Genomic DNA, 57,671 nt, shown 5'->3' on the forward strand with positions numbered 1-57,671 from the left:
CGAGTCGCGCCCGAACTCCTGTGGCGGCAACTACCTGACCCCGTACGGCTCGGATTACTTCTACGCCTACTTCTCCGAGATGTACGGGGAGAGCATGTTGGGGCGGCGGACCTTCGATGTGCTACGCGTGCTCGACTTGCTGGAAAGCCGGGGCTACCGCAAGATCCACCTGGCCGGCCGCGGGCTCGGCTCGCTGCCGGCGCTCTTCGCGGCGGTGTTGCACCCGCGCGTGGGCACTGTGACGCTCAAGCACGCGCTACTGTCCTACCACGAAATGACCCAGGACGAGGACTACAAGTGGCCGCTGTCGGCGATGGTGTGGGGGATCCTCAAGAAGCTGGACCTGCCGGACTGCTACCGGGCGCTGGGCAAGCGCCTGACGCTGATCGAGCCATGGAGCACACGCATGGAGCCGCTGCCGGCGAAGGAGGCCAAGCGGCGGCTGAAGGAGCTGGGGGCGGGGTAGAGATAGCGGAGTCGCGGGGTGTCCGGAGGACGGGGCCCCGCGATGGGCAGCAAACGAGTCACGGGGTGTCAGACTGCGTCTGACACCCCGTGACTCTTCACGCTTCGCGAACTCGACGCGCTACTTGGCGCTGAGGTACTCGTTGATCGCCGCGGCGGCCTTGCGGCCGGCGCCCATGGCTTCGATGACCGTCGCCGCGCCGGTGACGATGTCGCCGCCGGCGTATACGCCGGGGATGTTCGTGGCCCCCGTCTCCTCATTGGTCACGATGTAGCCGCGCCGGTTGAGGCCCAGGTCGGGCGTGGTGCTGGAGATCAGCGGGTTGGCGCCGGTGCCCACGGCGATGATGGCGACATCCACCGCCATCTCGTACTCGGAGCCCTCGATGGGCACGGGACTGCGGCGGCCGCTGTCGTCCGGCTCGCCCAGCTCCATCTTCTGAATGACCGCCCCCCGCAGCCGCATGTTGTCATCCCCCAGGAAGGCCACCGGGGCGGACAGGAGCTGGAACTCGATGTCCTCCTGCTCGGCGTGGTGGACCTCCTCGATGCGGGCCGGCATCTCCTCCATGGTGCGCCGGTAGACGATGATGGAGCGCTCGGCGCCCAGGCGCTTGGCCGTGCGCGCCGAGTCCATGGCCACGTTCCCGCCGCCCACGGTGATGACCGTCTTGCCGCGCATGACCGGCGTGTCGCCCTCGGGGTCATAGGCCCGCATCAGGTTGGCGCGGGTGAGATACTCGTTGGCCGACAGCACGCCGATGAGGTCCTCGCCCGGCACGCCCAGGAACTTGGGCAGCCCGGCGCCGGTGCCGATGAAGACCGCGTCATACTCGTCCAGCAGCTCGGGGATCGTCTGGATCTTGCCGACCACGAAGCTGGTCTGGAAGTCCACACCGAGCTTCCGCAGGTACTCCACTTCCTCGCGGACGATGGCCTTAGGCAGGCGGAACTCCGGGATGCCATACACGAGCACACCGCCGACCTCGTGCAGCGCCTCCATGACGACGACCTGGTGGCCGGCCTTGGCCAGGTCAGCGGCGCAGGTGAGGCCCGAGGGCCCCGAGCCGATGATGGCGACCTTCTTGCCGGTCGCGGGCGCGGCGGGGGGCACCTCCACCTGACCGTGCTCACGCTCGTAGTCAGCCACGAACCGCTCCAGCCGACCAATGGCCACGGGGTCTTGCTTGACGCTCAGGACGCACTTCTCCTCGCACTGGGTCTCCTGCGGGCAGACGCGCCCGCAGATGGCCGGGAGCACGTTCGTCTCCTTGATCTTCTTGGCCGCGCCGCCGTAGTCGCCCGCCTTGATCAGACCGATGAAGCCGGGAATGTCCACCGCGACGGGGCAGCCCTCGACGCACTTGGGCTTCTTGCAGCCCAGGCAGCGCGAGGCTTCCAGGTCGGCGGTCTCCGGCGCATACCCGAGGGCGACCTCATCGAAGTTGTAGATGCGCTTGTTCGGGTCCTGCTCGGTCATCGGCTGGCGCGGGACGCGCTCTTTGGGACTCATGGTTCGGGCTCCTGGTAGGGGAAACGTAGTGGCGCGATTCATCGCGCCGAACCCACGGCTGGCGCAATGAATTGCGCCACTACTCCTTCTGCGGCAAGTTCAACTTGCACGAGTGCTCGTACTGCAGCCGCGCCTCGCCCTCGAACTCGCGGTAGACCTTCTGGCGGGCCATGAGCTTGTCGAAGTCCACGAGGTGGCCGTCGAACTCCGGGCCGTCTACGCAGGCGAACTTGCGCTCGCCGCCCACGTCCACGCGGCAGCCGCCACACATGCCCGTGCCGTCCACCATGATGGGATTGAGGCTGACCATCGTCGGGATGGCCAGGGGCTTGGTCATGTTCGCCACGGCGCGCATCATCGGCGCCGGGCCGATGGCCAGGACAAAGTCCACCTGGCCGTACTCGCCCAGCAACGTCTCCAGCACCGCGGTGACCATGCCGTGATGGCCCAGCGTGCCGTCATCGGTGCAGATCTCTACGCGCTCGCAGAACTTCTCCAGCTCGTCCACGAGAATGACGGCTTCCTTCGTGCGCGCGCCATTGATCGCCACCACGCGGTTGCCGGCCTCGGCCAGGGCCCGCGCAATCGGCACTACCGGGGCCACGCCATAGCCGCCGCCCAGGACGATGCACAGGCCGAAGTTCTCGATGTGGGTAGGCTTGCCCAGCGGCCCGGCGATGTCGCTGACCGCCTCGCCGACCTGGAGCTGGGCCAGGCGCATGGTGGACTTGCCGACGGCCTGGAAGACGAGGGTGATGGTGCCCTCCTGCGGGTCGGAGTCCACGATCGTCAGCGGCACGCGCTCGCTCTGCTTGTCCACCATGACGATCACGAACTGGCCCGCCTTGCGCTTGCGGGCGATGAGCGGCGCGCGCACGCGAACCAGGTGGGTGTTGGGGGCCAGCTCTTGCTTGGCGACGATCTCGTGCATGACGAACTTCCTTTCAGCGGTGGTGCGCCCGGCCTCCGGCCGACGCCCCCCCCGGAGGCCTGCGGCTAATTCGTCGCGCCCCCGGCAATACCTGCGACTATGGTGCGAGATTCTGGAGCTTCACATTGTCCAGGTACAATACGGTCTTGCTCGTGGCGTTGCTGACGAAGCCCACCCAGGTGAGCTTGTTCCACTTGGCGTCCACACAGGGGAGGCTGAACTGCTGCGGCTGTCCGCCGGGGAGCGTCACCGTGAGCTGGTAGTGCCCGTCCGCGCCGGCCCCCAGCTTGGCCGTGACCTCGATATGGCACCACTGCCCGGTCGGCAGCGCCATCAACTCCTTGTCCCGCGCGTAGAGCTTGCCGTCCGCGAACTTGAGGCTCGGGCCGATGACGTAGGGGCTGACCGACCAGTCACGGTACTCCTGCCATAGCTCGGCGCCAGGCTCCAGCCGCACATCATAGCTGCAGGTGTACGCCCCGGCCTCGTAGCGCGGGCCGTAGACCAGATGCGGGTCGAAGCTGTGAGCGAGGCCCTCGGCATCGGTGAACTTCAGGCTCTTCGTGCCGGCGGCAGCCGTCTCGTCGGTCACGAGGATCGAGTCGCCCTTGCCTTCCAGATTGAGCGTTCCCTCGGCCGGCTGGGCGCCGACGGGGGCGGCCTCAAAGTCCTCGTTGAGCACCAGCGGCGGCGGCGGGGGCGGGTCGGGGGCCATCTGCACCGGCGCGTAGTGTCGCGGCACGCGCTTCGTCCAGTCCGGGTCGCCGTAGAGGCCCGCCTGCTTGTAATCGAAGGGCTTGAAGCCGAGCTTGAGCGCGGGCGAGTCGGCCGCGAGCGTGAAGTCGAGGTTCGCCACATCGCGGAACATCGGGTCAGCAATGACCGAGTGCTGGTCCTGGCCGAGCGCCTGCCAGTCGGCGAAGCTCAGGCCGCAGAAGTCGAACGGGCCGCCGCCCTCTCTCCAGTACACATTGCGGTCGAAGCGCCACTGGCGCTTGCCCGGCGAGGTCTGCCAGAAGAGTGTGCCGGTCGTGAAGTAGACGATGTTGCTTTCGAAGGTGTAGGGGACGTGCTCTTCCTCACGGGCGTAGGAGATCTGGCGGTCCTGGCCGTTGACGAGGATGTTGTTGCGCACGATGTTCTCGCGCCCGTAGTGCTGGTGGTAGGTGGAGTCGCGAGTGTTGTAGACGAGGTTGTTCTCCATCGTGATGTGCGTGGAGCCCTCGTCGTTGTACAGGCCCAGGCCGGCGGCGCCGAACTTGTTCCACGACATGATGTCATGGATCACGTTGCTGCTGACCGAGGCGCCGTCCTGGATCCCGAGGGTGTATACGCCCCCCATGTCGCTCATGACGCCCCAGCCCAGGTGGTGGATGTGGTTGAACTCCGTCCTGTTACGTTTGCAGATGGTGTCGCGGTAGCCCCAGCTCCACCCGACCGAGACGCCTGTGTAGTACAGGTCACTGATGTCATTGTGGGTGACCTGGTTGTCGCTGCTCTGGCCGATCCACACGCCGACGGCGCCGGGAAAGGTCCGCCCGCCGGCGTGGATGAGGTTGTTATCCGCGACGCAGCCGTGCGTCTGCAGCGCCTCCTTCGACTGGATCAGCGTCTCGCCAATCTTGATACCCCCGGCGCCGAGGTCGAAGAACTCACTCTGCGTCACGCGGCAGTTGCGGCAGCCCCGCCGGAACCACAGCCCGTACGTGCCGCCGGTATGGGCGACGTAGAGACGATCAAAGGTGACATTGCGCGCGCCATCCACCATGATCGCCGCGGGCACGCTCACCGCTGCCTGTCCGTCCCCATGGCCCTGCGGCTCCAGCGTGTGTGCGGTGTAGAAGAAGTCCAGGCCGCGCAGCGTGACATGCTCGACATACAGGCCCGCCTCCGGGTCGCCCTGCACGCGGATGAACTCGGGGATGACCGGCGCCACGACCGTGGCGGTCGTCATGTCCGTGCCGGGCAGGGGCATGACGCTGAGTGTGCCGTCGCGGTCCAGGTACCACTCGCCCGGGGCATCCAGGGCCGCGCGGAAGTTCTCCAGATGGTAGCGGTGGTTCACGCCGAGCCACTGGAAGGCCCAGGGAGCGTTGCCGGTGGTGATGACCGCGCCGGTCTGGAGGTCTACAGACTGCAAGCGATGGCGCGCCGTCTCCCACGCGTGGTACGATACCAGTGTTACGTCGTTGAGGCCGTTCTGGGGAACGTCGGCCAGGCAGGCCACGTCCCCGGGGCGGGCGTAGAAGGCGCGGCGGCTCATGTCCACCTGCTGCCCGGTGACCGGGTCCACGCCGAAGGGCATCTTCTTCCACACGTACAGGTAGCGCGGCTGTGGGGTCTCGCCCGGGTCCTCGGCGTTCGGCGTGCGGGCGCGGATCATGCGCCGGCCGTTGATCCAGAGCTGCTCGAAGTAGTAGTCGCCGGCGGCCACTCCGGGGACCGTCGCCTGCCACACGCCCCCCGGCCCGGGCTTGAAGCCCGTGATCTTGCGCCCACCGGGGAAGATGGACCGGTAGGGCACGCCCTGATAGGTGATGGGGGCCTGCTCCGTGCCGGAGTCCTGCGGTTCGAGCACCAGCGGCTCGGCCATGACGTACGCCCCCGGGCTGATCCTGACCGTCACTGGTTCAGTCAGGGGGCCCTGAACCTTGAGGCGGCGGACAGCGTCCCGCGCACCTGTCAGTGAGGCCACCGGGCCATCGGTCTTCTGACGATTGGCGGTCTGCAGCTTCCCCGACCAGGCATCGTTGCCGTCGGGAGAGACGTAGAGGGTGAGGCTGAAGGCGGGAAGGCACAGGGGTATTGCCACCAAGCCGAGCAGGAGACGGACGTAGTTGGTCTGCATGGGAGATCACCGTTGGCTGGGCAGAGGTGACGAACTGGACGAGACAGCAAACCCCTCCCTTCAGGGAGGGGTCGCCGCGCAGCGGCGGGGGTAGGCAGTCTTGTGTACGGCGTCCTACCCCCCAGCCCCCTCCCTATAGGGAGGGGGGGAGCTTCAGCCCTCCTCTGCGGGGAGGGGGAGACGGCCTTACCCCTCCCCCGTGGGGAGGGGTCGCGCCGTAGGCGCGGGGGTGGGTGGCCTTACGGCACCAGCACCACGTCACAGGCCATGATCGTGCCCAGCCGCGCGTTGGCCGGGACGCCGTGGCTGCCGATGCTCAGCGTGTTCAGCTTCGCCAGGTCCAGTTGCCCATTGTCGTCCTTGGGGCCCCAGGTGGCGTTCTTGAACTCCGACAGGGGGATCGTCATCTCGGCCCAGTTCGCCGGCACGTCGCTCGGCTGCTTCTCCACGAAGTAGATCGGGCCGCCCTGTTCGGAGAACTGGATGAGCAGCCGCATTCCCTGCGGAATGTCGCCCTTGATCTGGAAGCGGAGCGCCTTGTAGCCCTCCAGGTCGTCGGCGATGATCGCGGTGCTGGGGCAGGCGAACATGTGCTTGCCGGCCGGCACGTCGAACTCGTACTTGAAGCAGGTCTTGCCGCCGGGGCCCTCGGCCGGGGCGCTGATCGTCGTCTTCGCCGCCGGGTCATGGCTGTCGCCGAACTTGGCGGCGACGTTGATGATCGCCACCGGCTCTGTGGGCACGACCGGGATATCCGTCAAGCGTACGCCCGTCACTGCGGCGCTACCCGCGGCGGGACCGTCAAAGATGAAGCCGACCCAAAGGCGCTTGACGTTGCCCCACTCGAGTTGGCCGCTGGCATCCGTGCTGAAGGCCGTCTGGATGAGGCCCGCCGTGGACACGCGGCCCACACCCGCCCCGTCGGTCTTCACCGACCGGGCGCCCACCTTGTACCAGCTCCCGCCGTCGCTGTCCCAGGCGATGACCGCCAGGCGCGGGGCCTCGCCGGTCGTGACAGACACCTGGTACTTCACCTCGGCGGCCAGGGCCCCGGAGAGATTCCCCGCCGGAGCGCCCTCCACGGCCAGCAACCGCCGCTCATCGCCGGTCTTCTTGAAGGCGAAGGTCACGCCGCCCGCGGCGGTGGAGGCCTTGGCCGCGAAGCCGGACGTAACCGCGGGCTTCAGGTTCTGCAGCGGCACATCCACCGCGGCATAGGCGGTGGTGACGGCCAGCAGCACCAGCACAGCGAGGATCGTCCTGAGCATGGCTATCAACTCCCTGAGCGCATGGTTGGCGACCTACTTCTCGTTGCGCAACTGGATGTTGTCCAGGTAGAACGCCGTCTTGTCCGTGGCCGAGCTGCTCCAGCCCACCCACGTGAGGTTCTTGAAGCCGGGGCCGTTGTCGAACTCGAGGGACTGCGGCTGACCGCCGGGCAGTGTCACCTGCAGACGCCACTTGCCGTCCACGTCCGACCCGACCTTCGCCGACACCTCGACATGGAACCACTCACCCACCGGCAGGGCCAGCACGTCCTGGTCCGCGACCCGCAGCTTCCCGTCCCTGATCCAGAAGGACGGGCCGACGCGGTAGGGGTTCACGTCCCAACTGCGCCACTCGTTGTACATGACGACGCCGGGCGTGATCTGCATGTCGACGCTACAGATGGCGACGCCGCTCTGATAAGCCGGGTGGTAGGCGAAGTGGGGGTTGTACTCGTACTGCAGGCCAGGCGCGTCCACGATCTTGAGGCAGTGCTTGCTGCCCCCGGCGCCCCTCTCGTCGGTCACGCCGATGCTGTCGCCCTTGTTCTCGGTAATACAGGTGCGGGCATCAGCCGGCTTGGCGCCCACAGGGGCCATCTCGAAGTCGTCGCTCACCACCAGCGGCGGCGGGGGCGGGGGCTCGGGCGCGAACTGCACCTGGGCGTACTTGAAGCTCCGGGCCAGCGCGGCCCACTTCGGGTCGCCGTAGACGCCGGCCTTGGTATAGTCGAAGGGCTTGAAGCCCAGGTTCAGCGCCGGGGAAGCGGGGCTGAGCGTGAAGTCGTAGTGCTCGGCGTCCTTGAACAGTGGGTCGGCCACGATCGAGCCCTGTTCCTGCCCCTGCTTCTGCCATTCGTCCAGCGTGAACTCGTGGAACATGACGGGCTGTTTGGAGGTGACCCAGTAGCAGTTGTTGCGGGTGATGAACTTCAGGTTGCGCCAGTTGCCCCGCAGCAGGTCGCCCTCCTTCCAGTACACGATGTTGTTCTCGAAGGTGAAGGAGATGTGGTCCTCGACCCGCGAGCGCTGCAACTGGCCGTTCATGCTGAAGGCCAGGATGTTGTTGCGGACGGTGTTCTCCTCGCCGTAATGCTGATGGTAGGTCCCGGTCTTCGTGTTGTAGACCAGGTTGTTCTCCATCGTGATATGGCTGCTGCCCTCGTCGTTATACAGCCCCCAGCCACCCCCGCCATAGCGGTCGTAGGAGTAGACATCGTGGATGACGTTGTTGCTGACGGTCGTCCCGTCGGAGATGCCCAGGGTGTAGACGCCGCCCATGTCGCTGAGCACGCCCCAGCCGAGGTGGTGGATGTGGTTGAACTCGATCTTGTTGCGCTGGGCCAGCGACCGGTTGTAGCCCCAGCTCCACCCCGCCGAGACACCCGTGTAGAAGAAGTCGCTGATGTCGTTGTGAGTGACGACATTGTCGGCGCTATGGCCGATCCACACGCCGTGCGCGCCGGCATGGAGGCGCCCGCCGCTGTGGATGATGCAGTTGTCCACCGTGACGTGGCCGGTGTGCGTCGTCGGGTCGGTCAGACTCACCCCCCAGCCCTCACCAATCTTCACGCCTCCCGCGCCCATGTCGTCGCAGTAGGTGCGCGTCACCCAACAGTCCTTGACGCCGTGGCGGAACCAGATGCTGTAGAGGCCGTGGTGCTTGATCTCGCAGTTGTCGAAGCTGATGTTGCGCGCGCCGTCCACCATGACGACGGCGGGGACAGTCACCTCCGCCTGTCCGTCCGAATGGCCGCCGGGCGGAAGCAGGTACTGCCCGTGCTGGAAGCTGAGGCCCTCGAAGGCCACGTTCTCGACGAGGAGTCCCAACTCCGGCTGGCCGGCGAGGCGGAGGAACTCCGGGCAGACCGGGGCGATGACCTCGGTCTTGGTCATGTCCTGGCCGGGGAGCGGCAGATAGGACAGCGTGCCATCGCGATCCAGGAACCACTCACCGGGCTGATCCAGCGCCGCCTTCACGTTCTCGATGACGTAGCGCATGTTGGGCCCCCAGTAGTTGAGGGTCCACGCGATGCGCCCGGTCAGGACAACGAGTTGGGTCTTGGGGTCGTAGGAAGCAATGCGCGAACGGGACGACTCCCACGAGTGGTAGGCGACGATGTTGACCTCGTGGAGTTGCTCGGGCGTGAGGCCCGCGAGGCACTGGAGGTCCTCGGGGCGGCCGGTGAAGGCGCGGTTGGAGAGGTCTGTCGGCTGCCCGGTCTGCGGGTCGGGGCCGCCCTTGGGGGCGGAGAGGATGTAGTGGTAGAACTCGTTGGGCGTACGTGCCCGTGTGGCGCGGCGGCCGTTGACCCAGAGCTGCTCGAAGGTCCACTTGCCGGCGGCGACGTCAGGCACATGGGCCGTCCACAGGCCGCCGGGGCCCGGCTTCCAGCCGGTGATCTTGCGCCCCCCGCTGAACACGGGCCTCGCGCCGGGAGCGGCCTCGTAGGTGACGCCGCCATCCTGCGGGCCGAGCACCAGGGGCTCGCCCAGGGCGTACGTGCCGCCCGCGATGATCACCTGCACCGGAGCCGTGAGTGGCCCGGCGGCCCGGAGCTTGCGGACGGCATCCCGCGCGCCCTGTAGCGAGGCCAGCGGGCCGTCCGTCTTCTGCTTGTTCGGGGCGGAGAGCTTGCCCGACCAGGCGTCATTGCCGTTAGGGGCGACATACAGGGTCGCCGCCGACGCAGGCCACACCAGCAGGAGTAGCGCGAGGGTGAACCACCAGGACCCAACAGACATGGCCTCAACTCCGTGCGCGGCGTTCTGGACTGTCCCGGACGGGGAGGTGTTCGCCCCGGCCGGGGCCAATCCCTCTGTGCCCACAGGCCGGCCGGCCCGGCGCGGGCACCGTTCGTCTCGGGAGGACTCGCATGAAGCCTACTCTCGTCACAGTGGCGGCGGCCCTCGTCTCCTATGCGCTCGCCCAGGCCCCGGCGCCCCAGGCCCCCGCCCCGTGCATGGGCAAGATCGCCTCCTTCGAGACGGAAGCCGACAACCCGTTCACGGTCCAGAACACGAACATCTCCTTCACGCGTGTGAAGGAACACGCCAGCGACGGCGAGTGGGCCCTGCGCGTGGTCGCCAAGGGCTCGGACCAGCCCTCCTGGCCGGCGCTCTTCCTGATCCCCAAGACCGAGTCGAACTGGTCGGCGCGGCAGTACCTCGTCATGGATCTGTACGTCGAGAGTGCGGAGGAATTCGACTACGGCGCCCAGCTCTGCATTGAGGGGAACAAGGGCGCCACGACGCAGTCGCTCGGCCGGCTGGGGCCCGGATGGCACAAGGACCTCACGCTCGACGTCCGGGGCTTCGGCTGGGACCTCACCCGCGTGGCAAACCTGTGCTTCTACGTCGGCCGCCCGGCGCGCGATGTGGTCTACACGATAGACAACGTCCGCTGGGAGATGGACGAGCAGAAGCGGAGCGATGGCCGGTGGCTCAGCGTGGCCGACTGCGAAGCCTCCGGCTCGAACTTCGAGACGACGGCCACCGTCACTGCGGGCTCCAAAGAGATCACCGTCGCCGACCCGGGCGACTTCAGGGCCGGGCAGGGGATCGTCCTCAGCCGCGTCAACGTCCGCTACGACAACCCGCGACTGTATGGCCCGGGCAGCCCCTACAGCAAGTCCGTGCCGCTCGCCGACAGTGTCGAGATCCGGGGCTATGACGGCAGCGCCGGGAGCTGGATTGTGTACTTGCTGGAGGTAGACGGCGAAAGCCCGGCGACCTTCCGCTGGAGCGACGACCTGGCGCGCACGTGGAAGGGCAACAAGGTGCCGGTCACGTACGACTGGCAGGCGCTGAGCAACGGGGTGGAGGTGAAGCTCAAGCGGCAGGAGTGGAAGATCAGCCACATGGTATCCTTCGCCGCGCGCGACCAACTCACGACCGTGATCGAGAAGGCGGAGGGCAACAAGCTCACGCTCCGCGACGTCCCCAATCGCTCCTTCACCGGGGCCGCGGTGCGCCACCACGACACCTGGGCCCTGCAGGACGCGATCAACAAGGCGGTCAAGGAGAAGCGCAACCTGTACTTCCCCGCCGGGTACTACCGCCTGGCCGGCAGCCTGCGCGTCGCCAATGCCAACATCACCATCGAGGGACAGAGCGCCGGCAACGTCACACTCGATCTCAGCGACGGAGTCGGCTCCTGCCTGGCGGTGCAGGCTGGCGGCGATGTCACCATCCGCAACTTCACGCTCCTGGGGCATACCGGCCTGGCCGAGAAGGCCGGCTCCTTCCGCATGTCCAACGGCGTGGACAGCTTCTGGGCCTGCGCCCTCAAGAGCTGTAGCGCCATCACCGTCACCAGCACCGAGCGGGTGCTCATCGAGAACTGCCACGCCCGGCGCATGGCCTCGGAGGCCTTCTACTGCCAGGGCGCCATGCGCACCAGCACCAACGAGCCCAGGCAACTGACCAAGTCGCTGACGTGGCTGCGCTGCTCAGCCATTGACTGCGCCGCCAACGGCTTCAACAACAACGACGTCTCCGAGAACATCTACCTGCTGCAGTCGCGCGTGGACGGGGTGGGCTGGCACGCGTACGAGGGCCCGGCGCGGTTCATTCGCCTGCAGAACAACTACGTGCGCAACGCCGGGCCGTTCACCATCGGCGACATGAGCCATCGCGCCGAGGACCTGCACCAGCTCGGCTGCGGACAGGCCATTGTCAGCGGCAATGTGTTCGAGGGCATCGGCCGGGCCGAGGGGGTGGCGGTCAACCACGGCGCGGGCGAGGTGGTCATCTCCGACAACCTGTTCATCAACTACAACGGCCCGGCCATCAACGCCAGCAGCTACACCGTGCCGACTTCGTACCCCTCCAAGAACATCACGGTCAGCAACAACATCATTGACATGACCTGCCAGGGCGACAAGCCCAAGCCTTGCACGGCCATCACCGTGACCGCCCCCGGCACGATCGTCCATGACAACCACATTTACGTGCGTGGGCAGACCGACGCGCGCGTCACCGGCATCGTCATCGGCGAGCAAGCCCTGAACGCCCAGGTACATGACAACCTGATTGAGAACTGCGGACGGGGGATCGTGACCACGAGGCTACGGGGACGGATCACTGAGGCGGCGGACGACAAGACGTTCGTGCAGGACGGTCTGCCCAACGAGTGGGCGGACTCGGACTGCTACCGGGGCTGGCACTTGGTGTGGATGAGGGACGGCAAGCCTGGCGATCAGTCCGTCGTGGAGGCTTTCGACCCCAAGACGCTGCGGTTCACGCTGCGCGAGTCGCGCCCGACGAAGGTGGGGGAGGTTTTCGAGGCCTTCCCGCCCTACCCCACCAACTGGCGGATCGTGGGCAACACCATCACCGGCTGCCTGAGCCCGGTCATCCTCGACAGCTACGGCGGCGCGGCGTGCCGGTTCAGCGGCAACGTCATCACGCGGGGGACAGCGACGTGCGTGCGGGAAGCGGTGGTCGTCAAGGGCCTGTTCCAGATCCTCGGCAACCAGATCAGCGGGTTCGATGAGACCGGCAGCGTCGGGCTGTCGCTCTACCCCGATCCGTTCGGCAAGCCGCTGCCGAACGTCATCCGGGGCAACGTGATCGAGCACTGCACGGCGCCGGTGGGCGAGAGCGAGAAGGGCCTGTGGGAGGCGGCGCAACGCGCGAGCGCGCAGGAGTGAGCGTGTGCCGCCCCCGCGGGGGGCGACACACGCCCTCTAGTAATCCCAGTCCGCCCGCGGCACAGGCAGGCGGATCAGGGCATCCAGCGCCTCGAGGAGCCCCTCCGGCGCCGTCATGTCATCCGTCATCGCCAGCCCGCTCGCCGGCCGCACCCCCAACCATAGCCGCGTGAAGGCATTGACTGTCGTCTGCATCGTCGGCAGAGCCGCGTCCTCGCCCGGGCAGACCGACGACTCGGGCCCCAGCGTCACGACGTACTCCCCGGCCACGCCCCGCCACGGCGCCTCCGCGGCCAGATAGTGCTCGATCGGGTCGCTCAGCTTGAGGTTGAAGCGCACCGGCTTGCCACACAGGTGCGTCTGCGCCAGGCATGCCGGCAGGTCGCAGATGCGCATCTGCCACCAGGCCGCGGCGTCCAGCTTGGTCGCGTGGCTGGACCCACGCGTCACGTCGAGGTTGCGGAAGGGCTGGTGTACCAGGTCCTGAAGCTGGACCTCGGACGGCTCATGCAGCGTGATCGAGAAGACCTGGTCGCCAAGCGACTTGAGCAGCGCCATGAGTTCGAGGAACTGCTCGCGCGTGCGGTAGACGAGGTACCTCACCTCATAGGGGCCGCGGGCGACGTTGCCGGTCGTGCACCAGACCAGGTGCGTGAGGCCGCCATCGGGATCATCGGCATAGCCCAGACCAAAGGCGGTGCCGCTCGTGTCGTGCATGCGACCGCGCGTGAAGGCCGCTGGATGGAGGCTGCCCGAGGCGTGTTGCCGGCGGCGCTTCAGGCGCGCGGCGTGGATGGCTTCCCAGTCGTCGAGCGTCAGGCGCTTCGGCACGCGCGGCGTCACGTCCACCTTGAGCTCCGGGGTCGGGAGCGTGATGCGGTGCTCGTAGGCGCCGGTGCCGAAGCCCAGGCGGTTGTAGAAGCCCTGCTCGAACATCCCCAGGCCCACGACGATGGCGCCGTCGGCGACGCAGTCGGCCACGGTGGCGGCCGTGAGCCGCCCGGCCAGGTGCTGCTTGCGGCCCACGCGGCTCGTGGTCACGCCGGTGATGCAGCCAAAGGGCAGCAACTCGTCCTGATAGCGCACATCCCCCGGCGCGCTGGTCACGAGGCACTCCGCCTCGCCGCCCATCTCGGCCACGAAGGCCTTGCCGCCGTTGGTCCAGAACCAGTCCAGCCCCTCGGCGTCGTCGCTCTGAACCCACCCGACCTCCTTCCAGATGCGCAGGCAGGCAAGCTTGTCCCTGGCGGAATCGTAGGGGCGGTGAACCATGGTGTACTCCTTCGTGCCCGACGGGTATGCGATGCCCTTCGCGGCGCGTGCGGTGTGCTCCTGCAGGAAGTCTCTGTAGACTGACGGAACGATTCCACAAGGGACTGTAGGGCGCTACTACCACGGACACAGGTGATCATCGTGACCCACGCCACGCTCGGCCTACTCGGACTGGCCGCTCTCGCTGCGACGGGCAGCCTCATCAGCAATGGCGACTTCGAGCAAGGGGCCGCCAACTGGTCGCTGTCGCACGACTGGTACGCCAAGCCGCCGGGCGCCGGGCTGTCGCAGGCAACCGTCGTCGAGGGCGAAGGCCGCAACGGCAGCAAGTGTCTGAAGATCATCGGCGGCGGCAAACGCGGCATCGCCATGCAAGTCTTCGCCGTCAATCCCGGCAAGTACCGCGTCACGGGGTGGATCAAGTGCGAGAACCTCACGACCCACGCCACCATCCTGTGTGAGTGGATGAGCAAGGAGAACAAGTGGCTGCGCGGCGACCAGGCCGGCAGTGTCACCGGCACGCAGGACTGGAAGCAGTTCGACACCGTCGTCGAGGCGCCGAAGGAAGCGCGGTCGGTGCACCTCGACCTGCTGACCGGCGAGCCGAACAACGGCACCGCGTGGTTCGATGACCTCGCGATGGCGCGCGAGAAGACGGGCTACCCCTCGCCGCAGCCGCCGCAGATCAGCGCCGAGACGCCGCCGGGGCAGGAGGGCTGCCTGCAGGTGACGTGCGACCCGGAGAGCCTCACCGAGGGTGCGCTGCAACTGCTCGTGTACTGTGAGGAGAAGCCGCTGGCGCAGGTGCAGACGCCGCTGCCGCAGGGCGTTCTCGACCTGGACGAGGCCCGGGCGACGATCCAGTCGCTCGAGGTCGGGAAGACATATTACGTGGCGGCGCAGGTCATCAACGGCGATGGCGAGGCCTCGGCGCTGGGACCGGAAGTGACCGCGCAGGTGCTGGACCGGCAGGCCCCCAGGCCGGGGTGGCTGGACGTGGCGCGGGTCGGCACGACGCTGAGTTGCCGGTGGCAGCCGCATGTGCTCGACGCTGATGTGAGGCGCGTCGAGTTTGTCGTGCCCGGTGAGGGCGAGACGGCCAAGGTCGTCAAGACGCTGACGATACGCGAACCAGCCCTCGACCCGGACAATCCCGAGCTACTGAACCTCGAGAACCAGGTCGCGCAACGGGTGGGCGTGCGCTGTACGGACGCGGCCGGCAATGTCGGCGAGATCGGCTGGGTAGACGTGCCGCCGGAGCAGTCGAGCGCCACACTGACGGACTGCTCTACGTGGCTGGTCGCGCCGACAGAGAACGTCGCTCGTAACGCCGAGCCTCCGGCCACGTCGCCGGCTCTCAAGCCGGTGCTCATGCGCGGGCAGACCAAGACGCTACAGGTCGTCGTCAAGCCGCCGCGCGACCTGCACGGTGTCTCCGTGACGGTCTTCCCCACCCATCAGCGCATGAGCTACGTTTTCGGTCGCGCCGCCTTCGTCAACTACGTTCACCTGGACAAGAACTCCATCGCCACCCCCAAGGAAGAGCTGGTCTGGCCGGCTCCGGGCGACTACCCGGACGAGATCAGCGACGACGTGGTGCGTGATCTGCCCGCCGGCCAGGCCCAACCGGTCTTCGTGCGCCTGATGGCCGGCCGCAACGCCGTCCCGGGCGACTGGAGCTTCGAGGTCCGGGTTCGGTCGGCCGAGGGACAGGTCGCGATCCCAGTCTCGTGCACCGTCTCGCCCATCGCCCTCCCCGACCCCGTCCGCCTGCCCTTCGTCTACTGGTTCTCGTGGGGCGACCCGTGCCAGGAGTTCGGCGTGCCGGAGCGCTCCGCCGACGGTTGGCGAGTGCTGTATCAGCTCGGTCGGCTCATGCGCACCCATCACCAGCGCGTGGTCGTCGTGCCCTGGAGCATGGTGCGCACGTGGCGCGACCAGGACGGCAAGCTGCGGCACGACTTCCGCGACTTCGACCGCTTCATCCGCACCTTCCAGGCCGCGGGCGTGGACCAGCTCTTCTGCCTAAGCCACATGGGCTCGCGCACCACGGGCGACTGGGAATGCCCGACCATGGGCTCGCACCGGCAGTCCGTGCGCGACCTGGCGACCGGCCAGGCGGCGCCCAACATGGACTGCGTGGACTTGCTCCCGGCGTTGCAGGATCACATTGAGAAGCTGGGGCTGCTCGACAAGTTCTGCGTCCACGTCGCCGACGAGCCGATCCCGGTGAACTTGGAGAGCTACCGGGAGCTGTCCGCCCGCGTCCATGCCGCCGCGCCGAAGCTCCCGCGCCTTGACGCCATCCACGTGCCGGACCTGCAAGGCTCGTTGGAGATCTGGGTGCCACAACTGAACTACTTCGACCAGTGGCACGATCAGTACCGCCAGGCACAGGCAGCGGGGAACAAGGTGTGGACGTACATCGCGTGGGTGCCGCAGGGCAAGTTCCCCAACCGCATGATTGATAGCAGCGCGATCAAGCCGCGCGTGCTGCATTGGCTCAACGCGCTGGACGACACGGACGGCTACCTGCACTGGGCGCTGAACCACTGGCACATCCCGCTGACGAGCCTGAACTCGCCAGGCGACCAGTACATCTGCTGGCCCAGCAAGCGCTTCATCGCCAACAGCTCACTGCGCTACGAGGCGGAGCGGGAGGGGCTGGAGGACTGCGAACTGATGTTCATGGTGCGCGACAGGCTCATGAAGCAGGGGCTAACGCGCGCGCAGGCGCAGGCGAAGATGGAAGCCGTCGGGCGGAAGGCCGTGCGCGGCGTGCAGGACTACACGCGGTCGTGGCTGGAGCTCGAGGCCGTGCGGGTGGAGCTGCTGGGGATGCTGAAGTAGCGGCTACGGCACGGCTCTGCTCTGCCTCACCCGGCAATCGCGCCACGAGCACCGGGTGAGGCAGATACATACTCTCTACTTCACCCTCACCACCGTCTCGGTCTCCAACGACTCAATGGCCGCGGCCAGGACCTTCTGGGCCGCCAGACCGTCGGCGCCGGAGCCGTCTATGTCCTCGGGGGCCACGCCCTCGTCCACCTGCTGCACGAACCGCTTGATGCGGTCGCGGAAGGTGTCCACGAAGTCGCGCATCCCGCCGAACAGCGAGGGCTCGGTGTAGACGATCTTCTCCAGGCTGCCGGCTGGATAGAGCGTGACCTGCTTGAAGATGTCCTCGATGACGAAGCGCCCGCCCGTGCCGGCGACTTCGCAGCGCTCCATCGGGTGCCCGCGCGCGATGTCATAGCTCCCCGTCAGCGACCCCACCACGCCATTGGCAAAGCGCATGTTGAACTGCGCCGTGGACCAGATCTTCCGGCCCGGGGCCTTGGTGGCGAAGCACTGGACCGCCTCGATGTCGCCGCAGAAGTAGCGCATGATGTCCACCGTGTGCGGGTGGAGCGCCTTGAGCTGAAAGTAGGGCGAGCTTTCGCGCGGGTTCATGATCCACATGCCCATGTTGATGAACAGCAGGTGGCCCAGCCGCCCCTCGTCCACCCACTGCTTGGCCAGCCGGTGGGCCGGGTTGAAGCGGTGGTTGAGGTCAATGCCGAAGCAGCGGTTCATCCGCCGCGCGGTCTCGACCATCTTTACGGCATCGGCGATGTCGTTGGAGATGGGCTTTTCGCACAGGACATGGCTGCCGGCCTCAAGCGCCTGGATGGTGGGCAGGGCATGGTCGCTGCCGTACTCCTCGCCGCCGGTGGCGATGCTGCAGATGTCCGGCTGCAGTTCAGCCAACATCGTCGGCGCGTCGTAGAACGCCGGCACGCCCAGACGCGCGGCGGCTGCGTCGGCGCGCTCCCGGATGATGTCGCACACGCCCACGAGCTGGGCGAGGGGGTTCTCCTGATGGATGTCGGCATGTCGGTTCCCGATGGGGCCGAGGCCGATGACACAAACACGTTGCATGACTGCTGATGCACCTTTCGATCTGCCGCGTGGGCGGGTGTGTCCTCGCACCCGCAACTGGTCGCGTGGCCGGGTGTGTCCTCACACCCGCAGCCCTCATTGGGCGCGTGAGGACACGCGCCCCCACGCGACATCCTTGCCCCACGCGATCTGCACGGCTGTTTCGCGTCCCGGCCGCCCTATCCCTCCAGCTTCACCGGCATCGGCCCGCCCGGCGTCAGCACAACGGCTTCCGTCTCGGTGCGCGGGCCGAACCCGAAGGGCTCCGTCGTGACGCCCTGCGCCGTCAGGCGCGCGTTCCACAGCTTCGCCTGCAGCCACGGGATCGGGTGGGCCGAGGTAACGACGCCGTGATCGCCCGAGGCGCCCGGGTTGGCGGCGTAGCTCTCGGCCCAGGCGTCGAGGTACTCCGGCTGGCCGAAGCGCATGGCGCAATAGCCCAGCAGCCGCCCCAGCGAGTTCTGGTGGAACATGGGGTCCTCGGGCGTGCAGAGCTGCAGCAGGCGGCCACTGTGCAGGTCGAGATGGCGCGGCTCGCCGTTGAAGTCGTGCTGGTAGCTCCAGCCCATGACGCCCCGATGGTCGAAACGCGCCGCCATCAGCCAGTCCGCGCAGCGCTTGATGCACGCCAGCAGGACCTCATCATCGGGGAACAGCTCCAGGTAGTCCAGGACGCCCTCGGTGGCCATCAGGGCCATCCAGGGCTTGGTGATGTAGCAGCCCCACTGGTGGATGCCGCTGCCGCCGGCTTGGTCGCCGAAGCTGCCGTTGGGCCGCTGCGACTGGGCCACCATGACGGCTCCGGCGTGGGCGAGGCGGCGGTAGTGCTCCTCGCCGAAGTAGCGATAGAGCATGGTGGCGCTGCGGACGTACTTGCCGTCGCGGCCGACAGCCAGGCGCGGCCAGGAGTTCTTCTGCACCCAGTGGGCGTTGTCCACCACAGCCTGCGCGGCCTCCAGCAGATACGGCACGCCCGTCTCCAGGTAAGCCGCGATGGTGCCCAGGACGCGGTTCATGGGCGGGGCGAAGGCATGGCCGCCGAAGCCGTGCATGCGGACGAGCTTGGCCGAGTGGTCAATCGCCACATCGGTGAAGTGCCAGGCGGAGCGTAGGGCGTTGTCGTAGTCCTCGCCCACACCGGACAGGTAGGCCAGCAGGAACATGGCCCACGGCGCCTCGCCCTCCCAACCGGCCTCGCTGCGGCCGCTGGCGGCCGCCTGGGCCTCGGCGCTGGCGTGCCGCGGCAAGGCCCCGTCCTCGAAGCCGCCCTTGACGATGAACTGCCGGCAGTAGTCGCGGCAGGCGTCCAGCGTGCGGTCATAGGCGTTGCTGACCGGCAGGAGCGACTCGGGCAGGAAGTCCTCGCACACGCCATACCACCAGGCGGGCGGCAGGTAGCGCACCACGCGCGGTGAGCGGTCCGACAGGCTCAGCGTGAAGCGCAGCGTCCGCGCCATGCCGCGCGGGAACAGATGGTCCTCGGCATGCCAGATGAAGCTATCCTGGTTGATCTGCCGGCTCCAGTTCCCGCTGTACACCTCGACGCCCATGTACGGCTGCCAGACGAGAAAGCCGTCGCCGTTGCCGTTCCCGTTGCCGTTGCCGTTGCCGTTGCCGTTGCCGTTCTCCCCCTCCCCTGTGGGGAGGGGGCCGGGGGGTGGGACGCCGTCGCCTTCCAGCGGCACGAACTCCAGCCGTCCCGGCTGCTCCGGCGTCGCCAGCCGCGCCGCCTCACTCACATCGAAGCGCACCCCGCCGATCTCGGGGAAGGGCTTCTGCCCGGTCCATTCGCCCTGGTCTTCGGGTTCCTCCGTCACGCGGAAGCCGATCACCGGCACGACATCCTCCAGGTCGGCCCCATCGTCGAAGAACTTGCTGTTGATGTGGTGGGCGAAGATCTCGCACACGCCGTTGCTGTGCAGGCGCGCGGTGATGCGTCCGTTGAGCCAGTTGTGCTTGTGGAGCAGGTGGTAGGCGTAACCCTGGCCGAGGGCCTCCTCCTTCAGGAAGGGCAGCCGCGGGATGACGCCGCCCATCTCGACGAGGCGGCACTCCGGCGTCTCCTCCAACACGATGAGCCGGCAGGCTTCCCACCAATGCACTTCCTCATCCCGGTGCATCTCCTCGTCCCCGCAGTGCGGGCTTCCAGCCCGCCCCAAGCGCAGGCCCATCGCGATCCCGATGGACTTGTCGCCATGGCTGAGCTTCAGCACGTGCCGCTCCCACATGAGACCCTCCTCCTGGCAGCGGGCGAACAGCTCCATCTCGGCGGTCGGCGGCGCGGCCTGGGGAGCGGCGGGGGCGGTCAGGTGCAACTGCTCGGGGGCGGTGTCGCCGCCGTCGGCGATCATGAGCAGGCGACGGGGCGAGCCCTCGGGCTCGCCGGGCCACTGGCCGAGGGGCGTGACATAGGTAGGCTTCCCGTTCAGGGCGGGCGCCTGTGCCGCGGCTCGCGGCCAGGGAAGGGACATGATCCATAGCCCGGCAGGCTCGTCACCGCCGAGACGTGACAGGGGCAGGTCAGGCAAGTGCTGCAAGAGGAGGTCGGCTGAGGCCATCAGGTCAACTCCGCGCAAGGCATGGGTGCACACAACGCGCGGAGTGTTCACTGCGGGGAGAGCGAATACCTGTCTGGCGTGGGTGCGGACCTCCCGGACGCGCCGGCGCTCTACCACCAGGCGATGAGCAGCGCCAGCACCCCCATGGCGGTGAAGACCACGAGCAGGCTCAGTGAGCAGAGCCGTCGCCGGCCGGTCTCCAGCAGCGGCAGACGCACCCAGGCCAGGGCGGCGGCAAGCAGGCCCGCCCCGGCCAGCACCAGCGCGATGGCCCCCGGCCATGGTGTGATCCCGCGCGCGCCGACCCGGAAGGCGACGGTGGCGAGGTCGCCCAGCGCCAGGGCTGTCACAGCCGCCAGGCCCGCCGCCATGGGCGGCGATCCTACCAGCGCCGACGACAGCAACCCCAGCGTGTACGCGCTGGCCAGCAGCGCGACGAAGCAGTGCTGCACCTGACGCGCCTCGGCCAGCCCTAGCGGCAGGCTCCACACCTGCTGCGCCTGCGGGCCCACGATCGCCACGCAGCAGGCATACCCCAGCCCGATGGCCGCAGCGGCTGTGGCGGCTCCGGCCGCAGCCTTCAGGCCCCACACCGCCCCCCGGCGGAGCGGCCAGGAGGCCAGGAAGACCTGCTGGGCGCGGCTTTCGCGGGCCAGGGCCTGCGCGCCTCCGAACAGCGCCAGGGCGAAGCTGAGCACGATGTAGAACCACAGGCTGCTGCCCAGGTCCTGCCCGCGGAAGCGGTGCGCACGCACATCCAGCAGGGCCATCAGCACCATGGCCCCCCACGCCAGCAGCGCGGGCAGGAGCACTTCCCGCAGCTCTTTGACCAACAGGGCCCTCACGGTTGGGCTCCCGGGCCGGGACGTGACGGGGCTTTGGGCTTCTTCCGGGACCTCTCCATCTCGTCCGTCAGCCAACTGTGGGCCTGCACGATCGTGCGCTCCTGGCCATCCGGAGTGAGGGCGACCAGGGTCTCGTCATCGCGCTGCATGACGAACTCGCCGGTGGCCGTCCAGCCCACCAGCCCCCCCGAGGCGAACCCGCCCAACTGGCCGGCGGGGATGGTCCTCATCTGGCCCGAGGCCTCCAGGAGGATCAGCTTACTCGCCGACTGTTGGCCCTCCCATTGCTCCAGCATGAGCACCAGCCGCCGCTCATCCGGCGACCACACCGGGCCCTCCAGCTGACTATGCCACGTGGCGGCGGGGAGGGTGAACCAGGGCCCTACCCGGCCGGAGGCCAGGTCCAGCAAAGCCACCCGCCCCGACCGGGGCGGCTCCTCGAGGTAGGGGCGCTCCCCATCGCTGACCAGGCAGTATCGCCCCTCCGGGGACAGGCCGTCGTCAAGCGGCTCCACCCCGGCCACCTCGAAGCGTGGTCCGCCGTCCAGGCGGAAGAACGTGGTCTTCAGCCAGCGCTTCTGGGTATTGGTGCGATAGGTGACAGTCTTCTGCGTGCGCTTGCCGTCGCGGCCGACAGTGTCCACGGTGCGCGTGACCGTCTTCTGTTGGCTGCGCGGTGTCGGCGTCCAGGTGCTGCTGTCGCCGGCGAACCAGACGGTGCTCTGCGAGAGCGGGTCGGCGCCGATGATCGCGAGGCCCGGGCTGGCCCCCGGTGGCCGCCAGGGCAGCTTTGCCTCCGTAACCGCGCCCGAGGGCACGGCGATGCGCTTGAGCACCTCGCGGTACGGCTGCTGCTGGTGCTCGCGCACGAGGATGGCGCTGTCGTCGGGCAGCCAGGTCACCAGCCAGGGCTCGTAGCGGGGCGGGGTCACCTGGCCCATCTCGCGCCAGGTGCCAACCTCGATGATCTGGCCGCCGATGAGCAGGTACTTCCCCTGCGGTGAGGCATACAGGCGCTCCCCCCCGGTGTAGACCGGTTGCGCGGCGGGTCGGGCAGCCTGCGTGTCCAGCACACTCCACTGCACCTGGCCGTTCGCCGAACTCCAGGAGCGCGTGAGCATGCGGCCGGGCCCGCGGGTCACCGTCTCGATCTCATTGCTGAGCAGCAGTCGCCGGCTGTCCTTGAGCCAGCAGAGCTGACGCACCCTCTGGCGCGACAGCCGGCGCAGCTTCGTGCCATCGGCGTTGACCAGCCACACGCCCTGCCCGAGCATCCCGTCCGCGAAGGCGATCTGGCGGCCATCGGGGCTCAACTGGGGCTGCATGACGCCCTGCGGTGCGGGCTTGCGCAGCACCACGGAGGCCACACTGGCGAGGCTCAGCAGAACCGCCACGGGCAGAATCAGGACCGTCGCGGCCAGCAGCCCGCGCTTGGCCCGCCGGCCGTAGTCCAGGAGCGGCGCCGTCGTGAAGGCATACACCGACGACGCGAGCAGGGCCACGACGGACCACAGCCAAAATGCCAGCGTCAGTTTGAGGGAGAGCCGAGGGTCCAGGTCCATGCGCGAGAAGCGCAGCACCGTACCGACCACCACCGGGACCGCGGAGATCGCGGCGACGGCGTAGCCCAGAACCAGGGTCAGGCCGAAGGCATACAGCGACGTGCGGGTGATGCTCGAGGCGAAGAACGCCGTGACGAGGCCCACCCCCACCGTGGCGAGCAGCGTGGCCAGCAGCGTGCCGAGCCCCGTGCTCCCGCCCGACTGTGCCGGGTGTAGGGCGGACAACCACACAACGGCCAGGGCGACGGGAACGGTGGCGAGGCACGTAGTCACCACACGCGTCAGCAGCTTGGCGAGCCACCAGCGCGCCCGCGACACCGGCCACCGCCCGCCCCATTCCACCATCCCGCGCCCGCCCTCGCCGGCGAAGGCTTCACAGCCCATGTACGCCACGAACAGCCACAGCCCCATGGTGTACAGGCCGGCCGTGCCCTTGCTCCACCAGTGCTGCAGGTACAGGATGGCGGTCAGGAGGGCCATGAAGGCGACAAAGCCCAGCGGCACCCAGATGGTCTCGCGCAGCTCCTTGCGTAGCAGGCCGATCATGCGTCCCCACCTCGCGCGTACGCCACGAAGATGTCCTCCAGCGACAGATTCTCGACATACGCCGACAGCGCCCCCGCGTCGTGTAGGCGCTGGAGGGTGTCCACGCCATAGTCGCTCACGATCCAGACTTGCTGCCGCCCTTCGTCCTGGCGGTGCAACGTGCCGGGGAGGGTGAAGCCGACGGCATCCTCACCCCCGGCCCCTCTCCCTCGCGCTTCGCGCTCCGGAGAGGGGGGGAACGGCTCGGGGAAGGTGGCGACGACCCGCTTCACCTTCGCCTGCAGGTCCTCCAGCGACGACTGCACCACCAGCCGCCCCTCGTGCAGGATGCCGATCCAGTCCGCCACGCGCTCGACATCCTCCAGGATGTGCGAGGAGAAGAAGACCGTCGTGCCGGTCTCCGCCAGCGCCGCCACGATGCTCTCCATGAACTCGCGCCGCACGAGCGCGTCCAGGCCCATCGTAGGGTCATCGAGGATCAGCAGCTTCGGCCGCGACGCCAGCGCCGCCATGAGCGCCGCCTTGCCCTGCATCCCCCGTGAGAGTTGCCCGAGCTTGCGGTCGGCCGGCAGCTCCAGCCGCACGCGCAACTGCTCAGCCAGCGCCCTGTCCCAGCGTGGATGCACCCCAGCGCCAAAGCCCATCAGCCCCTGCACGGTCATCCAGTCGGGCATCTGCACCCGCTCGGGCACGTACGACACGACCCGCTTCATCGCCACGTCCTGCTTGAACGGGTCGTACCCCATCACACGGATGCTGCCCTGGTCGGGGAGCAGCAGCCCCATGAGCATCTGGATCGTCGTCGTCTTCCCCGCGCCGTTGCGCCCCAGGTAGCCGTAGACGCTGCCCTCGGGCACGGCGAGGCTCACCTCGTCTACCGCCACCACGCGGCCAAAGCGCCGGCACAGGTTAGCGGTGCTGATCGCGGCTTCACTCATCGTGATCCCTCCGTGGCCTGAGCGGTGAACCGGGACGTCCGACGACCCCTGCCTGCCCGGCTTCGTCAGTGATCTCATCAAAGGCCTGCCGCAGATCAGGCAGCGTCAGCCCCACGCTGAGCCCCAGGGCCACTATCCCGCGCATCTTCTGGCGCACGAGGTCGGCCGTCTGGCGGTCCACGCAGGCCAGCGCCTCGTCGGCGACAAAGGTGCCGCTGCCCTGGCGGGAGACCAGCAGGCCCTCGGCCTGCAACTCGCGGTAGACGCGAGCGACGGTATTGGGGTTGAGGCGGAGTTCGGCGGCGAGTTCGCGGACGGTGGGGAGCTGCTCTCCGGCCCGGACAGCGCCCGTGGCGACGGCCAGGCGCATCTGCTCTTTGATCTGCAGATAGAGGGGCGTGCCGGAGTGGGGGTCCAGCGAAAGGTACATTGTACTAGTACAATAGTACAATCACTGGGGCGTTGTCAAGGGTGATTGCGCCGGGGCAGGTTGCGCCGGGGCGTCAGGGCAGCCCGACCCACTCCTGCAGGAGCGCCAGGGCAGCCACGATGTCACTCACCACGCGGGCAGAGACATCGCCCAGTCGAGCCGGATCGCCTAGCCATAGCGGCAGGTCCACCTCTGGCATCATGGACAGGTCATTGCTCGAGTCTCCGACGGCGGCCAGGTGGGTCCTGGGCACCCCCAGGTGCGCCGCCAGGAGTGACAGGGCCGCCCCCTTGCTGAAGCGACGCACCGCCCAGTCCACGCTGTCGGAGTGAACGAACTGCTGCAGCGAGATGGGGTCACCCGGTCCGACCTCCGCGGCGATCTGCTCCGGCGTCGGCGCCCCGGGCCCGGGGAAGGCGGTGACGTTGACAGTGTTGGGCTGGAGGAACACCCGGTCACCATAGCGCTCGGCGACTCGCTGGCGTACGCTCTCCAGGCCGGCGAGTTCGTCAGCCCGAAGCGGCTGGGCGAGTCGCTCGGCCGGCATGGTCGAGCCCAGCCAGATCTCGGCGCCGTTCTCGCCAATGAGGGACGTGTCCATCAGCCCCAGGCCGCGGGCCAGGCCGGCGAGGTAGACGCACGGCTTGCCCGAAGCGAAGACCAGGCGGACATCTGCGGCGACCAGACGCTGCAGGGCCGCCACCACGCCGTCCTGCGGGGGCCTGTTGAGCGGCATGAGACAGTCATCAATGTCGAAGGCGATCAGATGATACGGTGGCACTGCCTGCACCTCGTAACGGATTGGGGGGTGAAGAGGGTGTCGTCGCCCTCACGGAACTTGTCCTCCGAGACAACGGCACTGACCAGGCCGGCAGGGACGGTCTCCGAGCGGGGGTATCTCTCACTGCTCCTGGCGACATACGCGGAGGCCTCGGCTTCGTGGACGTACGCCGATGCGGGCATCGGCCCAACTCGCCGCCCCGGGTCAGATCTCCGGTAGGGCGACCGTGGCACCAGGCTCGTGAGCTTCTTGGCTCGCTCAGCGAGAACCCATAGGGGCTTGCCGCAGCCGTGGACGATGTGGGCGAAGGTGAGACAGCCCAGGCTGTTGGCCACGAGTTCGTCCTGGCGGCCGATCCACACCTCGCAGCCCATGAGGGCTGTCGTGTGCTCGTGCTCCGGCCTCGTCAACAGGTGAGCCAGAGCCACGTCGGGAACGACTTCGAGCGTCAGCCCCGGGTTCTGGAGCTTGCGGAGCCTCTCGAGTTCCTCCACGGCCTGTAGCGTCGGGCCCTCGCCGACGGGGCGCATCAGCGGCACCAGCACTCGCACCTCTCTCCCCGCCAGGACGCAGTGCTGGATGAGCGTATGGACCGGGCGACTGTGGCCGAAGATGACGAAGCTCAGGTCGCCCTCGGCGGGCAGCTTGGCGCAGGCATTCGCGGCCAGGGCCGACAGCGGGTAGTCGCACTGGAAGCACCCCTGGCGTCCCGCGGCCAGCGGAGCAGGCTGCCGGCCGCGCCGGAGCACCTCGAAGCGTCGCCGGAGCAACTTGAACGAGACATTCGCGGTTCTCTGCAGTTCGCTCCGCAGCCAGTGCGGCAACTGCAGTTCCGGCCGCTGCAGGATGATCCCATGGACCAGCCGGCGCATCGTATCGCGAGCTTCAGTCGGGCTGACGTGGCGCTGGTCCACCTCCTCCGTCAGCGCCAGAGCCGAACTGATGGCGTAGTCGGCGACCGCACTGGAGCTGCTGACCACCGCCTCCGGGTCGGTATAGGCTGACGCCCCCAGTAGGATGCAGTCCTGCCAGGTGAAGGCAGGCCGCCCTGCCGACGTCCTGCTGACGTCGGGCGTCACCGTCCACTCGCCAATCAGGGGCCGCAGTTGGAGCAGCATCCGCTCCAGGTAACCCCTGGCCTGGCGTGACACCAGGTCCAGGGCTGGCCCTGTCTGCGTGATGAAGAGGGTGATCTCCCGCTCGCGGCGGTCCGCGCGGACCGCCGAGACCATCTGGCTGCGCATCCAGAAGGCAGCGTCGGCGATCTGCTCGCCGCTGCCCTCGGCCGGCCGGCAGTCTCTGGGCAGCTCGGACGGGAAGCACCGGTCGCGGATGGTCTCCGTCCACGCGTTGGCCTGACCGTAGAGCTGCCAGTAGCTGGCGGGCCCGCGCAGCAACCCCAGGTCACAGGCGTTGGCGAGACGGAAGAGGGCCGCGGCTTCGGCGGCTGCCGGTCGGGCTGACAGCTCGTGCAGGTTGGTGCGGACGTTGTGGTAGTAGCACAGGTCGGCAATGAGCAGCGCTTCGTCAGGGCTCAGCTCCGCCTCGCCGGCCAGCTCGTAGACCGCCGCTCGCGAACGGCAGTGGTGCTGGCCGCGTTGGCTGGCTCGTCCCCCCGCAGACGAGCCCCCGCAGGCACCGGGGAAGCGACTGAAGCGGCCCCAGTCGTGCAGGCAGGCGGCGGCGGCCAGCGCGAACACAGCCTCCCGGTCCTCGCACAGCGGCAGGGGCAACAGGCCACTCAGCGCCGTCAGAATGCCGTTGGTGTGGCGCAGGCCATGGACGGTCGGGTAGTCTGGGGACGGGGTGCCGCTGAAGTGGCGGACCGTCTCTGTGGCCAGCCATCTCAGACGCTCGCGGTCGTTTCCGTCCAACTGGACTGGCCCCAGGCGCTCCAACAGCAGATCGTGATCCAGACGGTCCCTGAGCGAGCCAACGCCATCCTCGCGTAGCCTCTTGGCGAGTTGAGCGATCCCCTTGCCCGTGTCTCCCCCGATCTCATGGCGGTTCAGGGAGGCTACTGCTTGCCACAGCCACCCGGGCGGCAACCCGTTACCGAACATTACCGGGACGACATGACGTTGCTCGGCCAGGGCATGGGCGATCTCCTTGAGCACCCAGTCGGAGCGACGGGTGTCATCCCCGGCGACGACCAGCACAGCCTGGGACCGCGAGATGGCGCGGCAGATCACATCCCAGAACTCCACCCCGAGCGGCACATTGTGATCCATCCAGCACCGGAAGCCCGCCTGCTCAAGCCCGCGGCGCACGTCCTCCGCAAGCCCCGTCTCATCGCGGTTGTAGCTGATGAACACATTGTGTCGGTCCCACACCATGTCCGGCATGTTGGTCCCTCCCGCGCCTGTGCGCACAGCCTGCTCAGTTCATGCCCGCCTACGGCAGTACCTCCCCGTTCACCCGCAGCCACCCGAACCGCAGCGCCACGCCGTCGAAGTCCGTCTCCCGGTAGCGGTTCACCTTCTTGGCCTCGGCCAGGGGGACACTGCGGTCGGGTATGTCCGGCAGCAGCTCGACGGTCACCGTGTGCTCCCCGGCAGGGCCCGACCAGAAGGTCAGCGCCGAGAGCCGCTGGTAGTAGGACCACGGGTCTACCTGCTGGCGCGTGCCCGACACCTTGCCGTCCACGCTGACCCGCGCGATGCCGGTGTCGGGGCCCATCAGGTTGAACGCCCCGACCTCCGTGCCGCGGAAGCGGAAGGTCAGCTTCGCCCCGGGGGTGTTGGTGAACCACACCTCACGGAAGTGGTTGGCGAAGCCCCGCCCCCCGATGTTGTCCGGCGGGAGCTGCTCCCACTTGCCCTCCAGCATCTGCGGGTTGATGGGGACCAGGCGGGCGTTCTCCATGGCCCCCCGGTACAGCGGTGTGGGGAGAGGATGGTCCTTCGCCGTGGCGTTCTTGCTGAGTTGGTCGAGCGCCTGGGTGATGACCTGGGCGTACAAGTCGTTGGCCGCCGCACTGGGCCGCACGCCGTCGGTGGAGAAGACAATCTTGCCCTGCGGGTCCTTGGCCTGCTCGGGGGGCGCCTTGATGATGAGCCGATCCTCCCGCGCCCACTGCGCCACGCGGTAGGCCATGTTGATCCCCGGAATGCCGTAGCGGGCCGCCAGCTTCTCATAGGCGGAGATGTGTGTCGGGTCATTGCCCTCGGCGAGCGCCGCCTCATCGCCGGCGCGGAAGGCGTAGACGAACACCACATCAAGCCCCGGGGCGGCCTTGCGGGCCTGGCGCACAACGCCCTCGACAGCGGCCCAGATGGCGTCCACATTGGTGGTCTGGTCGTCGGAGGCGAAGTCCACGAGGACGAGGTCCGGCTGCTGGCTCAGCACCGCCTGCTCGAAGCGCCACACACTGAAGCCTGACCCGCGGGAGCAGTCGCAGATCGAGGCGTCAATCTCGCTGATCTCGGAGTTGGGGTTATGCTCGCGCAGCCACTTGAGCACCTTGGCGCGCCAGCCATCGGCGTAGTGGATGCCGCCGCCGAAGTACGCGACCTTGACCGACTTGCCGGCGGCGAGCTTGGCGAAGAAGTTGGGGGCGCCATCGCGCGGCACGAACTCCTCGGCCCGGACGGGCTCGTAGCCGGGAAGCTTGAAGAAGCGCTGGGTGGTGAACTCACCGAGGGCGCTGGCGCCGGGGGCCTCCACGATCGGCCACGAGGCCCGCAGCTCGTCCTGGTAGGGGCCGATCTTGTCCTGCGGGATGGGCTTGAAGCCCAGCTTCAGCGCCGGGGAGCCGGGCTTGAGAGCATAGTTGTGCTGGGCCGGGTCCGCGAACAGCGGGTCAGCCACGACGGAGGTCTGGTCCATGCCGGTGGCCCGCCACTCATCCCACGACAGCAGCTTGCCGGCGTCGGGCGCGCGGCGCAGGCTGATCTTCATCTCGACGCCCGGCGGCGGCTGGATGACATTGCCGTCAAACTGGCACTGCCCGAAGGCCTCCCGGTCGGTGCTGTACGAGTACAGCAACTGCCCGCCCTGCCAGCTCGCGCTGCTCTTCTCGCGCAGCCACCTGCTGCCCTCGGCGGTGTAGGCAAAGATATTGCGCAGCACCTTCATCCCGGTCATGCCGGAGGGGTGCTGGATGTCATAGTGCGCCAGCTCGGGGTAGAGCTTCAGATAGGGCGAACCCTCCGTCTGCACGGCCTGGAGCTTCTTGACGATGTCGGGGTAGCATTCCCAGCCATCCCACAGCATCCCGGCGTTGAGCGCCGGGGCGTCCACGACGATGTTGTTCTCCCAGGTGTTGTCCCGCCCGCCGTGGTTGTGCAGCCCGCACATGGGCACCGACCACAGGATGTTGCCGTACACCAGCGTGCCGCTGGTCGGATCGTCCAGATAGATACCCCAGGTGAAGTGCGGGTAGCTGAAGCTGATCTTGCCGTTCTGCACCGGCGCCCACGAGTTGTCTTTGCCGAAGCCCCCGCAGTGGTGGAAGATGTTGAACTGGATCTTGTTGCCGCGCATGGTGAAGTCGCGCGAGCAGTAGTAGATGCCGCCCGTGTCCGCTGAGCCAAGGTTCGTGTGGTGGACGAGATTGTACTCGACCACGTTCTCGTTGCCGCTGAGCGTCATGCCGGCATGGTACGTGTCGTGGATGAGGTTGTGGCTGGCGACGTTGCCCACGCCACTGACGTTGATCCCGGTGTTGTAGGTCTTGGCGAAGACGGCGATGTGGTGGACGACGTTGTTGTCGGCGAAGTTGCGGCCCGGCTCCAGCGTCTTGCGATCGCCGCCGGTCAGCGCGATGCCCCCCGCGCCGGTGGCGTAGACGTCATTCCCCTTCGCGCCCGAGTCGTGCCCCCCGCTGATGCTGAGGCCCCAGCCCCCCGTATTGCGGACGATGCTCTGGGCGATCAGGCTACGCTCGCAGTTGGCGACGACGACGCCCGTGCCGTCGCACCCCTCGATGGTGAGCCCCCGCAGCGTCGTGTACGAGGCGCCGTCGAGCTTGATGAGATCGCCCACGACCGGGGCGAGCACCTCGGCCTTCGCCACGTCGCTCGGCGGCCAGAAGTACAGGCGGCTCTGGTCCGGGTCGAGATACCACTCGCCGGGCGCGTCGAGTTCCTCCAGCAGGTTCTGGACGAAGTAGCGGTCGCCGACGTGCAGGTCGTAGGAGACGTTGCCCTTGACGATGATCTGCCTGTCGTCGCGGTCCACGGCCTTGACCGGGACGACGTTCCAGGCCCAGTCGAAGTACGGGTGGATGCCGACCTCGGCGCGCTCGACGTGGGTCCAGCTCTTCTCCACACCCTCCACGTAGTGGAAGCGATCCTTGATGCCATCGCCATCCACGGCGGCGACGTAGCCCCACTCGCCGCCGTGCGGGTCCTTCGGGTCGAAGTTGGGGCAGCGCGCCAGAACCTGCCGCTCGCCGTTGCAGAAGAGCTGGCGGAAGCGCACCTGCTCCAGCGGCGTGCCCTTCAGGTCGGCCACCATGACCTGGCCCTTCCAGGGCTGGAAGCCGGTGACAGCGCGGCATCCGGCCAGGAGGGGCTTCTCGCCCCTGAAGGCGACGTAGGTAATCGGGGCCTCAGCCGTGCCCGCATCCTCGGCGGTGAGGGCCAGTGTCTCGGTCAGCAGGTAGCGCCCGCCGCGCAGCACGATCTTGACGGGTCCGGCGGCTTTGAGCTTCCGGGCCTCGTCCCGCGCGCGAGCCAGGGTCGCGAAGGGCCCGTCCGGCCCCTTCGGCTCCGCCCGCGTTCCCGACCAGGCGTCATTGCCCGTAGGCGAGACGTACAGAACCGTCTCGGCGGCGTGGCTGGCGCTGGCGACGACCAAGGCGAGCAACACGACAGTCAGGGCACGCATCCGGGCACCTCGCAGACGTGTTGGCAGAGACGAAAAGCCCCTCCACTCGGACGCCCGCGTCCGCCGGGAGGGGCTTCCGGGTGCGACGGACTACTTTCCGCGGCGCGGCTCGAAGACGCGCTTGCCGGGCCGCTTCGTCTTCTGGTAGTTCTTGGCCCCCGCGAAGCTGGCCTCCAGCTTCTCCTTGCCGGGCACCTTGTCGAACCGCTGGTAGATCAGCGTCCAGACACAGTCCTGCTCGGAGTCCACCTCGCACTTGCCCTTGTCGGTGCCGCCGCAGGGGCCGTTGAGCTGGCCCTTGGGGCAGCGAGTGACGGGGCAGATACCGCCGTAGTCAGCGATGACGCACTCGCCGCAGGTGCTGCACCACTCGTGGAGCTGGCCCAGGCGGGTCGTGTCGGCAATGAAGAGCGAGTTGCAGCCCGGGTAGACCGGCTTGTCCTTCACGTTCTCGGTGGCGGCCTGCACGCCGGCCCCGCAGGAGAGCACCAGCACGGCATCGGCGGCCTGCACGGCCGCCTTGTTCTGGCGCAGGAGGCGGCCCAGGTCCAGCACCTGGCACGTCGAATCGGGGATGACACTGCCGGTGACGGTCTTGCCGTGCTCCTGCAGGAACTGCGTCATCTCCGCCACTTCCACTTCGCCGCCGGTCTGGCACAGCGTGGCGCAGTCGCCACAGCCGACGATGAAGATGGCGTCATCTTCCTTCAGCAGGTCGAGTATCTCTTCGCGCGTCTTCTGCTCGGTGGCAGTCATGTTCCAGGCTCAACTCCTGTCAGCGTTTGGACTACCTCACGTCGTCCCAGGTACGGGGCAGGATCAGGGCGATGCGCTGAGCGTCCGGCCCCAGTGCGGCCCTGATCGGGTCCCAGAGCATGTCCTGTCGCTCCTTCTGTGTGAGGTCCTCAAAGGCATCCGATATCACCACGAACTCCGCTCGGTCACGAGGTACCCGGGTGACCCTAATGGTGGCCTCGGGGTCGTGCAGAGCCTGCCGCACAATGCCTTTCACTACTTCCACCAGTTCCTCATAGTCGAGAGCCGTCTGGCTCATGGTGCGGCCTCCTTACGGGCTCTGATTGCCCATCCACGTGACCAGATCGGATGCGGCGTTCACCAGTTGCTCAGCATCTACCCGCGCGCGGTTGGCGGGCGGGCGGTACCGCCAGTCAACCCGCCAGATGGCGCACGCACCCAGATTGGCGGTCATGGTGGTGCTTCGCATGCTCAACCCAGTTGCGTTCCACAGGTCGGTGAGCGAGTGCAGGTCCTTCAGCTTCTTTCCCAGCGCGGCGTCCACATGCGGCTGGATCTGGTCGAACGTGACGCCCGTACCGGGAGCCGGTGTCACCAGGGGGCCGAACCTCCTGAGCAGGAACTCCTTCAGCCCGCACTCCACCGCGTAGCCCGCGAGGTACATTGCCCCGACTAGGTGCCGTGTCATCGCATCGGCGCCGCCAGGATCCAGCGACGGCGGCTGCAGCAGTTCCGCCGCATCCCTGAGCTGCTGCTGGGAGGCAAGCTGGTACTCGGCCTGGGTCTCAAGCTTCGCCATCTGACCCTATCCCCCCACCGGTCCAATCCCCGCCCCGTCCAGGATCGCCGGGACGTGCTTGTCCCAGCCCAGCGGCATCATGTGGATGCCCTGGCACAGCGGCTTCAACTCCGCCACCAGCTTCGCGTGCATCTCGATGCTCTTGGGCACGCGGGTCTCCTTGTCCGCCAGGGCCTCGATCATCCAGTCCGGTACCGTCACGCCCGCCACGTTGGCGTTCATGTACTTGCCCATCATCGGCGTCTTGAGCACCACGACGCCGGCGAGGATGGGGATCGGGCAGTCGCCCAGTCGCTCCATGAAGCTCTCGAAGACCGCCGCGTCGTAGACCGCCTGGGTCTGGCAGAACTGCGCCCCGGCGTCAATCTTCTTGCGCAGCTTCATGATCTGCGGCTCTAGCGGGTCAGCCCCGGGGTTGACGACGCAGCCGAGCGTGAAGACGGGCGGGTCGCCGTCGAGGGCCTCGCCGTCCACCATCTGATCGGGGTTCTTGCGGTCCGGGTAGTACGCCGAGTCCTTGCCCTCCATCAGACGGCTGGCGGCCTTCAGCAACTGCACCGAGTCATAGTCGAATACCGGCCTGGCCTGCGGGTGGTCGCCAAGGGTGGTGTAGTCACCCGTCAGGCACAGCACCTCGGTGACGCCCAGGGCGGCTGCGGAGAGCAGGTCGCTTTGCAGCGCCAGGCGGTTGCGGTCGCGGCAGACCATCTGCAGTACCGGCGACAGCCCGGCCTCCTGCAGCTTGACGCACCCGACGAGGCTCGAGGCGCGCATCACGGCCGACTGGATGTCCGTCACGTTGATGGCGTGCGCCCGGCCCCGGTAGAACTCGGCCTCCTCCACCATGTGCTCCAGGTGGCACCCCTTGGGCGGCGCCACTTCCCCGGTGATGATGAACTGCCCGCTGTCAATGGCTTCGCGAAGTCCCACTGTTCGGCTCCTATCTCGCTCATGTGGTAGCTTCACCTATTCGACAGGGGCGAGCCGATCCCTCCCTCGGCACAGGCCCCCCTCCTGACGCAGGTGAGGGAGCATTATGTAGCGCATGTAGACCCTGACAGCGGGGAAGAACTGGCGCCGGGCGGCACACCAATATGACAGTGCACCAGGCTACAAGCGCCTGACCGGGAGGTCCAGCATGTCACTCGATCCCCTCACCCACAGTCTCTGGCAGAACGTGTTCGTGGTGATCGTCATCGCCCTGACCGTCGGCGGGCTGCTGCTGGCAGCCACGCTGCCCGCGGACGCCGCGGACCTGTCGCCGCTGGGGCTGTATGTTGTCGGCCCCCGCGAGCTACTGGTAGACAGCACCGCCGCGCTCCGCATCGTCGTCACTGACCATCGGGCGCGCCGGTCCGCCCAGGGCGCGCTCGTGACCGTACGCCTGACCAAGCCCGACGCCGCCACCGGCGAACTGCTCGTGAGCAACCGTGCGGACGCGAGCGGTGTGGTAGACGCCGGCTTCGAGGTGCCCGCGGCCGAGACGGGACAGTACGACCTGCTCATCCGCGCCCGCTACGGGGACCACCGCGAGGAGACGCGCCAGCGGGTGGCCCTGCGGGTCGCCAACCAGGTGCTGCTCACGACCGACAAGCCGCTGTACAAACCCGCGCAGATGATCCACATGCGGGCCCTGGCGCTGCGCCGGCCCTCGATGAAGGCGCTGGACGGCGCGCCCGTGGTCTTCGAGGTGAGCGACCCGCGCGGCAACAAGGTCTTCAAGCACAAGACCGCCTGCAATGACTTCGGCGTCGCCTTCGCGGAGTTCCAGTTGGCGGATGAGATCAACCTGGGCGACTACCGCGTGGTGGCGCTGGTCGGCGACGAGCGCGCCGAGAAGAGCATCACCGTCAAGCGCTACGTGCTGCCCAAGTTCAAGGTCACCCTCACCCCCGACAAGGCCTACTACCTGCCCGGTGAGACCGCGAGGGGCACCGTCCAGTGCGACTACTTCTTCGGCAAACCCGTCACGGAGGGGCAGGTCAAGTTGGCCATCAAGACCTTCGACGTGGCCTTCAAGGACATTGCCAACCTGACCGGCACGACCGACGCCAAGGGGACGTGGCCGTTCGAGGTACGGCTGCCGGCCAGCTTCGTGGGCCAGCCCCTGGAGCAGGGCAAGGCCTTCCTGCAGTTCGAGGCCGAAGTCAGCGACCAGGCCGAGCACACTGAACGGGCCGTCGTCAGTTCCCGTGTCGCCGCCGCGCCGCTGGAGATCAAGGCCGTGCCGGAAAGCGGCACGCTCGTGCCCGGCGTGGAGAACATCATCTACGTGCTCGTGACGCGCCCGACTGGCGAGCCGGTGAAGGCCAGAGTGCGATACGTGCCGGTCGAGGGCGGGCCCAAGGTGCAGGCGGTCTCGGCGGCCGAGATGACGACCGATGACCTGGGCATCGCGGAGCTGCACGTCATTCCCGAGGCCGCCGCCGGTGGCGCGGGCCCTACACCCAACGCCCGCTTCGGCCGGGGGCGCATGCCCTTCGCAGTCGAACAGCGCGCCTGGCGCGTTGAGGGCGACGGGCCGACGCAGCCCTGGGCGCTGAAGCTGGCCGCGGCCGCTGCTGACGGCTCGCAGGCCGAGCAGGCGCTGACCGTGCCCGTCGGGAGCGGCAGCGCGGAGAATGCGCTGCTGCTCCGCACCGACAAGGTGCTCTCCCGTGTCGGTGACGCCATCGAGGCCACCGCGTACACGAAGGGGGGCCGAGGCGCGGTGTACTTCGATGTCCTCAAGGACCGCCAGACGATGCTGACGCTCGCGGCGGAGCTGGAGAACGGCCAGGCGCGGGTGCGCGTACCGCTGACCCCGGACCTGGGCGGCAGCATCTGGCTCTCGGCCTACCGCATCGCCCCGAGCGGCGACACCATCCGCGCCACCCGGCCGCTATTCGTGAACCCGGCCAAGGACCTGAACATCGGGATCAAGACCGACCACGACACCTATCGGCCCGGCCCCGACAACATCGCCCAGATCAGCTTCAGCGTGACCGATGCCGAGGGGCGGCCGGTCGCCGCGGCGCTGGGTGTGAACGTCGTGGATGAAAGCCTCTTCGCCATCCAGGAGATGCAGCCGGGCCTGGAAAAGGTCTACTTCTACCTGGAGCAAGAGCTCGCCAAGCCGCGCTACGAGATCCACGGGCTGGGGATGCCCGCGCTCATCGCGCTGAAGCCGGATGCAGAGCCGATCCCGGTCGAGCGCGACCCGCGCAAGCAGCAGGCGGCCCGGGTCATGTTCGCCTCGGTCAAGGCGCCCGACACTCCGATGTTCAGCGCCGACACCTACACCACGCGGCTCAACGAGGCCAAACAGAAGTGGCTCGAGCAACTGCAGCCGAAGGCGCAGAAGATCCAGCAGGCCATCCAGCAGTACAACGGCCGTGAGGGCGGCAGGCATGAACTCACGCCCAAGGACGGCCTGGCCCCGCTCGTGGCCGCGAAGCTGCTGACCAATGACGACCTGCTGGACGTGTGGGGCACCCCCTTTGGCATCAAGCCCATGGACCCCGAGGCCAAGGTGCTCTATGGCGTGATCCTGTGGTCATGGGGTCCGGACAAGGCGAAGGACACCGAGGACGACATGTTCCTCTCGACCGCTTGGAGTTGGACCTGGTTCTCCTCGCTGGAGGACGCCGCGGCGGGTGGTGGGCGGGTGCTGCGGGGGATGGCCATGGACGGCGCCATGCCGGTGCCGATGGTGGCCGCGGCCCCCGGCTTCGCCAAGGGCGCCCGCGGCGAAGCGGGCATGGGCGGGGCGGGGGCGCCGGCGGCGACGGCGGCCGAGAAGCCCGTGCGGGTGCGGCAGTTCTTCCCCGAGACGCTCCTGGTCGAGCCGGCGCTCATCACCGACCAGCGCGGCCAGGCGACCCTCAAGGTCCCCATGGCCGACTCCATCACCTCCTGGCGCCTCACCGCGCTGGCCAACACGGTCAACGGCAGCCTCGGCTCCACGACCGGCAACCTGCGCTGCTTCCAGGACTTCTTCATTGACATTGACCTGCCCGTGTCGCTCACCCAGGGCGACCGCGTGTCCATCCCCGTGGCGGTCTACAACTACCTGCCGCAGGCGCAGAAGGTGCGTCTGGAGCTGACGAAGGCCGACTGGTTCGAGCTGACCGGCCCGGACAAGCACGAGTTGGAGATCGCGGCCAATGACGTGGATGTGCGCTACTTCACCATCACGGCCAAGAAGCTGGGCAGCGGCAAGATCCTCGTGCACGGCACTGGCAGCCGCATGAGCGATGCCATCGAGCGCGTGGCCGACGTCGAGCCCAACGGCAAGCTGATGGAAGAGAGCAAGAGCGGACGGATCGGCGCCGGCGAGCCCGTCAGCCAGACCGTCACGATCCCGGAGGGGGCCGTCGCCGACGCCAGCAACATCCTGGTCAAGGTCTACCCCGGCATCTTCTCGCAGGTGGTCGAGGGTCTCGATAGCATCCTGCGGATGCCCTGTGGCTGCTTCGAACAGACCTCGTCGAGCACGTATCCGAATGTGCTGGTGCTCGACTACATGAAGTCCGTCAACAAGATCAGCCCCGAGATCCGCATGAAGGCCGAGGGCTTCATCAACACGGGCTACCAGCGGCTGGTGTCGTTCGAGGTCAAGGGCGGCGGGTTCTCATGGTTCGGTGACGCGCCGGCGAACAAGGTCCTGACCGCCTTCGGCGTGATGGAGTTCTCGGACATGGCGCGCGTGCACGAGGTGGACCCGAACCTGATCGCCCGCACCCAGCAATGGCTGCTCTCCCAGCAGCAGGCCGACGGTTCCTGGCAGGCGGACAAGCAGTACCTGCACCAGGAGGCCTGGGGCCGCATCCAGAACAGCGCGCTCCCGCCGACCGCGTACCTCAACTGGGCGCTGGCCTATAGCGGCTGCAAACTCGAGGGCGTGAAGAAGGCCGATGGCTGGCTGCGACAACACGCCGACGAAGCGCAGGACCCCTACGTGCTGGCCATGGTCGCCAACGCCCTGGTGCAGGGCGACCTCGTGCTCGGCGGCGCATCGCGGAGCGATGCGCGCGGCGAGACGACCAGCGTCACCAACAGGGCCTTGGACCGGCTCATCGGCATGGCCAAGCGCGAGAAGGGGCAGATGTGGTGGGAGAGCAAGATGACCGGCATCACGCACAGCAGCGGCCAGAGCGCAGACCTGGAGGCCACCGGCATGGCGGCCCTGGCGCTCATCGCCGCCGCCCGCAGCGGTGAGGCCACTGAGGTCCTCAACTACCTCATCGCCAAGAAGGACCCGCAGGGCACCTGGTACTCCACCCAGGCGACGACGCTGGCCCTGCGCGCCCTGATGGCTGCCCAGAAGGGCGCGACGGCCCAGGTGGACGCCCAGGTGGCGGTGGAGGTCAACGGCAAGACGCTGGACACCTTCAAGCTGACGCCTGACAACGCCGACGTGTTGCGGCAAGTGGATGCCCGGTCGGTCGTCAAGCCCGGCGCGAACACCGTGAGCATCAAGTTCACCGGCAAGGGCAGCAGCCTGTATCAGGTCGTCGGCAAGTACTACATGCCGTGGGCGCAGATCAAGCCGGCCCCCGGCGAGGCGCTCGACATTGACCTGAAGTACGACCGCACCACCCTCGCCAAGGATGACATGGTCACGGCCGATGTGACCGTGACGAACAAGCTGCCCGCCACCACGAGCATGATCATCGTGGATCTGGGCATTCCGCCGGGGTTCGAGGTGCAGGCTGAGGACTTCGAGAACCTGATCGAGAAGGAGACGCTGCAGAAGTACACGCTCACAGGCCGGCAGGTCATCTGCTATGTGGAGAAGCTGACCCCGCAGCAGGTCCTGAAGTTCAGCTACCGTCTGCGGGCCAAGTACCCGATCCGCGCCCAGACGCCCAAGAGCCGTGTGTACGAGTATTACAACACGGACCGCCAGGCCGAAGCGCGGCCGGTAGATGTGGTGGTGCAGTGACGGTGGGGGCTGGGGATTGGGGATTGGGCATTGGGCATTGGGGAAGGACGAGGCAGGGCCGGCCATGGTGGCCGGCCCTGCCGTTTGGACCGCGGGCTTTCCAGCCCGCGGGGTCGTACGTGAGGACGGCAAAGGCGCGGGCTGGAAAGCCCGCGCTCCTACGGCTACTTCCCCCGCAGCTTCTGCAGCATGGCGTTCACATCCGCCGCGGCCTTCTTCAGGCCCGCCTGCACTGTGGTCTTGCCCACCCAGATCAGATCGAGCTGGTTCTGGATCAGGTCCTTGACCTGCGACCACTCGGGGATGTTCTCGGCCTGACGGGCATAGCTCAGGGCGTCCACGAAGACCTTGCGGTTGTAGTCGGTCTCAGTCTGGGCATAGGCGCCGTTGAGCACCGACAGTCGCGAGGGCATCTTCTCCAACCGGTCGGCCATCATCGTCTGGGCCTCGGCTGACAGCAGGTAGTGGAACAGCTCCCAGGCCTCGTCCGGGTGCTTGGTGCCCGACCAGATGCCGTAGTTTTCGGTCCCCAGCAGCGTAGCCGGCGCCTGCTTGCGCGGCAGCGGCGCCACATCCCACTGCAGGTTCTTGGTCTGGCGCAGCAGTTGGATGTCCCACGGGCCGGTCATGTACATGGCGATGTGGCCCTGTACGAAGGCGTTGAGGGCCGCGTTCTGCTCGGCGTTGTCCGACGAGGCCGCTACCTTGTGCTTGTAGCGCAGGTCGTACAGGAACTGGACGGCCTCCGTGGCCGCGGGGGAGTCGAGCACGCACTGGCTCCGGTCCTCGCTCATCAGCGCGCCGCCGTTCTGCCACAGCCACGGGTACATGCGCGCGCCCCAGAAGTCTATCACGCAGCCCCACTGGTCCGGCTTGCCGTCGCCGCTCGTGTCCTTGGTCAGCGCCTTGGCGCTCTTCAGATAGTCATCCCAGGTCCACGACTTGCCGCTGGCCGGATAGGGCACTTTGGCTTCGTCGAACAGGGTCTTGTTGTAGAAGAGCGAGTAGACGGAGGTGTAGCGCGGGAGGGAGTACAGCTTGCCCTCGTAGCGGCAGATGTCCAGGATGGCCGGGCTGAAGTCCTGCTCGTCGCCAGCCTGCTTGACGCGGTCGCCGATGTCCAGGAGCGCGCCCTTGGCGGCCATGGGGATGAAGAAGGCTCCGTGGATGGCCATGACATCCGGTCCGGCCTGCCCCGAGATCATCGTCTGCAGCTTCGTCATGGCCTGCTGGCTGCCGCCGGGAGCGTTCTGCAGCTCCACGGTGATCTTCGGGTGCGACTGCTCGAACTTCTTGATGAGTTCGAGGTTGACGGCCTCCTCATCGGGAGGCGTGTAGGTGAACAGCACGAGCTTGGTGCCGGCGCCCTGGCCGGGCCCGGCGGCCGCTCCGGGCGGCTGCGTCGGCTGCTCCACACGGGTGCAGCCGTAGAGCGTCAGGACCAGCAACGGCAGCAGCAACAGTAACCACCAGCGAGACATGAGGAACCCTCCGCTTGTCGTAAGCGCCATAGCGGCGCAGAAGTGTAGCGACTAGTGTCGCGTCGGCGCGCGCCCCCTTGTGCCTAGGCGGCGGCTCAGTACGCGAACCCCGCCACCATGCCCTTGGCGGTCGTGATGACCACCTGAGGCTTTCCGCCGGCCGTCACGCCCATGATCTGGTTCGGGGTGCCGTCCACGTGGCCCCGCAGCGTGGTCTTGCCCTGCGCCCCCAGCTGCAGCACATCCCCGTTCTCCAGGCCGACGATCAGGGCCGGCGCGCCCTGGCTCGTGACCGCCTTCAGCACCGTCGCCGCCACCGGCAGCCGCACGGACCACAGCTTCTTGAGCTGGCAGTCCAGGACCACCAGCAGCCCGGCCGAGGTCGCCACGATGACCTCCTGCTTCCCATCCCCGTTGAGGTCCATGATATCCAGGTCGCGCAGGTTGCGGGTGGGGATCGGGTCGCCCGGGCCGAACTGCGCGTTGTATAGTGGCGCGCCGTCCTCGTCCCACACCGTCACGCGGTTCCAGATGCCGTTGATCTCCGAGACGGCTTCCTTCTTGCCGTCGCCGTTCAGGTCGGCAATGCACAGGTGGTCGCGGCTCATGTTGGCCCAGCCGCCGACATAGGTATGCCCGGCCGGGACGCCGTGGAACGAGTAGTGCAGGTCCATCTTCTTGTTGTTCAGCACGTACACCGCGTGCGATTCCGTCGGCTCCTTGGCGAAGAGCAGATCAGTGCTGCCATCGGCGCGGGGGTTGAGCCAGAAGTGACTGCCCGCACCCCAGAAGGCCGGCAGACGCTTGACCAGCTTGCCCTGCTCGTCCACGATCTCCAGCGTGCAGGCGCTACCCAGGAAGCACTGCTCCTGGCCGTCGAGGAAGACGCCGCTGCCGAGGCCATAGATGCCCGGGTGGGCGCTCTTGAACCAGTACTGCTTGGCCGCCTCCAACACCGCCGGGTCCATCTCCGACACGAAGGTCCACTTCCGCTGGCCCAGCTCGTCGAAGGCGATGAGCTTCTCATCCACGCAGCCCGCCAGCAGCAGCTTGGGCTTGTCCCACCAGTGCAGGTTGCGGATGTTGCCGTCCGTCTCGAAGCGCCGCACCGGCTGCCCCTCGGGGGTGAGCACATGGATGACCTTGTCCGTGGCGATCGCCAGCAGCGGGCCCTGCGAGCTGTTCATCTGCACGATCGAGGAGGCCTTGGCGCCCACATTGGCCTGCAGCGCGGGTGCCCAGGCGGCGCCCTCGGGGGTGACGGGGCGGTTGGCCTCGGCCAGGGCGGCCGTGCGGGCCTGCTGCCCCTGCTGCAGCAGGGCGGCGAGGGCCGCAGCGTTGTCCGTCGCGGGCTTCGCGCCGGTGATCTCGACCCGGCCGGCCTGCAGCGTGACGGTGGTCAGGCCGTCGGCAGTTGTCGTTGGCAGCGCCTGCCCGTCGGCCATCAGCTTCGCCCCGGCCGCGAGGCGCAGTTGCAGCTTCGTATCGGCGGCCGTGACCACGCACAGCTTGCCGCCGGCGAAGTCCCAGTCCGCGTTGACCGGCTGGTCGGCCTGCAGCACTGCCTCCTGCAGGCCCGCCGAGGTCATGTCATGGCCGTAGAGATGATCGGCCGCGAGGAGGGCCAGCTTGGCCCTGTTCTTCTGGAACTCGCCGACGCTGGCAACGCCGGGGGCGGGGAGGGACAGCGCCGCGGCGTTCGGCGCGATCTGCAGGCACGCCAGCGGCGGCTGGCCTTCGGCGCTCTGCGCCAGCAGATAGAAGGCAGTGCGGCGCCCGTCCTTGTGCACCGGGCCCTGCCAGTTCATCGTGATGGTCCCGCCGCCTGTCGTCCCCTGCACGTCGCCGGGGCGCAGTTCGAAGTACGAGGCGGTGCCGGCGCTGACGGCCTGTGGAGTCTTGAGGCTCAGCCCGCGCAAGGCCATGTTCATGAGGTCCACGCCGGGATGAGGCCCGATGACCTCGACGCGCAGCACATGCTGCCCCGCAGTGAGCTTGACCTGGCCCAGCGAGGTCTGACTCTCCACAATGCCATCGGCGTAGCCGTCGAAGTCCTTGCCGAGCGGCTTGCCGTCCAGGCTGAAGCGCACGACGCCGCGGTCTTTGTAGCTGAGGGTGTCGGCGAACAGCTCGCCGCTGACCTCGTTGGCGACCGTGAAGGGCATCTCCAGCCACTGCCCCGGCTGGCGACCACGCAGGAGGACCGCGCCGTAGCCGTCGAGCAACGCGATCATCTCGGGCGTGGGCGGATTGGTGGTGCACTTGGCTTCCGGCGCGCGCCACAGCACCCACCCGGGCAGGTTGACCGCCGAGCCGGGGGCCTGCACCCGCACCGCCTGCTCCTTGGGATTCCACGCCCCGGAGACGACCTGCCATAGCGTCGAGACCTTCATGTTCTGGCTGTCTTCTGCGAAGGTCAGGTCATCCACGATGAGCCCGTACTTGCCGGTGCGGTGGACGAGGGTGCGCTGCCAGGCGCAGAAGGGCATGTTGGGCACTTCGCCCACGGCGGTGGCCATGGGGCCCACGACGTCGCGGTAGCGCAGGGCGCCATCCATCGGCACCTGCGGGGACACCATGCCGTCGGCGCTGGTGAGCACCTGGTTCATGTAGCCCTGCAGCAGCGTGCGCCCGTTGAGACGGTATTCGAGCACATCGTAGGTGTGATACGGGTTGCGCGAGGCGCCGTTATACCCGTCGAGGAGGATGAAGTCACCGCCGGCGTCGGGCGCGCTGCGGAAGCTGCCGTTGAGGAAGGACTCGTCGAGCTTGAAGCCGGTGCCGCGCCCCTGCCACATGGGCTTGGGTATCGGGTTGATGGTCCACTTCCCGACCAGGTCCAGCGGCATCGCGGGCTTGATGGTCTCCTCCGGCCAGAATGACTGCCCCAGGCGGAAGACGTTCGTGTCCATCCCGGTGCGTTCGCGGTAGGTGATCCAACGGCCATCGCCCGTCAGATACGCGGCCTTGTTCAGGAAGTCCAGTGCGGCCGAGCTGAGCGCCCAGTCCGGAATGCGGCCGGAGATCAGGGCCTCCTGCCCGCGGAGCAGTTGCTGCAGCACCCCGTTCTCCAGCGGCTTGCGGTCGCCACTGAGGATCATGTACGTCAAAATCGGCGCCATCCCCGTGTTGTACCAGAAGAGGTTGTCCGACTCGCCGCTCACCCAGGCGTGCTGGTGCAGCGAGCGGAAGTGCAACTGCCCGGCCAGCTCGGCGTGGGCCCACAGCGGGCTGGGGTAGTACTTGTTGAAGTACCGACCAAGGGTGTAGAGCGCCAGGGCCGACCACTGCCCATGGCGCGAGCCGACCGCGCCCGGCGTGCTGTTGAGGCCGTACGTCCCCTTGTCCTGGGGGTGGTTCAGGCGTCGGGCGAAGGCGTTCGTGACCTTCAGCCGCTCGGCGTCGGTGAAGGCCGGGCTCTCCTCGATGAGGTCCCAGAACAGGATCAGCATCATCGCGTTGTAGTGGTACGGCCCGGCCAGCGGATCGCGCTTGTTCTCGATCCGCTCCTCGTCAATCTCGGAGATCTCCTTCATGGCCTGGGCGTCGGGGAAGGCCAGGCGGATGACCTCGCGGGCCTGGAACGGGTCGCCGGTCATGTAGTACATGGCCATGCGCTTGCTGATGCTGTTCCAGCCGAAGTAGCCGACGGAGCCATAGCCCTTGGACGCCTCCCAGGTGTCGTAGCCGTTCTTGAGGTCCGGTCCCGTGGGGGACTGGAGACCCTTGCCCAGCTTCGTCTCCATCAGCCAGCCGAGGCTGAGCGACTTACCCGCGGGCCTGGCGGCCTTGAGGAGCCGGGTCAGGGCCTTGGCGCCCTCGGCCAGACCCACCTCGTCGCTCGCGCCGACGAGAACGGCGCTGAAGCCGTTGCCGTACGGGTTGTGCAGGGAGCGAAGCGAGTAGCCCTCCGGCCCCGGGTACTTCAGGTCCATGAGGCTGTAGTAGGTATCGTAGAGCCCGCAGGAGGTCTTGCTTGTCGAGCGATTGCCCAGCACGATGAGGTTGCCGACGAGGGGCACCGCGGCAGCGGGGTCGGTGTCCCTGATGATCGGCACCGCGACTCCGGTCAGCCCCTTGATCTCTCTTGCGATGGCCTGTGCGGCCTCCTGGCAGGCCTGGCTGCCATTGCTGACGATGCCGATGGCGGGCTTGCCGTCCTGCACCAGCGGAATGGTCGGGTGCATGTCCTTGAGCTTGTCGTACACCGGCGGGACGGGCGGCGGCGGAGGTGGGGGCGGGGGCGGCGGCGGCTCAATGCCCGACACAACTCTCACGTCACTCACCATCACTTTCGGCGTGGGGTCACGGTGGCTGTACAGGTAGATCTGGGCCCTCTCCGTGCCGGGCGGCGCGAAGCCCTGAGCCGTCACCTCGTCCCAGTCGGCCGTGACGCCGGTGCCGAGCGGCACCTGGGTGAACTGGCCGGAGGGCAGGAAGCGGAACTGCAGGTACGCGCCGCCGGCGGGCCGATCGGCGAAGCAGCGCGTCTTCACGCGCACCTCGTAGCCCAGCCCCGGCTTGACGTCAAAGGTCTGCGTGATGCCGATCTCGGCCGCGGGGTCCTGGTCGTCGAGGATGACGGCCTTGCCCTGGGGGGCGATGCTGGCCCGTGCCTTGTCCGTGCCGGCGTACTGCTGCCAACCCACCGGCAGGCCGTTGGCCTGGCCGCCCTGGCTGAAGTCGCCATTGGCGATGGGCACAGGGGTGAGCGGCGCCGCCTCCACGGCGGAGAGCCCGACGATCATCATGACGAGTGGCAAGGCAAGGCGCACGGAATCGGTCACGGGGGGCCTCCACGTGGGTCGTGTCGCTTGGGTTGATATGTGCATGATGGCAACTCGGGGCGCAATAGTCAACCGCGCCCTGGGCGCGCCATGACGCCTGGCGCCTGCAGGGCGGGTGAACGCTTTTGCCGATTTCTTACCGAATGCGTCTGAGGCGACAGCTTAGAATATAACGTTGCTACCTTTGGTTGCTCATGCCATAGAGGGCTGCTGATGAAGCTGAGACATGTCATGCTGTGTCTGGCCCTGACGGTCGCCGCCGCTCACCTGGTCGGCTGCAGGCCGCCAAGCGGCGGGAGCGGAACGGCCGCCGCATCTCGCACGGTCCGCGTGCTCGCCTACATCAATGTCAGCAGCGGGTGTCAGCAGGCAACGGTGGACTTCCTCCAATCGCTGCCCGCCAAGTACCCGGGGGTGCAGGTAGAGCTAGTGGACTTCGGTGATGGTGGCGCGGGTGCGGCCCGCTGGGAGCAATCGGGCCTCAAGTGCATGACCCTGGAGATCAACGGTCACTCCATCGTGAAGTTCCCGGTAGACGGCGCGGCCAAGGTGATGGCGTTCCGCGCCCCGGCCGGGCTCTACTGGACCCACGAGGACCTGACGGCGGCGGTGCAGGCTGCCCTGCAGGGGACGCTGAAGCCGGCCACGGAGGAGGAGTTCCTGAGCGGGGGTGGCTCGGCGCCCAGCGAAGGCGACCTGCGCCAGTACCAGTCACAGCACAAGCCGCCGGCGCGGCAGTAGCCTCACGGGGCAGCAGCACGAGATCAGACGGCCCGCCAGAGCGGCGGGCCGCTGTGTTCCAGGGGCAGACTGTGGGAAAGGTGGCCGTGGCGAAATACGTAGAACTACGTACACAGAATACGCATCAATGCGCATTGGCCGCCAGCCGACACTATGGTTTACTACTTGTGATGAGCGTGAAACGGCGGTGCGGTAGCGGGGGGAAGCCCCCCGTGGCTTCCGAGTTTCGGACCTGGGCAGGGTACCGAAAGATGTCATCCGGGGGGCATTGATGAGCAGCCGCTATGCGGCTGTTCATCTTTTTCTGCCAGCACTTTGCCCGCCCCCTCTCCCTGTCGGCCCCGCCTAGCGGTCGTCTGACTCCAGGTTCAGGAAGAACCGCGCCAGCTCCACCTCGTTGTGTAGCCCCAACTTCTGCATCGCGCGCGACCGATGCGTCTCGACCGTGCGGCGACTGATGAAGAGCTGCCTGGCAATGTCGGCGCTGGTCCGGCCGGTGGCCGCCAGGCGGATGATCTCAGCCTCGCGCTCGGTGAGCTGGTCCAGCTTGCGCTCCTCCGCGCTGGGCACCCCGTCCACATAGGCCGCGTAGGCGTGCTGAGCCAGCATCGGGCTGAGGTGCTTCTCGCCGGCGACAGCCGCGCGGATGGCCCGCACCAGCTCCTCCGCGTCCTCCTCCTTGTTCACGAAGGCCATGGCTCCGGCTTGCATCGCCTCGCGCACGCGGGCCTCGGTGGCCTGCCCGGACATCATGACCACCGGCACCTCCGGGTGCAGGCGCCGGACCTGCTCGAGCAGCCCCAGACCCGCCGCGCCGGGCACGTACAGGTCCAGCAGCAGCACGTCCGGTCTCAGCTTCTCCAGCAGCGCCAGTGTCTCGGGGGCGTTGGCCGCCTGCCCGACGATGTCAATGTCCTGCTGTCCGTCGAGCAGCAGGCACAGACCGTACCTCACGATCTCATGGTCGTCGGCACACAACACCCGGATACCCATCGTGATCCCTATGCGTGCAAGAACTGCCCCCGAGCACGCCCGATTCTACAATCCTCGCCTACATCCTTCAACCCCAACGTGCATGCAGCCCTGGGCCGGCAGGCAGGAAACGACCGTCTCGCCGCGAAATGTCCCTACCACGCGAGGAGTATGGAACATGAACCAGGGCTGCCTGAAGGCCTTTGCTATCGTGCTGCTACTGCTCGGGGTGCTGCTGGGCTTCCTGGGGCTGGTCTTCGCTATCGCCCCGGGGCGGGCCGGCACTGGACTCGTCATGCTGGTGCTCGGCATCGCGATCATCGGCTTTGCGGCCACCCGCCTGAAGGCGATGCAGGCGCTGTCGCCGGAGGGGGTGGAGCAGCAGATCACCCGCGTGGCGGCGGACTCCAACGGCGACCTCACCGTGGGCGCGCTAGCCGGACAGACCGGGCTGCCCGATAGCGCCGTGCGCGACGGCCTCCAGCGCCTCCTGGACAAGGGCCTGGCCAAGATCGAGTTGCGGGACGGCGTAGAGCACTACGTGTTCGCCGGTCTCAAGCAGGAGAAGATGATCAAGAAATGCCCGTACTGCGGCAATGAGTACCCCGTGAGCCAGGCCGGGCGGACCTGCCCCTCGTGCGGGGGCAACCTGGAGGTTCGGCCCCAGTAGCCACGCCCCGGAGGGCGAGCCTAGACGGCGCGGCCGAGCAGGCGGTAGTCGCGGTTCTCGGCGAAGCCCCGCTTGCGGTAGAAGGCATAGGCCGGAGCGTGGCGGTTGGCGATCAGCTCGATGTGGGTGAGTCCCCGGCGCCGGTAGTGGTCCAGCACGTAGTCTAGCAGGGCCGAACCGACGCCCTGCGCCTGGCACTCCGGGGCCACCGCGAATTCCTCGATGGTGGCGCGCACGTCCGCCAGGCTGCTGCAGAGGATGAACCCCTGCAGGACGCCATCACGCTCGGCCACGAAGCACTCGTGCGGGAAGAGCCGCAGCACGTCGTGGATGATCCGCGCGGCGGTCGCTTCATCCCAGGCGCCGCCGTAGCAGGGGGCAGACACGTAGGCGCGCTGGTACAGGCGCGCGCAGGCGGGGACGTCCGCGGCCAGCAACGGCCTGATCGGCACAGCCGGAGACGAGGGTGCGTTCATGGCGGGACACGTGCCTCCGCAGATTCGTCCTTGCATCCCCTAGTGCACCCTGTGCTATCCTAGCAGCCAGGGCGCACACCCAGCACAGACGGAGTTGTCATGAGCACCGAGATCCGCGGGCTCAAGGAGTCCGAGCTGCCGGACCACAGCCGGCTTGTCCACCAGTCATACTACGAGTACGTCGCCAGCGGCGAGCGCACCTTCCTGGCCGACCCCGAATGGTGGCTGAAGGGAGCGCAGGCCGATCCGTACTACCGGCCGGAGCAGACCCGCGTCATGGTGATGGACGGCCGCCTCGTCGCGAGCGTGACCAACTACACGCGAGATGTCTACGCCGACGGCCGCATCGCCAAGGTCGGGTGCATCGGCAGCGTCTGCACTCATCCCGAGTACCGCCGGCGGGGGCTGGTGCGGCAGGTGCTGGCCGAGTCCATCGCGTGGATGGAGCAGAACGACTACCACTGGTCCTTCCTGTTTGGCAAGGAGGATGTGTACGGCGGCAGTGGTTGGCGCATCGTTACCGCGTTCGAGTTGATCGCTGACCTGCGCCTGCGCGGCGACGCTCCCACGGACGCCCAGGTCAGGCCCGCCGACCCCGAGCAGGACGTGGCGACGCTGGCCAACATCTACGAGCGCTTCAACCGCACCATGACCGGCCCCATCGTGCGGACCGAGGCGTACTGGCGGCAGCGCGTGCTGCGCAGCCGCTTCGGTCGCACCCCGGCCTACTACCTCGTGGAGTTGGGCGGCTTTCCCATCGGCTATTTCGCCGGGGCGGACGGTCATGTCAACGAGATCGCCTGGCTAGACGCGCCGGCCCACCTCTTCGCCGCCATCCTCAGCCGCTGGTCGGGCACGCCCATCCGCTTCCATTGCTTTGTTGCCGACATGGTGCGCTACCTGCGGCAGATCACGGAAGTCCCAACGGCCGCGGCCCAGGCAGAACACGCCGGCGGCCTGACCTTGCCGGAAGTCTACAAGGGGCTGTGGCGCTACATTGGCGATAGCTGCCGCTGTTTCCCGGAGATCGCCGACACAGACAGTCTGCGACGTTTCCTGCGGCAGCACGAGTACAACTTCTGGGGCGTGGACGGTTTCTGAGGCGAGACACATTGCCCAAGGCTTGGGTCGCTGACAACCTCCGTCCCGACATGCCGCTCGGACAGGCAGCGGCGCTGACCCTCAGCGTCAAGCTGCCGGAGGTCATGCACTACGAGAGTGCGGCCCGGGCCGGCAAGGTCTCGGGTATTCACGACATGCGCGTGGCCGCCAAGCGGATGCGCGAGGCCGTGCGGATGCTGCGGCCGGCCTTCAGCCGGGAGGCCCGCCGCAAGCTGCTGCCGGTGGTCGAGGAGCTGAACGACGCCCTGGGGGAGGTGCGTGACCGGGACGTGCTGCGCCAGGCCTTCAAGCGGATGCTGCAGCACGACCCGCGCCTGGCGGACCTGCAGGCCGTGCGGCGGCGCCTCGCCAAGGAGCGGCGGTCCCACCACGCTCGGCTCCTCAGTGTCCTGGACGGACTGAAGCAGAGCGGCTTTGGCCGCAGGTACGCGCGGCTGATGACGGAGCTGGAGCAGCAGGAGCCGTCACCCGGCGGGGCCGTGGTGGCCCAGTTCGCGGCGGAGGCCATCGGCTCCCGGCTGCAGGATGTCACGGACAACCTGCACGCCATCACCGGCCGGTACCAGTGCGATCGGTTCCATCGGCAGCGCATCCGCGTCAAGCGGCTCAAGTACGCCCTGGAGCCCTTCCTGCCGCTCCTGCCGCCCGAGGCCGACGAGCTCTACGCCCTCGTCAGCGATCTGCAGGAGCTGATGGGCCTGATTCATGACGTGGATGTGCAGCGCGAGGTGCTGACGGTGTGGGTGGCGGCGCACGGGCTCAGCGAGGGCCTGCGGCGGGCCCTGCAGCAACTGGCCCGGGAGCGCGCGGGCCTGCTCACGCAGACGCGCGGGCACCTGCAGCAGATGCTCGCCCAGGACTGTGAGGGCCGCTTGCAGCGGGCCCTGCAGGACCTGGCGGACGCCAGCCCAGCCCCGCAGGTGGCAGGCTGACATGCTGGGCCGCTGCCGGCGCCGTCTGCTCGTCGCCTCCGGCAATGCGGGCAAGGTGCGCGAGATCGCGCTCCTACTGGCCGACTTGCCCCTGGAGGTCGTCGGTCTGGGCGCCGTGCCGGACATGCCCGAGCTGCCCGAGCCGTATGACACCTTCCACCAGAACGCCGCGAGCAAGGCCCAGACCGCGGCGGCGGTTGCTCGCTGCTTCGCCCTGGCCGACGACTCGGGACTGCAGGTGCCGGCGCTGGGCGACCGACCGGGTGTGTATTCCAGCCGCTACGCGCCGACCGATGCAGAGCGTATTGCACGGCTGCTGGAGGAGATGAGCGGCCTGACCGGCGAGCAGCGCCGGGCCCGCTTCGTGTGCGTCGTCGCCCTGGCGGATGACGCGCGACTGCTCGGCCTCTGGGAGGGCGTCTGCGAGGGCTTCATCGCTGAAGAGCCCCGCGGCGCGGAGGGCTTTGGTTTCGATCCGGTGTTCCTGTATGGCGACCGGACCTTCGCACAAATGACTGCTGCCGAGAAGAGCCGGGTGAGCCACCGTGGCCAAGCCCTGCGCGCCTTCCGGCATGGCCTACCTGGACTGCTGAATGAGTGTGTCTGAGAATCTGCCTAAGCTGAGAGTACTACAAGTCATTACGGCGCGCCGGTTCTATGGCGCGGAACGCGTACTGGTGCACCTGTGCGAGGGGCTGCGCGAGCGCGGCCACGAGGTGTGGGTGGCCTGCAAGCCCAACGAGGACGTCGAGCGGGAGCTACGCGACATCGGCATCACAGTTTTCTCGATGCCCATCGCCGGCAAGGTGAACCCGGTCGCGCCGTTCCGCCTGGCGGGGCTGGCCCGCCGCCTGAAGGTGGATGTGATCCATACGCACCTGTCCAGCGCCAGCCTGTGGGGAAGCGTCGCCGGGCGCATGTTGGGAGTGCCTGTCGTCGCCGAGGTGCATGCGCTCAACTCGCGCCGCTGCTTCATGTTGGCCAACCGCATCGTGACGTGCAGTGAGGGCGTCCGGAGACACCTGCTCCGGCTGCGGGTGCCGGCCGAGCGCATGGACGTGCTCTACAACGGGCTCCCCTCGCGCCTGTTCGAGGGGCTCAAGAGCCGGGACGAGGTGCGCCGCGAGTTGGGGCTGCCGCTGGACACGCCGGTGATCGGCGCTGTGGCCCACCTGGCGCCCAAGAAGGGCCAGCGTCATCTGCTGGAGGCCGTGCTGCTGCTGCGCGCGCGCTTCCCGAACCTGGTCTGTCTGTTTGTAGGCGAGGGCGAGACGTTCCTGGAGTTGGAGGAACTGGCCGAGCAGATGGGCGTGCAGGACGCGGTCCGCTTCCTGGGCTTCCGGTCCGACGCGGTGCAACTCATGGTGGGGCTCGATGTCGTGGTGCTGCCCTCGGTGGCCAAGGAGGGTCTCGGCGTCGCACTGATCGAGGCCGGGTTCCTGGGCAAGGCGGCGGTCGCCAGCGACTGCTCGGGCATTGATGAAGTCATCGTAGATGGCGAGACCGGCCTGCTGGTGACGCCCGGCGATAGCTGGGCGCTGGCCGATAGCATCGCCAGCCTGTTGCTGGATCCGGCACGCGCCGCACGCCTCGGCGCCGCCGCCCGCGAGCGGGTCAGCGGGCTGTTCACCATGGGGGCCATGGCGCGGCGCGCCGAGGAGATCTACTACGAACTCCTGCGCCGCCACCACCGTCTTCCCCGGATCACGTGATTCCTCGGCCCTGGGGCGGGGCCGGGTTGAGCACCCCTTGAGCATAGGTTCAGGGCCAGTTTACCTGGCTGATGCAGAATCCATACTAGCCCACCGTTCCGGCGACGCCTACCGTCGCGTCACGGCGGAGGACGGCGGTCGGTGCGGTGGGGGTGCCGCTTGGCGGGCAACACCCGGGCGGCCGCGAGGAATCGCCAATGAACTGGGTTCAGTACCTGGGTCGGGCCCTGTTGGCTGTTGGCGTCATCGCCATCGCTGCGTGGGCGACCGCCAACAAGCTCATAGACATGCCGGTCCACGTCTTCTGGACCGGCATCCTGTCCTATCTGGTGGCGGCCGAAGTCGGGTGGACGCTCGCCGAACGCCACGCCAACAGCAGGCAGCAAGCCCTGCCACGCCGCGGTCTGCTCAAGCTCACCCGCCAGGATCGCCCGAGCCCCGTGCTGCCGCGTTGGTTCGCCCAGGGGGGGCGCGTGCGGCTGTCGGATGTGGTTGCCCGGCATGACAGCCAGCGCGAGGCGCTGGCCGCCGTGCAGACCGTCGTGATGGCGCGAGTCTCCGGGCCGCGCCTCCACCTGCTGGCCGGCGCGCCCGGCAGCGGCCGCAGTACCTTCCTGTACCGCCTCGGCCGCGCCCTCGTGGAGGCGAGCCAGGAAGTCTTCCTCGTATTGCCCACGCCGGAGCTGCTGGCCCTTGAGCAGGTTCTCCAGGCGGCCAAGCGCGGCCAGACATACCTGCTTGTGGACGATCTGGACCTCCGTCCCGAGGCCGAGGAATGGCTGTACGAACTCCAGCGCTTCGGGCTGCCGGTTGTCGTCGTCGCCACCATCGCACCCGCCGCCGAGGCGGCACGCGAGGGGCTGGCGGCGGCGCAGCCGGTCTCCCTGGTCAGCCAGGCCACGGTGCATGACATCAGCGTGGCTCACGGCGACGTCGTGGCCCTCTCCCGCAAGCTGGGGACAGAGGGTGATCTGCAGCGTGTGGGGTTGTCGCTGGAGGAAGTGGACAGCCTGCTGACGGCCAGCCGGGCCCTGCGCGGCAGCGACGGGCACCGGGGCCTCTGGCACGATCTCGACCAGGGCGAAGGGCTGCCCGCCGAGGGCAAGCTCATGGTCGCCCTCGCCGGCTGCGCCGAGATGGGCTTCCCTGAGCCCCTGTGGCTGAAGCTGTTCGGGGCCGGTAGCCTGAGCCGCTGGCAGAAGGCCAGTCTGGTCGCCAGCGACAACTCGTTGGTTCTCCCCCCCCATCGCCTGGCGTGTCTGGAGCACCTGACCGATGCCGGCGCCGACAGCCCGGCGGTCGCGGCGGCGCTCGCGACGCTGTGCCGTGAGTCAGTGGCTACTGAGCCGGCCTTTGCGGCGCGTCTGCTGGGCGCCCTGGCGCGTCTGCCGGAGACCCGGGACCTCGCGCGGGCCCAGATGGAGCAGGTGCGAGCCGCCGGCGCGGCCGCAGAGGCGCCGGCCGCCGTGCAGCGGCTGTGGCACCGGGCCCTCGACGCTCTGGACATGCTGCCGGCCGATGCCGCTCTCTCCGATTACCCACCCGAGATCAACCTGCTTGTCCACTCGGCGTTCGCGCATCAGGCCTACGCGCGCATGCTTGAGTTGGCCGGAGGGCTGGGCAGCAACCCCGTCTACGGTAGCGCCGCACACTACGACACGGCCCTGGCGCTGGCGCACCTGGGGGAGCTGGGGCGCGCCGAGGGCGAACTGGACGCCGTGCAGGGCGGAGTAGTGGGTGCGCAGTACCTGCGCGGTGTCCTGGCCGAGATGCAGGGCGACGTGGTGCGGGCGCTCGACGCCTACGAGGCGTCACGCAAGGCTGACGAACTGCAGCTTGCCAGCACGCGCGCCCTGGCCTTTGCGTATGTCAAGGCCGGGGCGCCTCGCTCCGCCATTCCGCTGTTCGAAGCCCTGCTGGCCTACCACCCGCGCGAGGCCGAGCTGTATGCGGGCCTGGCGGTGGCCCACCTGCTGGCCGGCACAGCGCAGCGCGCCGCCGCCCAGAGCGCGCGCGCCATCCAGGCCGGGGTGGACCCGATCGAGGCCCGTAAGGCTGTCGCCAGAGCCTGCGCCGGGGTCCACGCCTACAGCCGCGTCGCGCCCGAGTTGGAGGCGTGCGTCTCCTACGATGAGACTGACATGGAGGTCTGGGAGGGGCTGGCGGTCGCGTGCCGCTGGCTGGGACGGTTTGCCCGCGAGGAGGAGTGTCTGCGCCGGCTACAGAGGCACGACCCGCAGAACGAGGAGCACCGGCTGGAGATGGCGCGGTGCCAGCGCGACCTGGGCCGCGGCAGCGAGGCCTACGAACTGCTACAGCCCCTGCTGGCCGGCGAGAGCCCGGACCTGAGGGCCCTCTTGCTGGCGGTCGAGGTCGCGGCTGCCGGGAGGGACCAGGACACGCAGCGGGCCCTGGCTCTGCGCGCGCTACAACTGGGCGATGACAGCGGGTGGAGCCAGTTCTGGCTCGGCGACAGCCGGCCGGAGCTCGATGAGGAAGCCCGCGCCGCCTATCGGACGGCCATCCGGCAACTGCAGCACCAGGTTCAGGAGGGCGCGACCCCGCGACAGACGGCCACCGTCTGGCAGGCGATCTACCTGGCTGCGGCCCGCCTGCAGGACACCGACCTGGCCGATCAGGCGCTCCGCAAGGCGACACAGGAGGCGGCGATCTGCGAGGCGCTGGGCGCCGAGATCCACTCCATCGCCCACCGGCGAGCCGTGCCGCCGGACGTCTTCCTCGATAGCCTGCCGCCCCATGACGTCCCGCCCTCGGCGCCACCCGCCGTCGAGCCACAGGCTCCCGACAAGCCGAACGTGAAACCCGTGACGGCGCCCACGGAGTCCAGCACGATCCGCAACCGTCGCCTGCGCGGCAATAGCTGACGCTGGCAGGCGGCTACACCCGCGACCACTCCACCGCCAGTCGCAGCCGGCCCTGCAGTCCTGCGGGCAGCAGGACGACGTCCTCCTGCAACGGCAGCGGCACGTCCCGCAGCCGCACCGCCGTCACGCGGCCCTCGGGCAGCCGCAGCCGCAACCTGATCTGTGCGGCCACGGGCTCCTCTGGCAGGCGCAACTTCACCGTCCCCGTGTCGTCACCGCTCAGCGCAATCGAGAAGCCCACCCGGCCGAAGCGCGTGGGGACACGTCGCACCTTGATGGTCTCGCCCGCCGCCAGCCAGCGCCGCGGCACGGCCCGGCACAGCCACAGCACGTCGGCCTCGCGCTCCTCGTAGACCAGGCCCCAGCGCAGCATGATCGGGACCATGACCTGGCAGGGCAGTACCTGCCAGGCGACGAGGTGACGGAAACCGTTGTCACCAGGAATGACGCCGGCCTGCTCGTACGAGGCGAGGGTGCCGGCGGCGCCGTGGTGCGCCCAGTGGGCGTACATGAGCATCAGGTAGCGGTCCGCCTCGTCCTGCTCCAGCAGTGCCCGCGCGATGTGCAGCGCCGGCCAGTCGTCCAGGGTCCCCTGGAAGGTCGTCATGCCCAGCAACTCCCCGCCATGCGCCCGCCGCCACTGCAGCACCTGGTGCACCGTCTCCGGCGCGAGCATGTCCGCCGAGATCATCTCGGGGAAGTAGCGGTAGTTGCAGTACGAGGCATGGCGGTTGGCGGTCATGCACGTGAGCGGCTCGAGTTGGTCCGGCCCGGGCGGGACATAGCCCACCTCGGCCTGCGTCGTCTGCTCCACCGAGCGCCGGAGGTCCGCCTCATAGGCTTCGGACTCGGCCACCAGCGCCTCGCCCTCGCGGCGCAGCGGCTCGTCCGGCAACTCCTCCAGCACCCTCCCGACGTCCCGCAGGCCCCGGCACGCCCAGACATCACCCGAGTAGTAGAACGTCTGCCACTGGTCAGCCTGTCCGTGGTAGTCGGCCTCGGGCAGGCCGGGGATCAGCCCGTGGTGGGGGTCATCCGACGGGAACTGCTGCTTGCTCTCCGCGCGCAGGGCCAGCAGGCGCTGCCAGGCCGGCCGCAGCAGCGTGAGCCGTCGCACCAGCCACTCCGCGTCGCCGCTGAGGCGCACGTACTCGGCGACGAGCGCCAGCACCTGGCCGTACTCCGCCAGCGCCGGGCCGTAGTAGTCGAAGGTGCCGTCGGGCTTCACGTAGCGGGACACGTAGTGACCGAGGATCTGCTCGGCGCGGCCGAGATGCCCCCACGAGAGCAGGGCGTGCAGCAGGAAGATCGTGGCCGGCGGAAAGCTGTTGTGCCGCTCCTCCGCGTAGCCCATGGCCCCGTAGCGGGGAGCCAGGCCGCGGAAGGTGAGGACGCCAGACAGCAGCATGGCCTGCGCCGCGTCCAGCAGGTCCGGCTCGGGCACCTGCAGCTTCGCACCCGCCCGGCGGAACTCACGCCAGTGCTCCCACAGACTCAGGAGCGCGGCGTAGAACTCCTCAGGCGAGGCCGCCGCCCCGTTCGCCTGGTAGGCAAGCTGCTCCTCGCCACCATCTCGGGTCGTCGTGTGCAGCCGTCGCCAGGCGGTGAGGTCGCCCCGCGCGTCGCAGGCGCCGAACACGAGCTGCTCGACCGTGTCGGTCTCGGTCTCGTACCGATGGCACAGGACGGGCAGCCAGCCATCCAGCAGGCCTGTCCGCGCGAGGCTCTCGGGCGCGGGGAGGGGGAGGCCTTCGCACCCGGGCACGACGCCATAGGCGTCCACATCCACGCGCTCGAGGGCTGCCTCGTCGCCGATGGCGCAGGGGCCCAGGAGCGGCACCAGCAGCCCGGCTATGGTGGCGAAGTCGGGCTCTCCCGCCGCCAGCAGGCGCCCGGCCAGCGGGTCGTCCGGCGCCGCCAGCAGGGCCTCATAGTAGCGCGGCTCCACCTGCGGCCCCGCAGCGGCGGTGACGTCGCGCAACTCCGTCTTGCGCAGGGCGCAGAGCTGCTCCGTCTCGCCCGTGAAGATGATCTCGCCCGGGGTCTCGCTGACGACAACCCCCGGCAGCTTCGCTCGCACCACGGCCCCGGCTCTGTCGCTCATGGCACATCTCCTCAGAAGCGCAGTTGCTTCAGCAGCGTTCGCGGGATGCTCACCCGCATCCCCTTGAGCGGGTCCACGATCTGGTTGACCCGCAGGTCGCACAGCAGGCTCTGCAGCATGAGGCCCTCGGCGTCGCTGACGCCCAGTTGCTCGACCAGCAGGTCGCGCGCGGCCCCGACCGCCAGGTCGGCCGCCTCGTCGAGTGTCGGCGCTGCCGTCAGCACCGAGATGTGGTCGGGCCACTCCGCCAGCGGCCAGGGGCTGATGAGGCGCGGCAGCAGCGACAACCGCACCAGGACCTCGGCGGCGACCTCGATGCCCATGCCGCCACTCTCGCCGTCGCCCTGCAGGGCATGCACGTCGCCGAGGGCGAAGAGCGCGCCGGGCACCGTGATGGGCAGGTACAGCACGCCCCCCGGCTTGACCTCCGTGCTGTCCATGTTGCCGCCATGCCGCCCCGGCGTCGTCGTGGGGATCTCGCCCAGGGCGGGGGCGACGCCGATCACGCCGATCATCGGGTCAAGCGGGAAGCTCAGATCGCGGTTGAACTGCGCCTGGCCGTCGGCGATGTGCGGCACGAGCAACTCCACCAGGCCAGTGTGCCGGTCGCTGGCATAGATGAGCCCCTCCGGGGCGCACGCGATGTCCAGGAGGTCCACGCGGAGCGTCATCCCCGGCTCAGCACCGGCGATGGCCACCGGGCCTGTGGCGGGGTTGCCGTAGCCGGCGACGGCATGCGAGAGAGACGTGGCGTCCGGCACGTGGGGGATCTTGTTGTCAAAGCAGTCGCGTGTCTGCAGCAGCACCTCGTCGCCGGACGCGACCGTCAGCGCCGGCTCGTGCCGGCGCGAGAAGCTGTGGATGCAGTGCTCGCTGCTCAGTTCGTGACGCATGGAGACATCTCTCTCAGAATGGAGTCAGTCCGGCGCAGAAGAAGCCCAGACCCA

General features: G+C 68.1%; 37 protein-coding genes (2 of these 37 cut by a window edge). 11 read left to right on the top strand and 26 right to left on the bottom strand.

Translation table 11 applies throughout. The features are described from left to right. Positions 1–466: the end of a prolyl oligopeptidase family serine peptidase gene (locus tag LLH23_17930; GenBank protein ID MCE5240348.1), read on the top strand. The gene continues 1,640 nt to the left of window position 1, outside the view; only the last 466 of its 2,106 coding nucleotides appear in the window; the start codon falls outside the window, past its left edge; the stop codon is at positions 464–466. Positions 467–586: 120 nt separating this feature from the next. Here LLH23_17930 and gltA read toward each other — a convergent pair whose 3' ends face one another. The 5 genes from gltA to LLH23_17955 all read right to left on the bottom strand — a co-directional run bounded on the left by gltA (position 587) and on the right by LLH23_17955 (position 9,767). Continuing rightward, a complete protein-coding gene (gene gltA / locus LLH23_17935) occupies positions 587–1,978 on the bottom strand; it encodes an NADPH-dependent glutamate synthase (protein MCE5240349.1) in 1,392 nt (463 codons plus the stop codon). A gap of 79 nt (positions 1,979–2,057) precedes the next feature. After that, positions 2,058–2,909 carry a sulfide/dihydroorotate dehydrogenase-like FAD/NAD-binding protein gene (locus tag LLH23_17940; GenBank protein MCE5240350.1) on the bottom strand — a complete coding sequence of 284 codons (852 nt, stop codon included), beginning with the start codon at positions 2,907–2,909 and terminating at the stop codon, positions 2,058–2,060. A 97-nt stretch (positions 2,910–3,006) separates the two neighbouring features. Further along, complete coding sequence (locus LLH23_17945) at positions 3,007–5,757, bottom strand: right-handed parallel beta-helix repeat-containing protein (protein MCE5240351.1); 2,751 nt, start codon at positions 5,755–5,757, stop codon at positions 3,007–3,009. Positions 5,758–5,996: 239 nt separating this feature from the next. Further along, entirely contained in the window at positions 5,997–7,025 is a 1,029-nt protein-coding gene (locus tag LLH23_17950) for a CIA30 family protein (GenBank protein MCE5240352.1), read from the bottom strand. 33 nt (positions 7,026–7,058) lie between these two features. Further along, positions 7,059–9,767, bottom strand: a complete 2,709-nt coding sequence (locus LLH23_17955) for a right-handed parallel beta-helix repeat-containing protein (protein ID MCE5240353.1) — start codon at positions 9,765–9,767, stop codon at positions 7,059–7,061. A 131-nt stretch (positions 9,768–9,898) separates the two neighbouring features. Here LLH23_17955 and LLH23_17960 point away from each other — a divergent pair, with 131 nt between their 5' ends. Continuing rightward, positions 9,899–12,676, top strand: a complete 2,778-nt coding sequence (locus LLH23_17960; GenBank protein ID MCE5240354.1) for a right-handed parallel beta-helix repeat-containing protein — start codon at positions 9,899–9,901, stop codon at positions 12,674–12,676. Positions 12,677–12,712: 36 nt separating this feature from the next. Here the strand turns inward: LLH23_17960 and LLH23_17965 are convergent, their stop codons facing one another. Continuing rightward, positions 12,713–13,948: a GNAT family N-acetyltransferase gene (locus tag LLH23_17965; protein ID MCE5240355.1), complete on the bottom strand. Its 1,236-nt coding sequence runs from the start codon at positions 13,946–13,948 to the stop codon at positions 12,713–12,715. 141 nt (positions 13,949–14,089) lie between these two features. On the opposite strand from LLH23_17965, the gene LLH23_17970 reads away from it, so the two are divergent. After that, entirely contained in the window at positions 14,090–16,798 is a 2,709-nt protein-coding gene (locus LLH23_17970) for a DUF4091 domain-containing protein (protein MCE5240356.1), read from the top strand. A 75-nt stretch (positions 16,799–16,873) separates the two neighbouring features. Here the strand turns inward: LLH23_17970 and LLH23_17975 are convergent, their stop codons facing one another. From LLH23_17975 to LLH23_18035, 13 genes are all read right to left on the bottom strand, one after another. Continuing rightward, positions 16,874–17,869, bottom strand: a complete 996-nt coding sequence (locus LLH23_17975) for a Gfo/Idh/MocA family oxidoreductase (GenBank protein ID MCE5240357.1) — start codon at positions 17,867–17,869, stop codon at positions 16,874–16,876. A 179-nt stretch (positions 17,870–18,048) separates the two neighbouring features. After that, a complete protein-coding gene (locus LLH23_17980) occupies positions 18,049–20,427 on the bottom strand; it encodes a hypothetical protein (GenBank protein MCE5240358.1) in 2,379 nt (792 codons plus the stop codon). A gap of 110 nt (positions 20,428–20,537) precedes the next feature. After that, positions 20,538–21,272, bottom strand: a complete 735-nt coding sequence (locus LLH23_17985; GenBank protein MCE5240359.1) for a hypothetical protein — start codon at positions 21,270–21,272, stop codon at positions 20,538–20,540. Then, positions 21,269–23,380: a hypothetical protein gene (locus LLH23_17990; protein ID MCE5240360.1), complete on the bottom strand. Its 2,112-nt coding sequence runs from the start codon at positions 23,378–23,380 to the stop codon at positions 21,269–21,271. Before LLH23_17990 ends, LLH23_17985 begins: the two co-directional genes overlap by 4 nt. Continuing rightward, on the bottom strand, positions 23,377–24,318 hold the full coding sequence (locus LLH23_17995) for an ABC transporter ATP-binding protein (protein MCE5240361.1): 942 nt from the start codon (positions 24,316–24,318) through the stop codon (positions 23,377–23,379). Before LLH23_17995 ends, LLH23_17990 begins: the two co-directional genes overlap by 4 nt. Further along, on the bottom strand, positions 24,311–24,748 hold the full coding sequence (locus tag LLH23_18000) for a GntR family transcriptional regulator (protein ID MCE5240362.1): 438 nt from the start codon (positions 24,746–24,748) through the stop codon (positions 24,311–24,313). Before LLH23_18000 ends, LLH23_17995 begins: the two co-directional genes overlap by 8 nt. Before the next feature lie 73 nt (positions 24,749–24,821). Then, positions 24,822–25,529 carry an HAD-IIB family hydrolase gene (locus LLH23_18005; GenBank protein ID MCE5240363.1) on the bottom strand — a complete coding sequence of 236 codons (708 nt, stop codon included), beginning with the start codon at positions 25,527–25,529 and terminating at the stop codon, positions 24,822–24,824. Beyond that, complete coding sequence (locus LLH23_18010) at positions 25,511–27,874, bottom strand: toll/interleukin-1 receptor domain-containing protein (GenBank protein ID MCE5240364.1); 2,364 nt, start codon at positions 27,872–27,874, stop codon at positions 25,511–25,513. The genes LLH23_18005 and LLH23_18010 overlap by 19 nt, the downstream gene beginning before the upstream one ends. A gap of 49 nt (positions 27,875–27,923) precedes the next feature. Beyond that, positions 27,924–31,361, bottom strand: coding sequence for a right-handed parallel beta-helix repeat-containing protein (locus LLH23_18015; protein ID MCE5240365.1), 3,438 nt, complete (start codon positions 31,359–31,361; stop codon positions 27,924–27,926). A gap of 90 nt (positions 31,362–31,451) precedes the next feature. After that, entirely contained in the window at positions 31,452–32,117 is a 666-nt protein-coding gene (locus tag LLH23_18020) for a methylenetetrahydrofolate reductase C-terminal domain-containing protein (protein MCE5240366.1), read from the bottom strand. A 31-nt stretch (positions 32,118–32,148) separates the two neighbouring features. After that, the gene (locus LLH23_18025; protein ID MCE5240367.1) at positions 32,149–32,415 is read right to left on the bottom strand and encodes a hypothetical protein; all 267 of its coding nucleotides are present in this window, start codon (positions 32,413–32,415) and stop codon (positions 32,149–32,151) included. Positions 32,416–32,427: 12 nt separating this feature from the next. Then, complete coding sequence (locus tag LLH23_18030) at positions 32,428–32,916, bottom strand: hypothetical protein (protein MCE5240368.1); 489 nt, start codon at positions 32,914–32,916, stop codon at positions 32,428–32,430. A 6-nt stretch (positions 32,917–32,922) separates the two neighbouring features. Beyond that, positions 32,923–33,846 carry a methylenetetrahydrofolate reductase gene (locus tag LLH23_18035; GenBank protein ID MCE5240369.1) on the bottom strand — a complete coding sequence of 308 codons (924 nt, stop codon included), beginning with the start codon at positions 33,844–33,846 and terminating at the stop codon, positions 32,923–32,925. Between the two features lie 208 nt (positions 33,847–34,054). Between LLH23_18035 and LLH23_18040 the strand changes: the two genes are divergently transcribed. Beyond that, complete coding sequence (locus LLH23_18040; protein MCE5240370.1) at positions 34,055–38,842, top strand: hypothetical protein; 4,788 nt, start codon at positions 34,055–34,057, stop codon at positions 38,840–38,842. 164 nt (positions 38,843–39,006) lie between these two features. Here the strand turns inward: LLH23_18040 and LLH23_18045 are convergent, their stop codons facing one another. Both LLH23_18045 and LLH23_18050 read right to left on the bottom strand, forming a co-directional pair. Continuing rightward, complete coding sequence (locus LLH23_18045) at positions 39,007–40,323, bottom strand: sugar ABC transporter substrate-binding protein (GenBank protein MCE5240371.1); 1,317 nt, start codon at positions 40,321–40,323, stop codon at positions 39,007–39,009. Between the two features lie 95 nt (positions 40,324–40,418). After that, positions 40,419–45,110, bottom strand: coding sequence for a hypothetical protein (locus LLH23_18050; protein MCE5240372.1), 4,692 nt, complete (start codon positions 45,108–45,110; stop codon positions 40,419–40,421). 213 nt (positions 45,111–45,323) lie between these two features. Between LLH23_18050 and LLH23_18055 the strand changes: the two genes are divergently transcribed. After that, a complete protein-coding gene (locus LLH23_18055) occupies positions 45,324–45,851 on the top strand; it encodes a hypothetical protein (protein MCE5240373.1) in 528 nt (175 codons plus the stop codon). Between the two features lie 345 nt (positions 45,852–46,196). On the opposite strand, the gene LLH23_18060 is transcribed toward LLH23_18055, so the two are convergent. Next, positions 46,197–46,844, bottom strand: coding sequence for a response regulator transcription factor (locus tag LLH23_18060; protein MCE5240374.1), 648 nt, complete (start codon positions 46,842–46,844; stop codon positions 46,197–46,199). Between the two features lie 157 nt (positions 46,845–47,001). Here LLH23_18060 and LLH23_18065 point away from each other — a divergent pair, with 157 nt between their 5' ends. Beyond that, the gene (locus LLH23_18065) at positions 47,002–47,493 is read left to right on the top strand and encodes a hypothetical protein (GenBank protein MCE5240375.1); all 492 of its coding nucleotides are present in this window, start codon (positions 47,002–47,004) and stop codon (positions 47,491–47,493) included. Positions 47,494–47,513: 20 nt separating this feature from the next. On the opposite strand, the gene LLH23_18070 is transcribed toward LLH23_18065, so the two are convergent. Continuing rightward, complete coding sequence (locus tag LLH23_18070) at positions 47,514–47,969, bottom strand: GNAT family N-acetyltransferase (protein ID MCE5240376.1); 456 nt, start codon at positions 47,967–47,969, stop codon at positions 47,514–47,516. Positions 47,970–48,068: 99 nt separating this feature from the next. Here LLH23_18070 and LLH23_18075 point away from each other — a divergent pair, with 99 nt between their 5' ends. From LLH23_18075 to LLH23_18095, 5 genes are all read left to right on the top strand, one after another. Beyond that, positions 48,069–49,070, top strand: a complete 1,002-nt coding sequence (locus LLH23_18075) for a GNAT family N-acetyltransferase (protein ID MCE5240377.1) — start codon at positions 48,069–48,071, stop codon at positions 49,068–49,070. Between the two features lie 11 nt (positions 49,071–49,081). After that, complete coding sequence (locus tag LLH23_18080) at positions 49,082–50,023, top strand: CHAD domain-containing protein (GenBank protein MCE5240378.1); 942 nt, start codon at positions 49,082–49,084, stop codon at positions 50,021–50,023. Position 50,024: 1 nt separating this feature from the next. Next, the gene (gene rdgB / locus LLH23_18085) at positions 50,025–50,630 is read left to right on the top strand and encodes an RdgB/HAM1 family non-canonical purine NTP pyrophosphatase (GenBank protein MCE5240379.1); all 606 of its coding nucleotides are present in this window, start codon (positions 50,025–50,027) and stop codon (positions 50,628–50,630) included. Beyond that, a complete protein-coding gene (locus LLH23_18090; GenBank protein MCE5240380.1) occupies positions 50,617–51,735 on the top strand; it encodes a glycosyltransferase in 1,119 nt (372 codons plus the stop codon). Before rdgB ends, LLH23_18090 begins: the two co-directional genes overlap by 14 nt. Positions 51,736–51,932: 197 nt before the next feature. Continuing rightward, complete coding sequence (locus LLH23_18095; protein MCE5240381.1) at positions 51,933–54,620, top strand: hypothetical protein; 2,688 nt, start codon at positions 51,933–51,935, stop codon at positions 54,618–54,620. A 13-nt stretch (positions 54,621–54,633) separates the two neighbouring features. Here LLH23_18095 and LLH23_18100 read toward each other — a convergent pair whose 3' ends face one another. The 3 genes in view from LLH23_18100 to menA are tightly spaced (at most 13 nt apart) and all read right to left on the bottom strand, a layout consistent with a single transcriptional unit that may run on beyond the window. Continuing rightward, on the bottom strand, positions 54,634–56,724 hold the full coding sequence (locus tag LLH23_18100) for a hypothetical protein (GenBank protein MCE5240382.1): 2,091 nt from the start codon (positions 56,722–56,724) through the stop codon (positions 54,634–54,636). Positions 56,725–56,735: 11 nt separating this feature from the next. Beyond that, a complete protein-coding gene (locus tag LLH23_18105) occupies positions 56,736–57,617 on the bottom strand; it encodes an acetamidase/formamidase family protein (GenBank protein ID MCE5240383.1) in 882 nt (293 codons plus the stop codon). 13 nt (positions 57,618–57,630) lie between these two features. Continuing rightward, on the bottom strand, positions 57,631–57,671 hold the 3' end of the coding sequence (gene menA / locus LLH23_18110; protein ID MCE5240384.1) for a 1,4-dihydroxy-2-naphthoate octaprenyltransferase. The gene runs 883 nt beyond the window's last position; only the last 41 of its 924 coding nucleotides appear in the window; the start codon falls outside the window, past its right edge; it ends in the stop codon at positions 57,631–57,633.

The sequence above is a fragment of the bacterium genome, from assembly GCA_021372615.1.
In the GTDB taxonomy this organism is placed as follows: domain Bacteria; phylum Armatimonadota; class Zipacnadia; order Zipacnadales; family UBA11051; genus JAJFUB01.

Bases quoted from the DNA above. Each gene is read 5' to 3' on its own strand.
- gltA (MCE5240349.1), bottom strand. From the start codon at position 1,978: ATGAGTCCCAAAGAGCGCGTCCCGCGCCAGCCGATGACCGAGCAGGAC.
- LLH23_17940 (MCE5240350.1), bottom strand. From the start codon at position 2,909: ATGCACGAGATCGTCGCCAAGCAAGAGCTGGCCCCCAACACCCACCTG.
- LLH23_17945 (MCE5240351.1), bottom strand. From the start codon at position 5,757: ATGCAGACCAACTACGTCCGTCTCCTGCTCGGCTTGGTGGCAATACCC.
- LLH23_17950 (MCE5240352.1), bottom strand. From the start codon at position 7,025: ATGCTCAGGACGATCCTCGCTGTGCTGGTGCTGCTGGCCGTCACCACC.
- LLH23_17955 (MCE5240353.1), bottom strand. From the start codon at position 9,767: ATGTCTGTTGGGTCCTGGTGGTTCACCCTCGCGCTACTCCTGCTGGTG.
- LLH23_17960 (MCE5240354.1), top strand. From the start codon at position 9,899: ATGAAGCCTACTCTCGTCACAGTGGCGGCGGCCCTCGTCTCCTATGCG.
- LLH23_17965 (MCE5240355.1), bottom strand. From the start codon at position 13,948: ATGGTTCACCGCCCCTACGATTCCGCCAGGGACAAGCTTGCCTGCCTG.
- LLH23_17975 (MCE5240357.1), bottom strand. From the start codon at position 17,869: ATGCAACGTGTTTGTGTCATCGGCCTCGGCCCCATCGGGAACCGACAT.
- LLH23_17980 (MCE5240358.1), bottom strand. From the start codon at position 20,427: ATGGCCTCAGCCGACCTCCTCTTGCAGCACTTGCCTGACCTGCCCCTG.
- LLH23_17990 (MCE5240360.1), bottom strand. From the start codon at position 23,380: ATGATCGGCCTGCTACGCAAGGAGCTGCGCGAGACCATCTGGGTGCCG.
- LLH23_17995 (MCE5240361.1), bottom strand. From the start codon at position 24,318: ATGAGTGAAGCCGCGATCAGCACCGCTAACCTGTGCCGGCGCTTTGGC.
- LLH23_18000 (MCE5240362.1), bottom strand. From the start codon at position 24,748: ATGTACCTTTCGCTGGACCCCCACTCCGGCACGCCCCTCTATCTGCAG.
- LLH23_18010 (MCE5240364.1), bottom strand. From the start codon at position 27,874: ATGCCGGACATGGTGTGGGACCGACACAATGTGTTCATCAGCTACAAC.
- LLH23_18015 (MCE5240365.1), bottom strand. From the start codon at position 31,361: ATGCGTGCCCTGACTGTCGTGTTGCTCGCCTTGGTCGTCGCCAGCGCC.
- LLH23_18020 (MCE5240366.1), bottom strand. From the start codon at position 32,117: ATGACTGCCACCGAGCAGAAGACGCGCGAAGAGATACTCGACCTGCTG.
- LLH23_18025 (MCE5240367.1), bottom strand. From the start codon at position 32,415: ATGAGCCAGACGGCTCTCGACTATGAGGAACTGGTGGAAGTAGTGAAA.
- LLH23_18030 (MCE5240368.1), bottom strand. From the start codon at position 32,916: ATGGCGAAGCTTGAGACCCAGGCCGAGTACCAGCTTGCCTCCCAGCAG.
- LLH23_18040 (MCE5240370.1), top strand. From the start codon at position 34,055: ATGTCACTCGATCCCCTCACCCACAGTCTCTGGCAGAACGTGTTCGTG.
- LLH23_18045 (MCE5240371.1), bottom strand. From the start codon at position 40,323: ATGTCTCGCTGGTGGTTACTGTTGCTGCTGCCGTTGCTGGTCCTGACG.
- LLH23_18055 (MCE5240373.1), top strand. From the start codon at position 45,324: ATGAAGCTGAGACATGTCATGCTGTGTCTGGCCCTGACGGTCGCCGCC.
- LLH23_18060 (MCE5240374.1), bottom strand. From the start codon at position 46,844: ATGGGTATCCGGGTGTTGTGTGCCGACGACCATGAGATCGTGAGGTAC.
- LLH23_18065 (MCE5240375.1), top strand. From the start codon at position 47,002: ATGAACCAGGGCTGCCTGAAGGCCTTTGCTATCGTGCTGCTACTGCTC.
- LLH23_18070 (MCE5240376.1), bottom strand. From the start codon at position 47,969: ATGAACGCACCCTCGTCTCCGGCTGTGCCGATCAGGCCGTTGCTGGCC.
- LLH23_18075 (MCE5240377.1), top strand. From the start codon at position 48,069: ATGAGCACCGAGATCCGCGGGCTCAAGGAGTCCGAGCTGCCGGACCAC.
- rdgB (MCE5240379.1), top strand. From the start codon at position 50,025: ATGCTGGGCCGCTGCCGGCGCCGTCTGCTCGTCGCCTCCGGCAATGCG.
- LLH23_18090 (MCE5240380.1), top strand. From the start codon at position 50,617: ATGAGTGTGTCTGAGAATCTGCCTAAGCTGAGAGTACTACAAGTCATT.
- LLH23_18095 (MCE5240381.1), top strand. From the start codon at position 51,933: ATGAACTGGGTTCAGTACCTGGGTCGGGCCCTGTTGGCTGTTGGCGTC.
- LLH23_18100 (MCE5240382.1), bottom strand. From the start codon at position 56,724: ATGAGCGACAGAGCCGGGGCCGTGGTGCGAGCGAAGCTGCCGGGGGTT.
- LLH23_18105 (MCE5240383.1), bottom strand. From the start codon at position 57,617: ATGCGTCACGAACTGAGCAGCGAGCACTGCATCCACAGCTTCTCGCGC.